57 protein-coding genes (2 of these 57 only partly in view) are annotated in these 57,191 nt (G+C 74.3%); 45 read left to right on the forward strand and 12 right to left on the reverse strand.

Going from position 1 to position 57,191, the window contains the following annotated elements; all coding sequences use genetic code 11:
- Together dnaE and R2737_05010 are read left to right on the forward strand one after the other, a co-directional pair.
- A protein-coding gene (gene dnaE / locus R2737_05005) for a DNA polymerase III subunit alpha (GenBank protein ID MEZ5115611.1) crosses the window boundary here: on the forward strand, positions 1-1,884 show its 3' portion. It extends 1,671 nt beyond the left edge of the window; 1,884 of the gene's 3,555 nt are visible here — the last part of the coding sequence; the start codon falls outside the window, past its left edge; it ends in the stop codon at positions 1,882-1,884.
- Positions 1,881-2,471 (forward strand): hypothetical protein, encoded by a 591-nt coding sequence (locus R2737_05010; GenBank protein ID MEZ5115612.1) that lies wholly within the window; start codon positions 1,881-1,883, stop codon positions 2,469-2,471. The genes dnaE and R2737_05010 overlap by 4 nt, the downstream gene beginning before the upstream one ends.
- Positions 2,472-2,475: 4 nt before the next feature.
- Here R2737_05010 and R2737_05015 read toward each other — a convergent pair whose 3' ends face one another.
- The 3 genes from R2737_05015 to R2737_05025 all read right to left on the reverse strand — a co-directional run bounded on the left by R2737_05015 (position 2,476) and on the right by R2737_05025 (position 5,514).
- Positions 2,476-4,119: a DUF222 domain-containing protein gene (locus R2737_05015; GenBank protein MEZ5115613.1), complete on the reverse strand. Its 1,644-nt coding sequence runs from the start codon at positions 4,117-4,119 to the stop codon at positions 2,476-2,478.
- 116 nt (positions 4,120-4,235) lie between these two features.
- A complete protein-coding gene (ybaK, locus tag R2737_05020; GenBank protein ID MEZ5115614.1) occupies positions 4,236-4,736 on the reverse strand; it encodes a Cys-tRNA(Pro) deacylase in 501 nt (166 codons plus the stop codon).
- A gap of 52 nt (positions 4,737-4,788) precedes the next feature.
- A complete protein-coding gene (locus tag R2737_05025) occupies positions 4,789-5,514 on the reverse strand; it encodes an LON peptidase substrate-binding domain-containing protein (protein ID MEZ5115615.1) in 726 nt (241 codons plus the stop codon).
- A gap of 65 nt (positions 5,515-5,579) precedes the next feature.
- Between R2737_05025 and hisD the strand changes: the two genes are divergently transcribed.
- The 8 genes from hisD to R2737_05065 all read left to right on the forward strand — a co-directional run bounded on the left by hisD (position 5,580) and on the right by R2737_05065 (position 11,064).
- On the forward strand, positions 5,580-6,905 hold the full coding sequence (hisD, locus tag R2737_05030; protein ID MEZ5115616.1) for a histidinol dehydrogenase: 1,326 nt from the start codon (positions 5,580-5,582) through the stop codon (positions 6,903-6,905).
- Positions 6,906-7,994, forward strand: coding sequence for a histidinol-phosphate transaminase (locus R2737_05035; GenBank protein MEZ5115617.1), 1,089 nt, complete (start codon positions 6,906-6,908; stop codon positions 7,992-7,994).
- Positions 7,991-8,578 carry an imidazoleglycerol-phosphate dehydratase HisB gene (hisB, locus tag R2737_05040; GenBank protein MEZ5115618.1) on the forward strand — a complete coding sequence of 196 codons (588 nt, stop codon included), beginning with the start codon at positions 7,991-7,993 and terminating at the stop codon, positions 8,576-8,578. The genes R2737_05035 and hisB overlap by 4 nt, the downstream gene beginning before the upstream one ends.
- A 13-nt stretch (positions 8,579-8,591) precedes the next feature.
- A complete protein-coding gene (locus tag R2737_05045) occupies positions 8,592-8,747 on the forward strand; it encodes a hypothetical protein (GenBank protein MEZ5115619.1) in 156 nt (51 codons plus the stop codon).
- Positions 8,744-9,382: an imidazole glycerol phosphate synthase subunit HisH gene (hisH, locus tag R2737_05050; GenBank protein ID MEZ5115620.1), complete on the forward strand. Its 639-nt coding sequence runs from the start codon at positions 8,744-8,746 to the stop codon at positions 9,380-9,382. The genes R2737_05045 and hisH overlap by 4 nt, the downstream gene beginning before the upstream one ends.
- A 37-nt stretch (positions 9,383-9,419) precedes the next feature.
- Positions 9,420-9,755, forward strand: a complete 336-nt coding sequence (locus tag R2737_05055; protein ID MEZ5115621.1) for a hypothetical protein — start codon at positions 9,420-9,422, stop codon at positions 9,753-9,755.
- A gap of 68 nt (positions 9,756-9,823) precedes the next feature.
- The gene (priA, locus tag R2737_05060; protein ID MEZ5115622.1) at positions 9,824-10,660 is read left to right on the forward strand and encodes a bifunctional 1-(5-phosphoribosyl)-5-((5-phosphoribosylamino)methylideneamino)imidazole-4-carboxamide isomerase/phosphoribosylanthranilate isomerase PriA; all 837 of its coding nucleotides are present in this window, start codon (positions 9,824-9,826) and stop codon (positions 10,658-10,660) included.
- Positions 10,657-11,064 carry a RidA family protein gene (locus tag R2737_05065; protein ID MEZ5115623.1) on the forward strand — a complete coding sequence of 136 codons (408 nt, stop codon included), beginning with the start codon at positions 10,657-10,659 and terminating at the stop codon, positions 11,062-11,064. The genes priA and R2737_05065 overlap by 4 nt, the downstream gene beginning before the upstream one ends.
- Here R2737_05065 and R2737_05070 read toward each other — a convergent pair.
- Both R2737_05070 and R2737_05075 read right to left on the reverse strand, forming a co-directional pair.
- On the reverse strand, positions 11,040-11,858 hold the full coding sequence (locus R2737_05070) for an MBL fold metallo-hydrolase (GenBank protein ID MEZ5115624.1): 819 nt from the start codon (positions 11,856-11,858) through the stop codon (positions 11,040-11,042). The two genes, R2737_05065 and R2737_05070, sit on opposite strands and share 25 nt — an antisense overlap.
- Positions 11,855-12,241 (reverse strand): PPOX class F420-dependent oxidoreductase, encoded by a 387-nt coding sequence (locus R2737_05075; protein MEZ5115625.1) that lies wholly within the window; start codon positions 12,239-12,241, stop codon positions 11,855-11,857. Before R2737_05075 ends, R2737_05070 begins: the two co-directional genes overlap by 4 nt.
- A gap of 33 nt (positions 12,242-12,274) precedes the next feature.
- On the opposite strand from R2737_05075, the gene hisF reads away from it, so the two are divergent.
- Positions 12,275-13,045: an imidazole glycerol phosphate synthase subunit HisF gene (gene hisF / locus R2737_05080; protein MEZ5115626.1), complete on the forward strand. Its 771-nt coding sequence runs from the start codon at positions 12,275-12,277 to the stop codon at positions 13,043-13,045.
- A 6-nt stretch (positions 13,046-13,051) separates the two neighbouring features.
- Here hisF and R2737_05085 read toward each other — a convergent pair whose 3' ends face one another.
- A complete protein-coding gene (locus R2737_05085) occupies positions 13,052-13,705 on the reverse strand; it encodes a TIGR03085 family metal-binding protein (GenBank protein MEZ5115627.1) in 654 nt (217 codons plus the stop codon).
- A 92-nt stretch (positions 13,706-13,797) separates the two neighbouring features.
- On the opposite strand from R2737_05085, the gene hisI reads away from it, so the two are divergent.
- The 18 genes from hisI (at position 13,798) to pyk (ending at position 33,485) form a co-directional block, all read left to right on the forward strand.
- Complete coding sequence (hisI, locus tag R2737_05090) at positions 13,798-14,181, forward strand: phosphoribosyl-AMP cyclohydrolase (GenBank protein MEZ5115628.1); 384 nt, start codon at positions 13,798-13,800, stop codon at positions 14,179-14,181.
- Complete coding sequence (locus R2737_05095; protein MEZ5115629.1) at positions 14,178-15,809, forward strand: anthranilate synthase component I; 1,632 nt, start codon at positions 14,178-14,180, stop codon at positions 15,807-15,809. Before hisI ends, R2737_05095 begins: the two co-directional genes overlap by 4 nt.
- Before the next feature lie 11 nt (positions 15,810-15,820).
- A complete protein-coding gene (locus R2737_05100; protein MEZ5115630.1) occupies positions 15,821-16,477 on the forward strand; it encodes a Trp biosynthesis-associated membrane protein in 657 nt (218 codons plus the stop codon).
- Positions 16,478-16,611: 134 nt separating this feature from the next.
- Positions 16,612-16,866 (forward strand): HGxxPAAW family protein, encoded by a 255-nt coding sequence (locus tag R2737_05105; protein ID MEZ5115631.1) that lies wholly within the window; start codon positions 16,612-16,614, stop codon positions 16,864-16,866.
- 91 nt (positions 16,867-16,957) lie between these two features.
- A complete protein-coding gene (locus R2737_05110) occupies positions 16,958-17,674 on the forward strand; it encodes a response regulator transcription factor (protein ID MEZ5115632.1) in 717 nt (238 codons plus the stop codon).
- On the forward strand, positions 17,671-19,068 hold the full coding sequence (locus R2737_05115; protein MEZ5115633.1) for a HAMP domain-containing sensor histidine kinase: 1,398 nt from the start codon (positions 17,671-17,673) through the stop codon (positions 19,066-19,068). The genes R2737_05110 and R2737_05115 overlap by 4 nt, the downstream gene beginning before the upstream one ends.
- Positions 19,069-19,078: 10 nt before the next feature.
- Entirely contained in the window at positions 19,079-19,393 is a 315-nt protein-coding gene (locus R2737_05120) for a CD225/dispanin family protein (protein MEZ5115634.1), read from the forward strand.
- The gene (locus R2737_05125; protein ID MEZ5115635.1) at positions 19,390-19,944 is read left to right on the forward strand and encodes a DUF2752 domain-containing protein; all 555 of its coding nucleotides are present in this window, start codon (positions 19,390-19,392) and stop codon (positions 19,942-19,944) included. Before R2737_05120 ends, R2737_05125 begins: the two co-directional genes overlap by 4 nt.
- Positions 19,945-20,017: 73 nt before the next feature.
- Positions 20,018-20,827 (forward strand): indole-3-glycerol phosphate synthase TrpC, encoded by an 810-nt coding sequence (gene trpC, locus R2737_05130; GenBank protein MEZ5115636.1) that lies wholly within the window; start codon positions 20,018-20,020, stop codon positions 20,825-20,827.
- Positions 20,827-22,029 carry a tryptophan synthase subunit beta gene (gene trpB / locus R2737_05135; GenBank protein MEZ5115637.1) on the forward strand — a complete coding sequence of 401 codons (1,203 nt, stop codon included), beginning with the start codon at positions 20,827-20,829 and terminating at the stop codon, positions 22,027-22,029. The genes trpC and trpB overlap by 1 nt, the downstream gene beginning before the upstream one ends.
- Positions 22,026-22,829: a tryptophan synthase subunit alpha gene (gene trpA / locus R2737_05140; GenBank protein ID MEZ5115638.1), complete on the forward strand. Its 804-nt coding sequence runs from the start codon at positions 22,026-22,028 to the stop codon at positions 22,827-22,829. Before trpB ends, trpA begins: the two co-directional genes overlap by 4 nt.
- A 52-nt stretch (positions 22,830-22,881) precedes the next feature.
- The gene (locus R2737_05145) at positions 22,882-23,442 is read left to right on the forward strand and encodes a DoxX family membrane protein (protein ID MEZ5115639.1); all 561 of its coding nucleotides are present in this window, start codon (positions 22,882-22,884) and stop codon (positions 23,440-23,442) included.
- Entirely contained in the window at positions 23,439-24,260 is an 822-nt protein-coding gene (locus R2737_05150) for a thioredoxin domain-containing protein (protein MEZ5115640.1), read from the forward strand. Before R2737_05145 ends, R2737_05150 begins: the two co-directional genes overlap by 4 nt.
- Positions 24,257-25,180, forward strand: a complete 924-nt coding sequence (lgt, locus tag R2737_05155; GenBank protein ID MEZ5115641.1) for a prolipoprotein diacylglyceryl transferase — start codon at positions 24,257-24,259, stop codon at positions 25,178-25,180. Before R2737_05150 ends, lgt begins: the two co-directional genes overlap by 4 nt.
- The gene (locus R2737_05160; protein ID MEZ5115642.1) at positions 25,180-25,896 is read left to right on the forward strand and encodes a VIT1/CCC1 transporter family protein; all 717 of its coding nucleotides are present in this window, start codon (positions 25,180-25,182) and stop codon (positions 25,894-25,896) included. Before lgt ends, R2737_05160 begins: the two co-directional genes overlap by 1 nt.
- 139 nt (positions 25,897-26,035) lie before the next feature.
- A complete protein-coding gene (gene gltB, locus R2737_05165) occupies positions 26,036-30,574 on the forward strand; it encodes a glutamate synthase large subunit (protein ID MEZ5115643.1) in 4,539 nt (1,512 codons plus the stop codon).
- Positions 30,567-32,021: a glutamate synthase subunit beta gene (locus R2737_05170; GenBank protein ID MEZ5115644.1), complete on the forward strand. Its 1,455-nt coding sequence runs from the start codon at positions 30,567-30,569 to the stop codon at positions 32,019-32,021. Before gltB ends, R2737_05170 begins: the two co-directional genes overlap by 8 nt.
- A 24-nt stretch (positions 32,022-32,045) precedes the next feature.
- On the forward strand, positions 32,046-33,485 hold the full coding sequence (gene pyk, locus R2737_05175) for a pyruvate kinase (protein MEZ5115645.1): 1,440 nt from the start codon (positions 32,046-32,048) through the stop codon (positions 33,483-33,485).
- A gap of 13 nt (positions 33,486-33,498) precedes the next feature.
- Here the strand turns inward: pyk and R2737_05180 are convergent, their stop codons facing one another.
- On the reverse strand, positions 33,499-33,987 hold the full coding sequence (locus R2737_05180) for a transcriptional regulator (protein MEZ5115646.1): 489 nt from the start codon (positions 33,985-33,987) through the stop codon (positions 33,499-33,501).
- A 195-nt stretch (positions 33,988-34,182) separates the two neighbouring features.
- On the opposite strand from R2737_05180, the gene pyrR reads away from it, so the two are divergent.
- The 15 genes from pyrR (at position 34,183) to R2737_05255 (ending at position 48,964) form a co-directional block, all read left to right on the forward strand.
- The gene (gene pyrR, locus R2737_05185) at positions 34,183-34,743 is read left to right on the forward strand and encodes a bifunctional pyr operon transcriptional regulator/uracil phosphoribosyltransferase PyrR (GenBank protein ID MEZ5115647.1); all 561 of its coding nucleotides are present in this window, start codon (positions 34,183-34,185) and stop codon (positions 34,741-34,743) included.
- Positions 34,740-35,684: an aspartate carbamoyltransferase catalytic subunit gene (locus R2737_05190; GenBank protein MEZ5115648.1), complete on the forward strand. Its 945-nt coding sequence runs from the start codon at positions 34,740-34,742 to the stop codon at positions 35,682-35,684. The genes pyrR and R2737_05190 overlap by 4 nt, the downstream gene beginning before the upstream one ends.
- Positions 35,681-36,979, forward strand: coding sequence for a dihydroorotase (locus R2737_05195; protein ID MEZ5115649.1), 1,299 nt, complete (start codon positions 35,681-35,683; stop codon positions 36,977-36,979). The genes R2737_05190 and R2737_05195 overlap by 4 nt, the downstream gene beginning before the upstream one ends.
- Positions 36,976-37,548 carry a transporter gene (locus R2737_05200; GenBank protein ID MEZ5115650.1) on the forward strand — a complete coding sequence of 191 codons (573 nt, stop codon included), beginning with the start codon at positions 36,976-36,978 and terminating at the stop codon, positions 37,546-37,548. The genes R2737_05195 and R2737_05200 overlap by 4 nt, the downstream gene beginning before the upstream one ends.
- Before the next feature lie 25 nt (positions 37,549-37,573).
- A complete protein-coding gene (gene carA, locus R2737_05205) occupies positions 37,574-38,698 on the forward strand; it encodes a glutamine-hydrolyzing carbamoyl-phosphate synthase small subunit (GenBank protein MEZ5115651.1) in 1,125 nt (374 codons plus the stop codon).
- Positions 38,698-42,015 (forward strand): carbamoyl-phosphate synthase large subunit, encoded by a 3,318-nt coding sequence (carB, locus tag R2737_05210; protein ID MEZ5115652.1) that lies wholly within the window; start codon positions 38,698-38,700, stop codon positions 42,013-42,015. The genes carA and carB overlap by 1 nt, the downstream gene beginning before the upstream one ends.
- Positions 42,015-42,872 carry a dihydroorotate dehydrogenase electron transfer subunit gene (locus tag R2737_05215; protein MEZ5115653.1) on the forward strand — a complete coding sequence of 286 codons (858 nt, stop codon included), beginning with the start codon at positions 42,015-42,017 and terminating at the stop codon, positions 42,870-42,872. The genes carB and R2737_05215 overlap by 1 nt, the downstream gene beginning before the upstream one ends.
- Positions 42,869-43,927 carry a dihydroorotate dehydrogenase gene (locus tag R2737_05220; GenBank protein MEZ5115654.1) on the forward strand — a complete coding sequence of 353 codons (1,059 nt, stop codon included), beginning with the start codon at positions 42,869-42,871 and terminating at the stop codon, positions 43,925-43,927. The genes R2737_05215 and R2737_05220 overlap by 4 nt, the downstream gene beginning before the upstream one ends.
- Positions 43,928-43,934: 7 nt before the next feature.
- A complete protein-coding gene (gene pyrF / locus R2737_05225) occupies positions 43,935-44,654 on the forward strand; it encodes an orotidine-5'-phosphate decarboxylase (protein ID MEZ5115655.1) in 720 nt (239 codons plus the stop codon).
- The gene (gene mihF, locus R2737_05230; protein MEZ5115656.1) at positions 44,651-44,965 is read left to right on the forward strand and encodes an integration host factor, actinobacterial type; all 315 of its coding nucleotides are present in this window, start codon (positions 44,651-44,653) and stop codon (positions 44,963-44,965) included. Before pyrF ends, mihF begins: the two co-directional genes overlap by 4 nt.
- Positions 44,962-45,531, forward strand: a complete 570-nt coding sequence (gmk, locus tag R2737_05235) for a guanylate kinase (GenBank protein ID MEZ5115657.1) — start codon at positions 44,962-44,964, stop codon at positions 45,529-45,531. Before mihF ends, gmk begins: the two co-directional genes overlap by 4 nt.
- Before the next feature lie 28 nt (positions 45,532-45,559).
- Positions 45,560-45,829 (forward strand): DNA-directed RNA polymerase subunit omega, encoded by a 270-nt coding sequence (rpoZ, locus tag R2737_05240; protein MEZ5115658.1) that lies wholly within the window; start codon positions 45,560-45,562, stop codon positions 45,827-45,829.
- Positions 45,826-47,091 (forward strand): bifunctional phosphopantothenoylcysteine decarboxylase/phosphopantothenate--cysteine ligase CoaBC, encoded by a 1,266-nt coding sequence (gene coaBC, locus R2737_05245; protein MEZ5115659.1) that lies wholly within the window; start codon positions 45,826-45,828, stop codon positions 47,089-47,091. The genes rpoZ and coaBC overlap by 4 nt, the downstream gene beginning before the upstream one ends.
- Before the next feature lie 94 nt (positions 47,092-47,185).
- Positions 47,186-48,382, forward strand: coding sequence for a methionine adenosyltransferase (metK, locus tag R2737_05250; protein ID MEZ5115660.1), 1,197 nt, complete (start codon positions 47,186-47,188; stop codon positions 48,380-48,382).
- A 42-nt stretch (positions 48,383-48,424) separates the two neighbouring features.
- Positions 48,425-48,964: a GNAT family N-acetyltransferase gene (locus tag R2737_05255; protein MEZ5115661.1), complete on the forward strand. Its 540-nt coding sequence runs from the start codon at positions 48,425-48,427 to the stop codon at positions 48,962-48,964.
- 170 nt (positions 48,965-49,134) lie between these two features.
- Here the strand turns inward: R2737_05255 and R2737_05260 are convergent, their stop codons facing one another.
- The 5 genes from R2737_05260 to R2737_05280 form a co-directional block, all read right to left on the reverse strand.
- Positions 49,135-51,324 carry a 3-hydroxyacyl-CoA dehydrogenase NAD-binding domain-containing protein gene (locus tag R2737_05260; protein MEZ5115662.1) on the reverse strand — a complete coding sequence of 730 codons (2,190 nt, stop codon included), beginning with the start codon at positions 51,322-51,324 and terminating at the stop codon, positions 49,135-49,137.
- A 56-nt stretch (positions 51,325-51,380) separates the two neighbouring features.
- Positions 51,381-52,595 carry an acetyl-CoA C-acetyltransferase gene (locus R2737_05265; protein ID MEZ5115663.1) on the reverse strand — a complete coding sequence of 405 codons (1,215 nt, stop codon included), beginning with the start codon at positions 52,593-52,595 and terminating at the stop codon, positions 51,381-51,383.
- Positions 52,592-53,233, reverse strand: coding sequence for a TetR/AcrR family transcriptional regulator (locus R2737_05270; GenBank protein ID MEZ5115664.1), 642 nt, complete (start codon positions 53,231-53,233; stop codon positions 52,592-52,594). The genes R2737_05265 and R2737_05270 overlap by 4 nt, the downstream gene beginning before the upstream one ends.
- Positions 53,230-54,375: an acyl-CoA dehydrogenase family protein gene (locus R2737_05275; GenBank protein MEZ5115665.1), complete on the reverse strand. Its 1,146-nt coding sequence runs from the start codon at positions 54,373-54,375 to the stop codon at positions 53,230-53,232. The genes R2737_05270 and R2737_05275 overlap by 4 nt, the downstream gene beginning before the upstream one ends.
- A gap of 187 nt (positions 54,376-54,562) precedes the next feature.
- A complete protein-coding gene (locus R2737_05280; protein MEZ5115666.1) occupies positions 54,563-55,276 on the reverse strand; it encodes a Pr6Pr family membrane protein in 714 nt (237 codons plus the stop codon).
- Between the two features lie 103 nt (positions 55,277-55,379).
- On the opposite strand from R2737_05280, the gene R2737_05285 reads away from it, so the two are divergent.
- Positions 55,380-57,191, forward strand: partial view of a primosome assembly protein PriA gene (locus R2737_05285; GenBank protein ID MEZ5115667.1) — the 5' portion only. The gene runs 318 nt beyond the window's last position; only the first 1,812 of its 2,130 coding nucleotides appear in the window; the start codon lies at positions 55,380-55,382; its stop codon lies off the right edge, out of view.

Here is a 57,191-nt window from a genome sequence, read left to right on the forward strand (position 1 = left end):
TGGCGACGGGAGCAGGACGGCGCGATCATCACGCAGTTCGACATGGGCGCCTGCGAGTCCCTCGGCCTGCTCAAGATGGACTTCCTCGGCCTGCGCAACCTCACGGTGCTCGACGACTGCCTGCGCTACATCGAGTCCAACCGCGGCGAGTCGCTGGTGCTGGAGGAACTCGCGCTCGACGACCGGCCCACCTATGAACTGCTGGCCCGCGGCGACACCCTCGGGGTGTTCCAGCTCGACGGCGGCCCGATGCGGGCGCTGCTCCGGGCGATGCAGCCGGACAACTTCGAGGACATCTCCGCGGTTCTCGCGCTGTACCGGCCCGGGCCGATGGGCGCGAACGCGCACAACGACTACGCCGACCGGAAGAACGGCCGCAAGCCGGTGGTCCCGATCCACCCGGAGCTGGCCGAGCCGCTGGCCGACATCCTGGGCGACACCTACGGGCTGATCGTCTACCAGGAGCAGGTCATGGCGATCGCCCAGAAGCTGGCCGGGTACTCCCTGGGCAAGGCCGACCTGCTGCGGCGGGCGATGGGCAAGAAGAAGAAGGAGATCCTGGAGAAGGAGTTCGTGCCGTTCCGCGACGGCATGCGCGACAACGGCTACTCCGACGAGGCCATCCAGACCCTGTGGGACATCCTGGTCCCGTTCTCCGACTACGCCTTCAATAAGGCGCACACAGCGGGCTACGGCCTGGTGTCGTACTGGACGGCCTATCTCAAGGCCAACTACCCCGCCGAGTACATGGCCGGGCTGCTCACGTCGGTCAAGGACGACAAGGACAAGTCCGCGGTCTACCTCAACGAGTGCCGCCGCATGGGCATCAAGGTCCTGCCGCCGGACGTGAACGACTCCGACAGCGACTTCACCCCGCGGGGCACCGACATCCGGTTCGGCCTGAGCGCGGTGCGCAACGTCGGCGCCAACGTCGTCGATTCGATCATCGCCACGCGCAAGGCCAAGGGCCGCTTCACCGACGTCCGCGACTTCATCGCCAAGGTCGAGGCCACCGTCTGCAACAAGCGGGTCGTCGAGTCGCTGATCAAGGCGGGGGCGTTCGACTCCCTGGGAACGACCCGCAAGGGCCTGCTGTCGGTGCACGAGACGCTCATCGACGCCGCCGTGGAGACCAAGCGGGCCGAGGCGATCGGGCAGTTCGACCTCTTCGGCGGCCTCGACGGCGGGCAGGATGAGGAGGGCGGCGCCGACGGGTACGGCCTGGACGTGGAGATCCCGCTGGGGGAGTGGGACAAGCGCACGCTGCTGTCCTACGAACGGGAGATGCTCGGGCTCTACGTCTCCGACCACCCCCTGCACGGCGTGGAGCACGTGCTGGCGAAGTCGGCGGACTGCTCCATCGCGTCCCTGCACTCCGACGAGCGGGTCGACGGCACGGTCCTCACCGTCGGCGGGCTGGTGACCGCGGTCCAGCGGAAGACCACCAAGCAGGGGTCGCTGTGGGCGATCGTCACGCTGGAGGACCTCGAGGGCGCCGTGGACGTCATGGTGTTCCCGCAGGCCTACCAGCAGGTGGGTCCGCAGCTCGTCGACGACGCGGTGCTGCTGGTGCGCGGTCGTTTCGACCGGGGTGACGAGGACGCGCCGAGGCTGGTGGCGATGGAGGTGACCGTCCCCGACCTCAGCGAGGCCCCGAGCGGTCCGGTCCGGCTGACGTTGCCGGCGGCCCGGTGCGTACCTCCCGTGGTGGACCGGCTCAAGGAGATCCTGGCCAGCCATCCTGGCGTCACCGAGGTGCACCTGCAGCTGCAGAACGGTCCCCGGACGACCGTGCTCCGACTCGACGACCGGCTTCGGGTCACGCCGTCGCCGGCGTTGTTCGGCGATCTGAAGGCCCTGCTCGGGCCGTCCTGCCTCGGGTGAGCCGGTCCCGGCTCGCGCTGACGTTGATCGGCGTCAGCCTGCCGATGGGCGTCGTCGCTGGGCTGCTGTGGTGGTGGTGGGCTCCGAGGGTCGTGCTCGAGGTGCGCGGCGAGGTCGCGGTGCCCGAGGGTTTCCAGCCGGAGGAGTTCCTTGGCTCCGACGTGACCCTGGCGCTGCTCCTCGGGGCCTGTGGCCTGATCGTCGGGATCATCGGGGTCTGGCGGGCCAGGGACCGCCCGCTGGTCGTCCTCATGGGAGGCGTCGTCGGCGGTCTGGTCGGCTCCCTCGTCGCCTGGGCGTTGGGCACCTGGCTCGGCCGCGTCGACGTGGCGGCGCTGACCGCGGCCGGCCCCGACGGGGCCACCTTCGAGGCGGCGCTGCGGATGAGGATGCCCGGCGTGCTGCTGCTCTGGCCGGTGATGGTCGCGTCCGTCGTGACCGTGGTCGCGCTCTGGGACGCCGTGATCGCGTGGCAGGAGGGCCGCGACGACCCTGAGGCGCTGTCCGGGCCCGACGACGAGAACGACCCGGGCGCGCCGGAGTCACCGGCCCCCGCCGCACCGGGACCGGACGCTCCGTCCCGCTAGTCGCTCAGCTCCCGGGTGGCGCCGGTTCCGGCGGAGGGGCGGACTCGAGGACCTCCCGAGGCGGAACGTCGTAGGGGACGCCCAACGGCGAGCGCCAGCGCAGCGATCCGTCCGCCCCGGCGCGCACGATCGTCCACCCGCCCTCGTCCTTGCGCCGGTTGTAGCGGGGCGCGAGCGCGTGCAGGTTGGCCGTGTCGGTCGGGCCGCCGGCCCCCCACGGTCGGGCGTGGTCCAGGTCGCAGCGGTGTGCCGGTTGCGAGCCGTTCGGATGGCGGCAGGTGCCGTCGCGTCGTCGCACGAACCGGGCCAGCCGACGCCCCGCGTACCGCCGGTCCCCGTCGTCCAGAAGGTGCCCGGTGACCGGGTCACGGACCCACCGCACCCAGTCCCGGTCGGCCGCCAGCTCCCGGGCCAGGTCGGGGTCGACGGGACCGTACCCGGGGATCTGGGCCGGGTTGTCGGCCAGTCCGAGCACGGTGGGCAGGTCGATCACGACCGCGACGAGCTCCTCCTGAGAGGTAGCCACGTCCCCGGGTCCTCCGGCCAGCAGGGTCCGCAGGGCGTGCACCCGTCGGGCCCCGATCCGCCAGCGGCTGCCGTCCGGATGCTTCGCGGGCAGGGCCTGGGCCACCGCGTCGATGCGGCGGTAGATCCCGGCAGCGACGTCGGCCCGGGCCACCACCGACACCGATCCCAGCCCGTCGGGCAGGCCCCTCCACCGCACGCCGGTCTCCTGGTCGATCGCGGCCTCCCGGCGTCGAGCGGCAGCACCGGGGTCGAGTGCGATGACGGTGGCCCGGGTCTTGGCGCGCAGCCGTCCGGGCGTCAGGTCACCCGCGATCGGGACGAGCCGAGCCTGGGCCTCCGCCAGCAGCACCGGGTCCCGCAGGTCGAACCGGGCCAGCTCGTCGGCCAGGACGAGGGCCTGGGTGGCCGTGATGCGTCCGGTCTCCAGGCCGCGGACCACGTCGGGGATGAGGTGCCGGGTGGCGTACGCCGTCTCCAGCCGCGCGGCGGCGGATCGGGGCGTGATCCGCAGCGCGGCTGCGAGCTCGTCCGCCGCCCAGCCCTCCCGGGGCCCGGTGCCGGTCACGTCGTGCACCGCGTCGGCCACGGCCAGGCAGGCCCGGTGCTGCAGGGCGGCCAGCCACGACGCCTGGCGGTCCAGCGCCCGCACCAGGTCGACCCGGGCGGAGTGGCTCAGCCGCTGCGGGTCGACCAACGCCAGCTCGCCCAGGACGGCGGCGCCGGGCAGGAGGTCGAGCGCCGCGGACGCCACCAGGCGCTCGGCGTCCTCGGACTGTCCCGCCCGCCCCCGCGGCGCCGTCTCGTCCCGCTCGTGCCCCTCGGCGACGGGCTCCGCGGCGCGGACCGAGGCGCTCCAGGCGTCCTGGGCGGCCCACGCCCGCGCCCACAGGTCCCTGCCCTCGCGCCGCCAGGACTCCGGATCGAGGGCGCAGCCGGACAGCCACAGCAGCGCCGTCGCGGTCGCCGGGCCGGCCGGGGTCGAGACGATCCGTCGCAGCACGATCAGCGGGTCGCGGCGCCCGGTGGCGTCGCCGCCCAGGAGGCCGGGGAGCGGGTCCAGGTCCTCGACCGGCCCTGACCCCAGCCCCGAGCTCGATCCGGGCGGAAACTGCTCCAGCATGCGCATCACCGTGCCTCACCCGGCCGCCGTCGAGCGGGCCCGGAGCGCTCCTGGGGACGGCCGGGACGAAGCAGCCCACCCTGGGGACAACCAGGGCAGCGACCGGCTCGCTCGGGTCAGGCCCGGGCGATGGGCGCGGTCCGCGCCGACGTCAGCGCGACCAGGTCCGCCGGCGCCAGCTCCACGTCCAGCCCGCGCCTGCCGGCCGACACCAGCACGGTCTCGAACTCCAGCGCGGTCACGTCCACCACCGTGGGCAGCGTTGTCCGCTGGCCCAGCGGGCTGATGCCCCCGACCACGTACCCGGTCGCCCGCTCCGCGTCCGGCACGTCGGCCATGACGGCCCGCTTCGCCCCCACCGCGGCGGCCAGCGCCTTGAGGTCCAGCTGGCCCGACACCGGGACCACGGCCACGGTCAGCCGGCCGTCGACGGACGCCACCAGCGTCTTGAACACCCGGGCCGGGTCCACGCCCAGGGCGTGCGCGGCCTCCAGCCCGTAGCTGGTCGCGGCGGGGTCGTGCTCATAGGCGCGCAGCGCATACCGGACCCCGGCCCGCGTCAGTGCCACGGTCGCGGGGGTGCCGGCGGATCCCTTGTGCTGCTTCGACTTCGCCATGGTGACCGAAGGCTATCCGGCGTCGGCAGCCACAGCCTCGCCGCGCGCCCGGTCAGTTGAGGACGACACCGGTCCGTGCCAGCTCCACCGCGGGCAGCGAGGGCAGTGCCCGCAGCACCCCGGTCTCCCGCCGCAACAGGGCCAGCTCGGCGCGCAGCCGGGCCGCCGCGTCGGGCCGCTCCAGCAGCCGCTGCCGGTCGGCCAGGTCCAGCACCATGGCGGCCCCCACCAGGTACGACAGCACCGTGGGGTCGTCGGGCAGGTCTGGCATCCGGGCGCCCTCCTCCGCCCCCGCTCCGGTCACCGCGGACCGGTACGCGGCGAACGCCCGGGCCACCGAGGCCGCGAGCACGTCGACCTCCGCGTCGGCGGTCGGGTCGCTCGCCCCGGACCGGAGCTCCGGCAGCCAGGACACGCGCCCCTGCAGGTACGGCAGCGAGTCGTCCACGCCGAGCAGCCGGAACCGCCGTGCCCCGGTGGTCACCAGCTCGTACCGCCCGTCGTCGTGCGGCGTCACCTGGCGGATGACCGCGGTGGTCCCGACCTCGTACAGCGCGCGCACCGCGTCGGACCCGACCTCGTGTCCCTCCCGGATCGCCACGACGCCGAACTCGCGCCGGTCCTCCGGCTGGTCCAGCAGGGTCGCGACCAGTTCGCGGTACCGAGGCTCGAACACGTGCAGCGGCAGCAGCAGCCCGGGGACAAGGACGGTGCCGAGCGGGAACAGCGGGATCAGTGCGTCCCCCTCGCTCGGGTCTCCCGACGGCGGCTGCGTCACGCCGGCCCACGCTAGGCCCATCGCCGCCGGTCGGCACCCGGGGGCGCCCCGCCTAGAATCACCGCGTGATCCGCCGCATCGACCTCCGGGGCTCCGACGTGGACCCCCGCACCGTGCTGCCGCGCGCCGAGATGGACGTCGAGGACGCCACGGCCGCGGTCCGCCCCATCGTGGCGGACGTGCACGCCCGCGGAGAGGCGGCGGTGCTGGACTGGTGCGAGCGTCTCGACGGGGTCCGCCCCGCGCACCTGCGGGTGCCGGCGGAGGCGATCCGGGCCGCGGTGGACGGCCTCGACCCCGCCGTGCGCTCGGCGCTGGAGGAGGCCATCCGGCGCATCCTCAAGGTGCACCAGGACCAGCGCCGGGTGGACGTCGAGACCGTCGTGGTCCCCGGCGGGACGGTCACCGAGCGCTGGATCCCGGTGGACCGGGTCGGCCTGTACGTGCCCGGCGGGCGGGCCGTCTACCCCAGCAGCGTCGTGATGAACGTCGTTCCCGCGCTGGTCGCGGGCGTCTCGTCGCTGGCGGTGGCCAGTCCGCCGCAGAAGGACCACGACGGCCTGCCGCACCCGACGATCCTGGCGGCCTGCGGCCTGCTCGGCGTGGACGAGGTCTACGCGGTGGGCGGGGCGCAGGCGGTGGCGCTGTTCGCGTACGGCGCGGACCTGTCCGGCGGCGACCGCTGCCGCCCGGTGGACCTGGTCACCGGGCCGGGCAACATCTGGGTGACCGCGGCCAAGCGCCTCCTTAAGGGGGTCATCGGGATCGACTCCGAGGCCGGCCCGACCGAGGTCGCCGTCCTGGCAGACGACTCCGCCGACCCGGCGCACGTGGCCGCGGACCTCATCAGCCAGGCCGAGCACGACGTGGTCGCCGCGTCGGTGCTGGTGACGACCTCCGAGCCGCTGGCCGACGCGGTGGAGGCCGAGCTCGTGGCGCAGGTCGCGGCCACCAAGCACGTCGAGCGCATCACCGAGGCGTTGCGGGGACCGCAGAGCGGCGTGGTGCTGGTGGACGACCTCGACGCCGGCCTCGCGGTCGTCGACGCCTACGCCGCCGAGCACCTGGAGATCCACACCCGCGATGCCCGCGAGGTCGCGATGCGCGTGCGCAACGCAGGCGCGATCTTCGTCGGCACCTACGCGCCGGTGTCCCTGGGCGACTACGCCGCCGGCTCCAACCACGTGCTGCCCACCGGCGGGTCCGCGGCCCACAGCAGCGGGCTGTCGGTGCAGACGTTCCTGCGCGGCGTGCACGTCGTCGAGTACGACGAGCACGCCCTCGCCGGCATCGCCGACGAAGTGGTCGCCCTGGCGCACGCGGAGGACCTGCCCGGGCACGCCGCGGCGATCCGGGTGCGGATCCCGGCCGACGAGCGGCCGGGCGAGTAGGTGTCCGCCGACGACCTGCCGGTCCGTGACGACCTGAAGGGGCAGACCGCCTACGGCGCCCCCCAGCTCGACGTCGCGGTGCGGCTGAACGTGAACGAGAACCCGTTCCCGCCCTCGGACGCGCTCGTGCGGGACGTCGCGGCGGCGGTGGCCGAGGCGACCGGGGGGCTCAATCGCTACCCGGACCGGGACTTCCCGGCGCTGCGCGCCGACCTCGCCGACTACCTGACCAAGGAGTCAGGCGTCCCGGTTGCCCCCGACCGGGTCTGGGCGGCCAACGGGTCGAACGAGGTCATGCACCAGCTGTTCCTGCTGTTCGGCGGCCCGGGGCGGTCCGCGCTCACCTTCGCGCCCACGTACTCGATGTACCCCGAGTACGCCCGGGACACGTTCACGGACTACCTGACCGAGCCCCGCCGGCCCGACTTCTCCCTCGACCCGGGGTCCGTGCGCGCAGCCATCGAACGCCACCGCCCGGACCTGGTGCTGCTGGCGTCTCCGAACAACCCGACCGGGACAGCGCTCCCACTCGACGTCGTGGACGCGGCCTGTGCGGCGGCGCCGGGCATGGTGGTCGTGGACGAGGCCTACGCCGAGTTCCGGCGCCCGGGCACGCCGAGTGCGCTGGAGCTGCTCGACACCCACTCGCGGCTGGTGGTCACGAGGACGATGAGCAAGGCGTTCGCGTTGGCCGGCGCGCGGCTGGGCTACCTGGCCGCCGCGGACCCGCGGGTCGTGGAGGGCCTGAAGCTGGTGCGGCTGCCCTACCACCTCTCGGCGGTCACCCAGGCAGTGGCGCGCGCGGCGCTCGCTCACGCCGACGAGCTGCTCGCCGAGGTTGACACGCTGCGATCCGAGCGCGACGACCTGGTGATCTGGTTGCGGCACAACGGGTTCGAAGTGTCGGACTCCGACGCCAACTTCGTGCTGTTCGGTGTCTTCGACGACAGGCACCGGGTATGGCAGGGGTTGCTGGACCGCGGGGTGCTGATCCGCGAGACCGGGCCGGACGGGTGGCTCCGCGTCAGCATCGGCACACCGGAGGAGAACGCCGCGTTCAGGGCGGCGCTGGAGGAGGTCACCGCATGAGCCGCTCGGCGCGGGTGGAGCGTGTCACCAAGGAGAGCGACGTCCTGGTGGAGGTCGAGCTCGACGGCACCGGCCGGACCGAGATCGACACCGGGGTGCCGTTCTTCGACCACATGCTCGCCCAGCTCGGCCGCCACGGCGGGTTCGACCTGGTGGTGCGCACCAAGGGCGACCTGCACATCGACGCGCACCACACGGTCGAGGACACGTCGTTGGCGCTCGGTCAGGCGCTGCGGGAGGCGTGGGGCGACAAGGCGGGGGTGCGTCGGTACGGCGACGCGCTGGTGCCGTTGGACGAGGCGCTGGTCCAGTCGGCCGTCGACCTGTCCGGCCGCCCCTACCTGGTGCACGACGAGCCGGACCTCGTCGAGCTCATCGGGTCGTACGACACGACGCTGACCCGGCACATCTGGGAGTCGCTCGTCGCGACCGCGCAGATCACCCTGCATGTCCGGGTGCTCTCCGGTCGCAACGCCCACCACGTGGTGGAGGCCCAGTTCAAGTCGGTGGCGCGGTCCCTGCGGGACGCGGTCGCGCTGGACGCCCGCGTGGTGGGCGTGCCGTCCACCAAGGGCACGCTGTGACGCGGGTCGCGCGGTGAACTGGGTCGCGATCCTCCTGCTCGGGCTGGCCGGGTTCTTCGGCGGCGGTGCCTGGACGTTCCGCGAGAACCGCGGGGTGCCGTTCTGGATCCTGGTCGCGCTCGCCGTGCTGTGCCTGGCCGGGGGCGCCCTGTACGCGTGGTCGCCGTGACCCGTCCGTCGGTCGTGGTGCTCGACTACGGGTCGGGCAACCTGCGCTCCGCCGAGCGGGCCCTCGCGCGCGCCGGCGCCGACGTCCGGGTCACGCACGACCGGGACGCGGCCCTGGACTGCGACGGGCTGGTGGTCCCGGGTGTGGGCGCCTTCGCGGCCTGCATGGCGGGGATCCGGGCGGTCCACGGCGGCGAGATCGTCGGCCGTCGTCTGGCCGGGGGGCGACCGGTGCTCGGGATCTGCGTCGGCATGCAGGTCCTGTTCGAGCGCGGGCTCGAGCACGGGGTGGAGACCGACGGGCTGGGCGAGTGGCCCGGTGTGGTCGACCGGCTCGAGGCGGATGTCCTGCCGCACATGGGCTGGAACACCGTCGACGTCCCCCCGGGCTCGCGCCTGTTCGCCGGCGTGGAGGGGGAACGGTTCTACTTCGTGCACTCGTACGCGGCCCGGCGCTGGGACCTGGTGCCCACCCACGAGCGGCTCGAGGCCCCGCTGGTCACCTGGGCCACCCACGGGGACCGGTTCGTCGCCGCGGTCGAGAACGGCCCGCTGTGCGCCACCCAGTTCCACCCGGAGAAGTCCGGTGACGCCGGCGCCCACCTGCTCGCGACCTGGGTCGGGGGCCTGCGGTGAGCGCCGGGGACCGGCGCCCGCACGCGCGGAGCCTGCGGTGAGCCGCGAGCGCGCCCGCCGCCGCGCAGAGCGGGAGCGCCTCGTCGCCGAGGCCGCGGTCCGGCGGGCGAAGGCCCGGGAGCGGGCCGAGCGGGCGGACCGCCGCCGCCAGCGGGCGAGGTCGATGCTGCCCACCCGTACCCGGTGGGGCCGGTCCAGCGGGGAGCTCGCCCGCCGCAACCGGCGGCGGATGTGGTGGTTCGTCGGCATCATCGCGGCGGTGCAGCTCGTCGTCTGGCCGCTGCTGCCCGGCTGGGGTCCGCGGCTGGTGCTGCTCGCGGTGTGCCTGCTGGCCGCCCCGGTGGCCTGGGTGATCCTCTTCGACCGGCGCTGATGCGACCGGCGCTGATTCGACCGGCGCTGACCGAGTTCCGGCCGAGAGCGGGCACTAGGGTCGCCCTCATGACCGATCCGGTGCTGGAGCTGCTCCCCGCCGTCGATGTCGCCGACGGCAAGGCGGTGCGGCTCGTCCAGGGCGAGGCGGGGTCCGAGACGTCGTACGGGGACCCGGTCCAGGCGGCGTTGACCTGGCAGGAGCAGGGTGCGTCGTGGATCCACCTGGTGGACCTCGATGCGGCGTTCGGACGCGGCTCCAACCGCGACCTGCTGGCCGAGGTCATCGGTCGCGTCGACGTCGCCGTGGAGCTGTCCGGCGGCATCCGCGACGACGAGAGCCTCGCCGTGGCGCTAGCCACCGGCTGCGCCCGGGTCAACCTGGGCACCGCGGCGCTCGAGGACCCGCAGTGGTGCGCCCGTGCCATCGCCGAGCACGGCGACCGGATCGCGGTCGGGCTGGACGTGCGCGGCCACCGGTTGGCGGCGCGCGGCTGGACCGAGGAGAGCGGGGAGCTGTTCGAGACCCTGGCCCGGCTGGACCGCGACGGCTGCGCACGCTACGTCGTGACCGACGTCTCCCGCGACGGCACCCTGCAGGGCCCGAACCTGCACCTGTTGCGCGAGGTCTGCGACGCCACGGACCGGCCGGTCGTGGCCTCCGGCGGCGTGGGCAGCCTGGAGGACCTGCACTCGCTGGCGGCCCTGACCGGCATCGGTGTCGAGGGGGCGATCATCGGAAAGGCGCTGTACGCCGCCGCCTTCACGCTGCCCGAGGCGCTGGCGGCCGTGGCCCCGCGGGTCGACTTCGTGCCGTTCCCCACCGACGTCGACCTGCTCGAGGGCGAGGCCGCGGGCGCCGATACCGCGGGGGAGTCCGGCGTCGAGGACGCCGGCCGGGGGTGACGGACCCGGCCGGGGTCACCCGGTACCCCTCCGGCGGCCCGTGGGAGGACGTCGTCGGCTATTCGCGTGCCGTCGTCGCCGGACCGCTGGTCCTGGTGGCCGGCTGCACGGCCACGGTCGACGGGGTCGTCGCGCACGCGGGGGACCCGTACGCGCAGGCGCTGGCCGCGTTCGGGGTTGCGCTGGACGCCGTCGGTCGCGCCGGAGGCACCGTCGCCGACGTCGTCCAGACCCGGATGTACGTCTTCGGGATCGAGCACCGGGACGCCGTGGGCCGCGCGCACCGCGAGCTGTTCGGCCACGTCCGTCCGGCGGCCACCATGGTGGGGGTGGCCGAGCTGGTGGACCCGGCGATGCTGGTCGAGGTCGAGGTGGTCGCCTACCTGCCCTCCGCGGCTTCCTGACCCGTGCGGGCGGCGCGGCGCACGTTGGCCGCGTGCAACTCGGCCATCCCTGGGAGCCCCAGCCGCGGGTCGTCGACCGGGCGGCCGGACACCACCGCGTCGAGGTAGCGGCGGTCGGCGTCGAGGCGGGCCAGCGGATCGTCGGTGGGGCTGCCGTGGCCCGGCACGAGCAGCCGCGCGCGCCGCACGACCGGGACCAACTGCTCCAGGCCGGTCCGGTACGTCTCCAGGTCGTCGTCCTCGTCGGCCGGCATCGGCAGCTCGAGGTCGCTGAGCATGTCGCCGGCCAGCAGCACGCCGCGGTCGGTGAGCTCGACGGCGAGGTGGCCGGGCGCGTGGGCGTCGTGCGGGTGCAGCAGCGCCTCGGGCCCGGCCCACGGCAGCAGCGCCGGACCAGGGCCCGCGGGCAGCGGCACGAGCCGGCCGGCCACGGCGACCAGCTCCGGCGGCAGGTCACCGACCAGCGGCGCGAGCACGGCGTCGCGCTGGTCAGTCACCGTGCGCACCGTCGTCGGCGACGCGTACCGCGGCACCTCGCCGAGGTCGGGGTGCCACAGCACGTGGTCGTAGTGCACGTGGGTCGCCAGCCCCACCGCGCAGCGGACGCCGAGCGACGCCAGGTCGGCCGGGATCGCGGCCAGCTCGTCGGGGTCCCAGGCGGGGTCGACGACGAGGGCGCCGCCGTGACCGTCCAGCACCACGGTGGACGTGGTGGCGAACCGGCGGGAGGTGGCCACCCACACCCCGGCGGTGATCTCCGCCAGCCGCTGCGGGGCCGTCGACCCGGCGTTCACGCCAGCGTGATCTCCAGGCCGACGCGCGCGTCCGCGGGCTGCCTCCGCAGCGTCCCCAGCAGGCGGACCGCCTTGGCCTGGATCCCGTACTTGGCGTTCACCAGCTCCAGGGTGTGCTGCGTCCCGGCGGCGTCGGTGCACCGCGCCGTCCCGGGGACCGCGTCGCCCCGGACGTTCCCGCGCGCGTCGCACGGCGCGACGGTGACCCGGGGGTCGGCGTTGATGCGCTGCACCTTCCACGAGTCCGCGTTGGTGATCACCCGCAGGAGGTCCCCGTCGGCCACCACCCACACGGGGGTGGCCACGGCCGAGCCGTCCGCGCGGAACGTCGTCAGGGAGATGTAGCGCTCGGCGCCGAGGCGCTGCGCGTCCGGGGTGCTCATACCGCCGACCATAGGCCTGCATAGGCTGCCCGGGTGAGCCTGGCCGTGCGCGTGATCCCGTGCCTGGACGTCGACGCCGGCCGGGTCGTGAAGGGGGTCAACTTCGTCGACCTGCGCGATGCCGGGGACCCGGTCGAGCTGGCGCGGGCGTACGACGCGGAGGGCGCAGACGAGCTGGTGTTCCTGGACATCACGGCGTCCAGCGGGGACCGGTCCACCACGTACGACGTCGTGCGGCGCGCCGCCGAGCAGGTCTTCATCCCGCTGACCGTGGGCGGAGGGGTGCGCTCGGTCGGCGACTTCGACCGGCTGCTGCGCGAGGGCGCGGACAAGGTCAGCCTCAACACCGCCGCGATCGACCGGCCCGAGCTGCTGTCGGAGGCCGCGGAGCGCTTCGGGTCGCAGTGCGTGGTGCTCAGCGTCGACGCGAGGCGGACCGGTCCGGATGCCCGGACCGACAGCGGGTTCGAGGTCACCACCCACGGCGGCCGGCGCGGCACCGGCATCGACGCGGTGGCCTGGGCCGTGCGCGGGGCCCAGCTCGGGGCGGGGGAGATCCTGCTCAACTCGATGGATGCCGACGGCACCCGGGACGGCTTCGACCTGGAACTGATCCGGGCGGTCCGCCGCGAGGTGCACGTGCCGCTGATCGCGAGCGGGGGCGCCGGAGCGCTGGAGCACTTCCCGCCCGCCGTGGCTGCCGGCGCGGACGCGGTGCTGGCCGCCAGCGTGTTCCACTTCGGGCAACTGCGCATCGGCGAGGTGAAGCAGACTCTGCGCGCGGTCGGCTACCCGGTGCGCTGACCCGCCCTACACCCCCAGCCGCGCGTCCTCGAAGGCCCGCACGGCGGCCTCGTCGCCCTCGACGTCGACGCGGGCCGCGGTCCGGCCGAACACCCGCAGCACCAGCTCGGGCGCCGGGCCCACGAGGGTCACCGTGGGGTCGCCGCCGCGCACCCGGGCCTCCACCCGGTCATCCGGAGTCCCGTCGGGCGCGTCGGTGCGGCGCAGCACCACCCCGACCGGCACCTGCCGCAGCAGGAGCCGGGAGGACCGGCGGGCCACCGCCCACAGCGCCGAGCGCAGCCGGGGGTCGAGGTCGCGCGGCTCCCACCCCAGCTGTCCCCGCCGGACGTCCTCGTGGTGGACGAAGAACTCGGCCAGGTTCACCCGCTCGTCCACGCCGGGCAGTCCGAACGGGGACCACCACGGCGGGCCGGTGCGGATCTGCTCGGCCAGGGCGGCGAGGTCCTGCTCGGCGACCCCGTCCTGCACGTGCCGGGTCCAGCCGGCCAGCGGGGGCAGCACGATGCCGGGGCTGGCGTCGAGGCGGCGCTCGCGGACCACCAGGTGCGCCGCGAGGTCCCGGGTGTCCCAGCCCTCGCACAGGGTGGGCTGGTCGGGGCCGACCGCCAGCAGCAGGTCGGCGAGGGCCTCGCGCTCGGACCGCACGTACGACGTCATGACTCGATCGTCACCCACCGCGGCCGGGGTCGCACCACGGGGGGCGCGGGCGGGCGCCGCCGGGGCCACCTCGCACCGGCAGAATGTCCGCCGTGCCCGAGCCCACCGAGCTGGACCCCGCCGTCGCCGCCCGACTGCGCCCCGACGACCGCGGCCTGGTGGCCGCTGTGGCCCAGCAGTGGGACACCGGCGAGGTGCTGATGGTGGCGTGGATGGATGCCGAGGCGCTGCGCCGGACGCTGGCCAGCGGCCGCGCGACCTACTGGAGCCGCAGCAGGCAGGAGTACTGGGTCAAGGGCGACACCTCGGGACACGTGCAGTGGGTGCGCGAGGTGCGGCTGGACTGCGACGGCGACGCGGTGCTGGTGAAGGTCGACCAGGTGGGCCCCGCCTGCCACACCGGGACCAGGACGTGTTTCGACGCCGACCGGCTCGACGTCGTCGTCGGCGCCGCGGGCGCCGGGGAGCCGTCATGAGCGGCGACCCGGTCGCGGGGTTCGAGGGCGCGCTGACCGCCCCGTTCACCGGCGCGGTGACCCCCGACCTGGAGACCTTCCGGCTGCTCGCGCGCGACCGGCGGGTCGTCCCCGTCGTTCGCCGGCTGCTGGCCGACGGGGAGACCCCGGTCGGCCTCTACCGCAAGCTGGCCCAGGGTCGGGCCGGCACCTACCTGCTGGAGTCCGCCGAGCAGGGCCGGTCCTGGTCGCGGTACTCGTTCGTGGGCGTGCGCTGCGCGGCCATGCTCACCGAGCGCGACGGGCGGGCCCGGTGGCTGGGTCGGGCCCCGGTGGGGGTGCCCTCGGGCGGCGACCCGCTGGCCGCGCTGCGGGACACGCTCGCCCTGCTGCACACCCCCCGCATCCCCGGGCTGCCGCCGCTGACCAGCGGCATGGTCGGCTTCGTCGGGTACGACGCGGTCCGGCACTGGGAGCGCATCCCGGACGCCAACCCCGACGAGCTCGGGGTGCCCGAGCTGGCGATGCTGCTCGCCACCGACCTCGCGGTCCTCGACCACGCCGACGGCAGCGTGCTGCTGGTCGCGAACGCCATCAACTACGACGCCAGCGACGAGCGGGTGGACCAGGCCTGGGGGGATGCGGTCCGCCGGCTGGACGTGATGGAGGCCGACCTGGCCCGCCCCGCGCCCCCCACCGCGGCGGCGTACGACCCGGACGCCCGGGCCGACGTCGTCTCGCGCACGCCGGCCGACGACTACCGCCGTGACGTCGACACGGTGAAGGAGTACATCCGCGCCGGTGACGCCTTCCAGGTGGTGCTGTCGCAGCGTTTCGAGATGCCCTGCCCGGCCGACGCCCTGGACGTGTACCGGATCCTGCGCGCCTCCAACCCCAGCCCCTACATGTACCTGCTGCGCATCCCCGCCGACGACGGGTCGCCCGAGGGACCCGACGCCGAGCTCCCGGGCGTGGTCGCGTTCGACGTCGTGGGCAGCTCGCCGGAGGCGCTGGTGACGGTGACCGACGGCCGCTGCCTGATGCACCCGATCGCCGGCTCCCGCCCGCGCGGGTCGACCCCGGAGGAGGACGCCCGGCTCGCCGACGACCTGCTCGCCGACGAGAAGGAGCGGGCCGAGCACCTGATGCTGGTGGACCTCGGGCGCAACGACCTCGGCCGCGTGTGCGCCCCGGGGACCGTCGAGGTCGTGGAGTTCATGGCCGTCGAGCGGTTCTCGCACATCATGCACATCGTGTCGACCGTCGTCGGGACGCTGGCGGACGGCCGCACCGCGTACGACGCGCTCGCGGCGACGTTCCCCGCCGGCACCCTGTCCGGCGCGCCCAAGCCGCGGGCGATGGAGATCATCGACGAGCTGGAACCCGCCCGGCGCGGGCTGTACGGCGGCGTCGTGGGCTACCTGGACTTCGCCGGCGACGCCGACACCGCGATCGCGATCCGGACCGCGGTGCTGCGCGACGGCACGGCGTACGTCCAGGCCGGTGCCGGCCTGGTCGCGGACTCGGTGCCGGCGACCGAGGACGCGGAGTGCCGGACCAAGGCGGCGGCGGTCCTGCGCGCGGTGGCCGTCGCCGCGACCCTGTCGGCCGCCGGGGCGGGGGAGCCGGCCCGCGCGGCCGCCCCGTGACCGGCCGCCCCGTGACCGGCCGGACCGGCTACCTGGTCGCGCTCGTGCTGCTCGCGGCGGGCGGCCTGGTCGCCGCCGTCGGCTACGGACGCCCCTGGGCGGTCGTGGTCCCGGCCCAGGGCGGCCTGCCGCTGCCGGCGGTCGAGGTGAGCGGGGTCGCGCTGGTGCCGGCCGGGCTCGCGCTGGCCCTCGTGCTGGCCGCGGGGGCGCTGGCCGTCGTGGCGACCGGCGGGTGGCTGCGGCGGGTGCTGGGCGGGCTGCTGGCCGCGGTGGCGACCGCGGTGGCCGTTCCCGCGGTGGCGTACCGGCTGGGCGACCCCGTGGCGGACGCGACCCGATCGGCACTGGACCGCGTGGGGGACACCGCGGCCACCGTCGACGTCACCGCCTGGTGGCTGACGGCCCTGTTGGGCGGCCTCGCCGGCCTGGTGGGGGGTGTCGCGGTGGCGGCGCGCGGGCACCGGTGGCCGGGCATGTCGGCCCGCTACACCCGCACCGCCCCGGGCGCCGGTGCCGCGGGTCCCGGCGGCACGGTCGCGCCGGGCGGCGACGGGCCCCGCGACGCGGCGGCGTCGGACGGCTCCGGTGCGGATGCCCCCGGTGCGGGCCGGGTGGGGGGCGCCGTGGCCTGGGACGCGCTGGACCGCGGCGAGGACCCCACCGACTGACCGGGCCCGGATCCTCCCCGGGCCCCGACCTGCTTGAATGGCCCCCGCGCGCCGCCCGGCGGCGCGGACCTGCCCGACCGCCGACCGATCCGCCCGACCCGTCCCGAGCCGACCCGAACCTCCGGAGGGCCGCCATGAGCGCCGAGCACGACAACCACGGTCAGACCCCGGCCGCCTGGACCGCGGTGATCATCATCATGCTCGGGTTCCTGGTCGGCACGCTCGGCGTCATCCTCGACACCCGCATCGTGCTGTGGGTCGGGGTCGGGCTGATCGTCGTCGGCGCCGTCGTCGGCAAGGTCATGCAGATGATGGGCCTCGGTGCCCAGCCCAAGGGCGACCACCACCGCAGCGAGGCCACCGCGGCCGCCGGTGGCACCGACGCCTGACCGGCGTCCCTGCACCCACGCCTGACCCGATCCGAACACCCTCCGTACGTGGCGCGACGCCTGCGCGCACGCGGCGTGGCACGCTGAGCCCGTGTCCGGCGCCGACGCCCGCGGGCTCGTCCTCGTCGTGGAGGACGAGCGCCCGATCGCGGACCTGATCCGGCTGTACCTCGCCCGCGAGGGCTTCGGCGTCCACGTGGAGCACGACGGGGAGGGCGGCCTGCGCGCGGCCCGCACGCTGCACCCGGTCGCGATCGTGCTCGACGTCGGGCTGCCCGGCATCGACGGCACCGAGCTGTGCCGCCGGCTGCGCAGCGAGGGGGACTGGACCCCGGTGCTGTTCTGCACCGCCCGCGACGACGAGGTGGACCGGGTCCTCGGCCTCGAGCTCGGGGGCGACGACTACATCACCAAGCCCTTCAGCCCGCGCGAGCTGGTCGCCCGGGTCAAGGCCGCGGTACGCAGGGCCGCCGGGCCCGGCAGCCGCAGCGAGGAGCTGACGCTCGGCCGGGTGGTGGTCGACCGAACCCGGCATCGCGTGACGGTCGACGGCGACGAGATCGTCCTCACCGCCACCGAGTTCGACCTGCTGGCCCACCTGATGGCCGCGCCCGGCCGGGTGTTCAGCCGCGAGCAGCTGCTGTCCGAGGTCTGGGGCTACGCCCCCGTCGTGGGCACGCGCACCGTCGACGTGCACGTCGCCCAGGTCCGGGCCAAGCTCGGCGACGCCAGCCCGATCCGGACCGTCCGGGGCGTGGGCTACGCCGCGGAGGAACCCGCCGCCCCCGGTCCGGGCGACGCCCCGTGACGGCGCCGGCGCCCGTCGCCGGCACGCCGGCCCGTCGGCGACGGGTCTCCCTCACCACCCGGACCGTGCTGGTGGCCGTGGTGGTGGCGGTCCTGGCCGCTGCCGTGGCCTTCGCGGTGTCCTTCCCCCTGGTGCGGGCGTCCGGCGAGGCGCAGGCGCGGGCGTCGCTGGCCCGACTGGCGGACCTCACCGCCACCTCCCTCCAGCAGTTGCCCAGCGGGGTGACCGTGCTGCCGCCGCGGCTGGCCGCCGTGCTCGAAGTCGAGGGGGTCGAGGCCTACCTGGTGCGCCCCGGCTTCCCCGCACCCGACGGGGTCACCGACGCGGACGTCCTCGGGCTGGCCGCGGGCCAGCCGGTGTCGACCGTCGCGGACACCCCGGACGGGACGGTGCTGGTGGAGGGCCGTCCGCTGGGGAACAGCACCGGCCTGGTCCTGCTGCAGCAGGCCTCGGTGGCGACCGAGCCGTCCGGGACCGTGCTGCGGCGACTCGCCGTCGCGCTGCTGATCGGGCTGGTGTTCGCGGTCGTCGTCGCGGTACTGGCCTCCCGCCGGGTCACCCGGCCGCTGCGGCGGGCCGCGGAGGCGGCCAACCAGCTGAGCACCGGCCGCCGCGACGTGCGGGTGGAGCCGGAGGGGCCGGAGGAGGTCGCCGCCATCGCGGAGTCCCTCAACGGCCTGTCCGCGGCACTGGCCGTCTCCGAGGGCCGGCAGCGGGAGTTCCTGCTCTCGGTCTCCCACGAGCTGCGCACCCCGCTGACCGCGGTGTCCGGCTACGCCGAGGCGCTCGCCGACGGCGTCGTCCCCGAGACCGAGGTGCCCCGGACCGGGGAGGTGATCCGGGCGGAGGCGGCCCGGCTCGACCGGCTGGTCGCCGACCTGCTCGACCTGGCCCGCCTGGGTGCTGCGGACTTCCGGGTCGACCTGGTCGACCTGGACCTGGCTTTGCTGGCCGGCGAGGCCGCCGCGGTGTGGGCCGACCGGTGTGAGCGCGAGGGCGTCCTGCTGCGGGTCGAGCAGCCGGGGACGCCGGTCCCGGCGCGGACGGACCCGGTCCGGGTCCGCCAGGTCCTCGACAACCTGGCGGAGAACGCGCTGCGGGTCACCCCCGCGGGCCGTCCGATCGTCCTCGCGGTGCGCACCGAGGGCCCCTGGGCGGTCGTGGAGGTGCGCGACGGCGGTCCGGGGCTGACCGGCGACGACGTCGGCGTCGCGTTCGAGCCGGGCGCCCTGTACGAGCGCTACCGCGGCGTGCGTCCGGTGGGCACCGGCCTCGGGCTGGCGCTGGTCGGCCGGCTCGCGGTCGGCCTGGGGGGCGGGGCCGAGGCCGGCGCCGCCCCCGAGGGTGGCGCGCGCTTCACCGTCCGGGTTCCGGGGGCGCCGGTGGCGCCGTAGGCTGCCGGCCATGAGCAACGGTCCCGGTCCCGGCTACTCCTTCGGGGCCCCCGGTGCGCCCACGCCCTCGGACCGGCCGTCCTCGTGGCTGGTCCCGGCCATCGTCACCACCCTGTGCTGCTTCCCGATCACCGGCGTCATCGGCACGGTCTTCGCCTCCCAGGTGGAGCCGCTGTGGACCTCCGGCCGGGCCGACGAGGCGGTCCGGGCCGCGCACCGCGCCCGGTTCTGGGTGCTGCTCGGCTTCATCCTGTGGGCGGTGCTCATGGTCGTCGGCGTGGCGACCGGCCTGTTCATGTCCTGGTGGGAGAGCCTGAGGCCGTGACGACGTCGCCGGACACCACCGCGACCACGCCGGACCAGCAGGTCCCGGCGGGGTCCGCGGCGGCCGGCCCCGACACGGACCCGACGGCCAGCGTCCCGGCGCCCGTCATCCCGACGGGCCCCCGCATCGACCACCGGCCCCGGTGGCGTCGGATGGCCGAGCCGCTCGCCGTCCTCGGCGTCGCTGCCGGAGCCACCGCCTACCTGTACGCGGTCGACCCCAACGAGCCCGGGCACTACCCGCTGTGCCCGACCAAGGCGTTCGCGGGCATCGACTGCCCCGGGTGCGGCAGCCTGCGCTCGATCCACGCGCTGGCCCACGGCGACGTCGGCCGTGCGGTCGACCACAACCTGCTGCTGGTCGCCGTCACCCCGTTCCTCGTCCTCATGTGGGTGCTGTGGGTGCGGCGGGCCTGGACCGGCGTCTCGCCGGAGGTCTCCCGCCGGGCCGCCCGGTGGCGCCAGGTCGCGACCATCGCGTTCCTCGTCCTCACCCTCGGGTTCTGGGTGGCGCGGCTGTTCGTGCCGTACCTCGCCTCCGAGGCCGGCTGACCCGCGCGCACGCCCGGCCCGACCGCGCCCCCGCGCGACGGGTCGGTCCGGTCGCACGGTTACGCTCGCCCCCGTGACCGTGCTCGACGACATCCTCGACGGCGTGCGCGCCGACCTGGACGAGCGTCGTGCGCGGGTGAGCCTCGACGAGCTCAAGGAGCGGGCCGCCCGCGCGCCACAGTCCCGCGACGCGGTCGCCGCGCTGCGGGGCGAGGGCGTCGCGGTCATCGCGGAGGTCAAGCGCTCCAGCCCCAGCAAGGGCGCGCTGGCCGCGATCGCCGACCCCGCCGCGCTGGCCCGCGACTATGAGGCCGGCGGCGCGCACTGCGTCAGCGTGCTGACCGAGCAGCGCCGCTTCGGCGGCAGCCTCGACGACCTGGTGGCCGTCCGCGCCGCGGTGGACATCCCGGTGCTGCGCAAGGACTTCATCGTCAGTAGCTACCAGCTGTGGGAGGCCCGCGCCTGCGGCGCCGACCTGGCGCTGCTCATCGTCGCTGCGCTGGACCAGGAGGCGCTGGTGAGCCTGGTCGAGCGGGCCCGCTCGATCGGGCTGACGCCGCTGGTCGAGGTGCACGACGCCGACGAGGTCGCCCGCGCGCTCGACGCGGGAGCCGACGTCATCGGCGTCAACGCGCGCAACCTGCGCACCCTCGAGGTCGACCGGGCCACGTTCTCCCGGCTGGCGCCGCTGGTCCCCGACACCTGCGTGCGCATCGCCGAGTCCGGCGTGCGGGGCCCGCACGACCTCATCGCGTACGCGGAGGCCGGCGCCGACGCGGTCCTCGTGGGCGAGTCGCTGGTCACGGGCGGCGACCCGCGCACCGCGGTGCACGACCTGGTCACCGCCGGTGCCCACCCGGCCCTCCGGCACGGCCGGGACTGATGATCACGCACTACGGCCCCTACGGCGGCCGGTTCGTCCCCGAGGCGCTGATGGCGGCCCTGGACGAGCTGGACCGCGAGTTCCGCGCCGCCACCGCCGACCCGGCCTACCGGGCCGAGCTGGACCGCCTGCAGCGCACCTACACGGGTCGGCCGAGTCCCCTCACCGACGCGACCCGGTTCTCCGCGCACAGCGGCGGGGCCCGGGTGCTGCTCAAGCGGGAGGACCTCAACCACACCGGCTCCCACAAGATCAACAATGTGCTGGGGCAGGCGCTGCTCACCCAGCGGATGGGCAAGACCCGGGTCATCGCCGAGACCGGTGCCGGCCAGCACGGCGTGGCCACCGCGACCGCGGCGGCGCTGCTCGGGCTGGAGTGCACCGTGTACATGGGTGAGGAGGACACCCACCGGCAGGCCCTCAACGTGGTCCGCATGCAGCTGCTGGGCGCCGAGGTGGTCCCGGTGACCGCCGGCAGCAGGACCCTCAAGGACGCCATCAACGAGGCGATGCGCGACTGGGTGACCAACGTCGGGCACACCCACTACCTGCTCGGGACCGTCACCGGACCCTCGCCGTTCCCGGAGATGGTGCGCGAGTTCCAGAGCGTCATCGGCACCGAGGCGCGCGCCCAGGTGCTGGAGCTCGTCGGCCGGCTCCCGGACGCGGTGGCCGCCTGTGTCGGCGGCGGCTCCAACGCCATGGGCATCTTCAGCGGGTTCCTCGAGGATCCCGACGTGCGGCTGCGCGGCTATGAGGCCGGCGGCGAGGGCGTCGCGACCGGCCGGCACGCCGCCCGCTTCGCCGGCGGCGCCCCGGGCGTGCTGCACGGCGCCCGCACCTACGTGATGCAGGACGAGTACGGCCAGACCATGCCGTCGCACTCCATCAGCGCCGGCCTGGACTACCCCGGGGTCGGCCCCGAGCACGCCTGGCTGCACGACACCGGGCGGGCATCGTACGAGCCGGTCGACGACGACGAGGCGATGGAGGCCTTCCGGCTGCTGTGCCGGACCGAGGGGATCATCCCGGCGATCGAGAGCGCCCACGGTCTGGCCGGGGCGATGCGGCTGGGCCGCGAGCTCGGGCCCGACGCGGTCATCCTGGTCAACCTGTCCGGCCGGGGGGACAAGGACGTGGCGACCGCGGCCCGCTGGTTCGGGCTGGCGCAGGTCGACGAGGCCGCGGAGGGTCGCGGATGACCCGGCTCGCGGACGCGTTCGCCGCCGCCCGGGCCGAGCGGCGCGCGGCCCTGGTCGGCTACCTGCCGGCCGGGTTCCCCACCGTCGACGGGGCCGTGGCGCTCATCACCGCGATGGTGCGCCACGGCGTCGACGTGGTCGAGGTCGGCCTGCCCTACTCCGACCCGCTGATGGACGGACCGGTCATCCAGCAGGCCGCCGCCACCGCGCTGGCCGGCGGCTGCACCACCGACGACGTGCTGCGCACCGTCGCCGCCGTCGCCCCCACCGGGGCCGCGACCGTGGTGATGTCCTACTGGAACCCGATCGAGCGCTACGGCGTGGCCCGCTTCGCGGACGGGCTCGCGGCGTCCGGCGGGGTGGGCGTCATCACCCCGGACCTGACCCCGGAGGAGTCCGACGACTGGGTGGGCGCGACCGACGCCGCGGGCGTCGACCGCATCTACCTCGCGGCCCCGTCCTCCACCGACGAGCGCCTGGGCGTGGTGTCACGGGCGTGCACCGGCTTCGTCTACGCCGCGTCGACCATGGGCGTGACCGGTGCCCGCACGTCGGTGTCGTCGTCGGCGGAGGTGCTGGTCGACCGCCTGCGCGCGGTCACGGACCTGCCGCTCGCCGTCGGGCTGGGGGTGTCCACCCGCGAGCAGGCCGCGGAGGTGGCCTCCTACGCCGACGGCGTCATCGTCGGCTCGGCGTTCGTCCGCCGGGTGCTGGACGCCCCCGACCTGGCCGCCGCCGTGGACGCCGTGGGTGCCCTCGCGGCCGACCTGGCCGAGGGGGTGCGCGCGGGTGGTCGCTGAACCGCCCGCGGACGACGGGAACCACCGGGGGGCGCCCGGTCGTCCACCCGGCGTGACGACGACCACGGGCCGCCGCCTGCTCGGCAACCCGTGGGTGGGCACGGTGTTCCGGGCCGTCCTCGCGGCGATCCTGCTGTACGCCGGCACCGTCAAGCTGTTCGAGCCCGGTGGCGCGCGGGACGCGATCGTGGCCTACCGGATCTTCCCCGGCGACTGGCCCACCCTCCTCGGCTGGGCGCTGCCGGTCGCCGAGGTGCTGCTCGGGCTGCTCCTGCTGGTGGGGCTGTTCGTGCGGTGGGCGGCCGCCGCGACGTTCGTCCTCATGGTGGCCTTCGTGGCCGGGATCGCCAGCGTGTGGGCCCGCGGCTACAACATCGACTGCGGGTGCTTCGGGTCCGGCGGCGACATCACCGACGAGGGCAAGGCCTGGCGCTACACCTCGGAGATCCTGCGCGACCTGCTGTTCGCCGGGATGGCGGCCTGGCTGGTGGCCTGGCCGCGCACCCGGCTGGCCCTGGAGGCCGCACCCCGCGGGACCACGTACGGTGATCCCTCCGACCACGGCACGGACGACGAGCACGACGACCACGAGTCAGGAGCCAGAGCACGATGAACGCACCCCGCGAGTCGAAGAAGACGGCGCGCGAGAAGGCCGCCGCGGCGCGCGCGCAGGCCCTGGCCGAGGAGAAGCGCCGCGAGCGGATGGTCCGCATCGTCGGCAGCATCGCCGTGCTGCTGGTGGTGGGCGGCATCATCGGCGTCGCCGTGGTCGCCACCCGGGGCAGCAGCGACTCCGGCGGCGGGGACGCCTCGTCCTCGGCGACGCCGGACCCGTCGGCGCCGCTGCCCAAGGGCGTCCTGGACGGAGCCTCCGAAGTCGCGCCGTACGGCGTCCCCTACGGCACGGCGCCCGCCACGGCCCCCGTGCTGGAGCTGTGGGAGGACTTCCAGTGCCCGGCCTGCGGCCAGCTGGAGCGCGAGGCGGGCGCGAGCATCGAGAAGCTCGCCGAGGACGGCAAGGTGCAACTGGTCTGGCGCCCGACGACGTTCCTGGACAACAACCTCAACAACGATGCCTCCAAGCGCGCCGCCGCGGCCTGGGGCTGCGCGATCGACGGTGGCGTCACCCGGGAGTACCACAACACGGTGTTCGCCAACCAGCCGACGACCGAGGGCGACGGCTGGACCGACGAGCAGCTGCTGCAGTTCGGCAAGGACTCCGGGCTCGAGGGCGAGGCCTACACCGCGTTCGAGAAGTGCTACACCGACCGCACCTACGTCGGCTGGGCGGTCAACAGCACCGACGTCTTCTACTCGTCGAACATCCCCGGCACGCCGAACGCGATCCTCAACGGGACCGAGCTGCCGACGGCGACGCTGCTGGACCCGGCCGAGCTGGAGAAGGCCATCACCGAGGCCGCGCAGCAGTGATCCCCAGCCCCTCCCAGGGGGTCTGGCAGCTGGGACCGGTCCCGGTCCGGGCGTACGCGCTGCTGATCGTCCTCGGGATCGTCGTCGCCGTCTGGGTGGGTGGACGGCGCTGGGTCGCGCGCGGTGGGGCGCCCGGCACCATCGCCGACATCGCGATCTGGGCGGTGCCGTTCGGGATCATCGGCGGCCGGCTCTACCACGTCATCTCCGACCACCAGCTGTACTTCGGCGAGGGCGGTCGCGGTCTGCTGGCGACGCTGCGGATCTGGGACGGCGGCCTGGGCATCTGGGGGGCCATCGCCTTCGGCGGGGTCGGCGCCTGGATCGGCGCCCGCCGCATCGGCGTCCCGCTTCCGCCGGTGGCCGACGCGATCGCCCCGGGCATCGTGCTGGCGCAGGCCATCGGCCGGTGGGGCAACTGGTTCAACCAGGAGCTGTTCGGAGCCCCCACCGACCTGCCCTGGGGCCTGCAGATCGAGCTGGCCAACCGGCCGGCCGGCTACGAGGCGTTCGAGACGTTCCACCCGACGTTCCTGTACGAGTCGCTGTGGAACGTCGGCGTGTTCCTCGTGCTGATCTGGGCCGACCGGCGCTTCCGGCTCGGCCACGGCCGCGTCTTCGCCCTGTACGTGGCGCTGTACTGCCTGGGCCGGGTGTGGATCGAGGCGCTGCGGATCGACACCGCCAACACGGTGCTCGGGCTGCGGCTGAACGTGTGGACGTCGATCCTGGTCGGCCTCGGCGCGGTCGCCTACTTCGTGGTCAGCGCCCGGCTACGACCCGGCCGCGAGGTCGTGCACGACCCGCGCCTCGAGGCTGCCGCCGACGAGGACTCCGCCGACGAGGACTCTGCCGACGAGGACTCTGCCGAGGCGGGCTCTGCGGAGGCGGACTCCGCGCCGGAGGCGGGGGACCGCTGATGGGTGGCGCCGAGGTCCACCACTCCCACCGCGACGTCACCGGCGGCTGGCTGCGTCCGGCCGTGTTCGGCGTCAGCGACGGACTGGTCTCCAACCTCGGCCTCATCGTCGGAGTCGCCGGCGGCGCGTCGGCGGCCGGGGCCACCGGGACCACCGCCGTCGTGATCGCCGGACTGGCGGGTCTGGCAGCCGGGGCCTTCTCGATGGCCGCGGGGGAGTACGTGTCGGTGGCCAGCCAGGCCGAGCTGGCCCGGGCCGAGATCGACCTGGAGCGACGCGAGCTGGCCCGCCGGCCGGAGGCCGAGATGGCCGAACTGGCCGACCTGTGGGTGTCCCGGGGGCTGGACCGGGAGTTCGCCGAGGAGTTCGCCCGGCAGCTGACCCGTGACCCGGAGAAGGCGCTGGAGGTGCACGCCCGGGAGGAGCTGGGGCTCACGCTGGACGACCTGCCCAACCCCTGGGTGGCGGCCGGCTCCTCGTTCGTCGCGTTCGCCCTCGGGGCGCTGCTGCCGGTGCTGCCCTACCTGGTCGGGGTCACGTCGGTGCTCCCGTCGCTGGTGCTCTCGCTGCTGGGGCTGTTCGGGGCCGGGGCGCTGGTCGCGCGGGTGACCGCGCGGCCCTGGTGGTACTCCGGGCTGCGGCTGCTCGTGGTCGGGGCGCTGGCCGCCGGCGTGACCTGGGTCGTGGGCACCCTGGTGGGCACCGGGCTGTCCTGAGCGCGCGCCCGGTCGGCTACGCTGACTCCCGCAGCCGGGCCAACGTCGTCCCCTGCGTCCCCCCTCCGCGCGCCTCGCGCTCGGACCCCGGCGCGCCCCCGCGCCGGCACTGACGGTGACGACGACGGGAGAGCCCCTCATGCGGACCCACCTGCCGAACCCCGACCTCCCGGGCGCCCAGGGCCTCTACGACCCCGCGTACGAGCACGACGCCTGCGGCGTCGCCTTCGTCGCCACCCTCACCGGCGTCCCCAGCCACGAGATCGTCGCCCACTCCCTCACGGCGCTGCTCAACCTCGACCACCGCGGTGCCTCGGGGGCCGAGCCGGACTCCGGCGACGGGGCGGGGATCCTGATCCAGGTCCCGGACGCGTTCTTCCGCGCGGTCGCGCCGTTCCCGTTGCCGTCGCCGGGGGAGTACGCCGTCGGGACCGCCTTCCTGCCCGACGACGACGAGGGCGAGCGGAAGGTCCGCGAGCAGATCGAGCGGATCGCGGCGGAGGAGGACCTGCGCGTCCTCGGGTGGCGCGACGTGCCCACCGACCCGTCCCTGGTGGGGCGCACCGCGCGCTCGACGATGCCGCGGTTCCGTCAGCTGTTCGTGCAGGCCGCCCAGGGCCGCGTCCTCGGCCTGGGCCTGGAGCGACTGGCCTACCGGCTGCGCCGCCGCGCCGAGCACGAGGCCGAGGTCTACTTCGCCTCGCTGTCCAGCCGCACGCTGGTCTACAAGGGGATGCTGACCACCACGCAGCTCGCCCCGTTCTACCCGGACCTCACCGACGAGCGGGTCACGTCGGCCCTGGGTCTGGTCCACTCTCGGTTCTCCACCAACACGTTCCCGTCCTGGCCGCTGGCGCACCCGTACCGGCTGATCGCCCACAACGGCGAGATCAACACGGTGAAGGGCAACCGCAACTGGATGCGGGCGCGCGAGGCGATGCTCACCTCCGACGTCATCCCCGGCGACCTCACCTCGTTGTTCCCGATCTGCACCCCCGGGGCCAGCGACTCCGCCTCCTTCGACGAGGTGCTGGAGCTGCTGCACCTCGGCGGCCGCAGCCTGCCGCACGCGGTGCTCATGATGATCCCCGAGGCGTGGGAGAACCACACCGAGATGGACCCGCAGCGGCGGGCCTTCTACGAGTTCCACGCCACGTTCATGGAGCCCTGGGACGGCCCGGCCAACGTGTCGTTCACCGACGGCAGCGTCATCGGCGCCGTGCTGGACCGCAACGGCCTGCGGCCAGGGCGGTTCTGGGTCACCGACGACGGGCTGGTCGTGCTGGCCTCGGAGGCCGGCGTGCTCCCGCTCGACCCCGCGACGGTCGTGCGCAAGGGCCGGCTGCAGCCGGGTCGCATGTTCCTCGTGGACACGGTCGAGGGCCGGATCATCGAGGACGACGAGATCAAGGCCGAGCTCGCGGCCGCCGCGCCGTACGAGGAGTGGCTGCACGCCGGGCTGATCCACCTCGACGAGCTGCCCGAGCGCGAGCACGTCGTGCACACCGCGTCCAGCGTGGCCCGCCGGCAGCAGACCTTCGGCTACACCGAGGAGGAGCTGCGGGTCATCCTGTCGCCGATGGCCAAGGCCGGCATCGAGCCGATCGGGTCGATGGGGACCGACACCCCGATCGCCGCGCTGAGCGAGCGGCCGCGGATGCTCTTCGACTACTTCACCCAGCTGTTCGCCCAGGTGACCAACCCGCCGCTGGACGCCATCCGGGAGGAGATCGTCACCTCGCTGTCCAGCGTGATCGGCCCCGAGGGCAACATGCTCGACGCCAGCCCGGCGCACTGCCGCCAGGTGGTGCTGCCGTTCCCCGTCATCGACAACGATGAGCTGGCGAAGATCCTGCACATCAACGCCGACGGCGACCTGCCCGGGTTCGCCGCGGCCCGCGTGTCGGGGCTCTACCGCGTCGCCGGCGGGGGAGACGCCCTCGAGGCCCGGCTGCAGGAGATCTTCCACGAGGTCGACGCGCTGATCCGCCAGGGCAAGCGATTCATCGTGCTGTCCGACCGCGACAGCACGGCCGACCGGGCGCCGATCCCGTCGCTGCTGCTGTGCTCCGCGGTGCACCACCATCTGGTCCGCGAGAAGACCCGGACCATGGTCGGTCTGCTGGTGGAGTCCGGCGACGTGCGCGAGGTCCACCACGTGGCCCTGCTCATCGGGTACGGCGCGGCCGCGGTGAACCCGTACCTGGCGATGGAGTCCGTCGAGGACCTGGTGCGCCGCAAGGTCATCACCGGCATCCCGCCCGAGAAGGCCGTCCGCAACCTGGTGAAGGCGCTGGGCAAGGGCGTGCTGAAGGTGATGTCCAAGATGGGCGTCTCCACCGTCGCCTCCTATCGCGGTGCCCAGATCTTCGAGGCGATCGGGCTGTCCGAGGAGGTCGTCGACCGCTACTTCACCGGCACCACCTCCAAGCTCGGCGGCGTCGGGCTGGACGTCATCGCCGAGGAGGTGGCCCGTCGGCACGCGGTGGCCTATCCGCCCAGCGGCATCTCGCCCGCGCACCGCAGCCTCGAGGTCGGCGGGGAGTACCAGTGGCGCCGCGAGGGTGAGCCGCACCTGTTCGACCCGGAGACGGTGTTCCGGCTGCAGCACTCCACCCGGGAGAAGCGCTACGACGTGTTCCGGCAGTACACCTCCCGCGTCGACGAGCAGTCGAACCGGCTGATGACGCTGCGCGGGCTGTTCCGCTTCGCCGGCGACCGCGAGCCGGTGCCGATCGAGGAGGTCGAGCCGGTCTCGGCGATCGTGCGGCGCTTCTCCACCGGCGCGATGTCGTACGGCTCCATCTCCCAGGAGGCACACGAGACGCTCGCGATCGCCATGAACCGCCTGGGCGGCAAGTCCAACACCGGTGAGGGCGGCGAGGACCCGGAGCGGTTCGTGCCGCTGCCCAACGGCGACTCGAGGCGATCGGCGATCAAGCAGGTCGCGTCCGGGCGTTTCGGCGTCACCAGCGACTACCTGGTCAACAGCGACGACATCCAGATCAAGATGGCGCAGGGGGCCAAGCCCGGCGAGGGCGGCCAGCTGCCCGGCCACAAGGTCTACCCGTGGGTCGCCAAGACCCGCCACAGCACCCCCGGCGTCGGCCTCATCTCCCCGCCGCCGCACCACGACATCTACTCGATCGAGGACCTCGCGCAGCTCATCCACGACCTGAAGAACGCCAACCCGCGGGCCCGCGTGCACGTGAAGCTGGTGTCCGAGGTCGGCGTGGGCACGGTCGCCGCCGGCGTCGCCAAGGCGCACGCCGACGTGATCCTCATCTCCGGCCACGACGGCGGCACCGGGGCGTCCCCGCTCACGTCGCTGAAGCACGCCGGCGGCCCGTGGGAGCTCGGCCTGGCGGAGACGCAGCAGACCCTGCTGCTCAACGGCCTGCGCGACCGGGTGGTGATCCAGACCGACGGCCAGCTGAAGACCGGTCGCGACGTCGTGATCGCGGCCCTGCTCGGGGCCGAGGAGTTCGGCTTCGCCACCGCGCCGCTGGTGGTCATGGGCTGCGTGATGATGCGGGTCTGCCACCTGGACACCTGCCCGGTGGGCGTGGCCACCCAGAACCCGGTGCTGCGGGAGCGCTTCACCGGCAAGCCGGAGTTCGTCGAGACCTTCTTCGAGTTCATCGCCGAGGAGGTGCGCGAGCACCTGGCCGCACTGGGATTCCGCAGCCTGGACGAGGCCATCGGTCACAGCGAGGCGCTCGACGTGGCCGACGCGGTCGAGCACTGGAAGGCGGCCGGCCTGGACCTGGCGCCGATCCTGCACCGGCCCGAGCGCATCCAGGGGGACCTGCGGTGCACCACCTCTCAGGACCACGGCCTGGACCGGGCGCTGGACAACGAGCTGATCGCGCTGTGCGCGGACGCGCTGGAGCGCGGCGAGCCGGTGCGCGCGCAGCTGGCCGTCCGCAACGTCAACCGCACCGTCGGGACGATGCTCGGGTCGGAGGTCACCCGCCGGCACGGGGGCGACGGCCTGCCCGACGGCACGATCGACCTCACCCTGGTCGGGTCCGCAGGACAGTCGTTCGGCGCGTTCCTGCCGCGCGGCGTCACGCTGCGGCTGGAGGGTGACGCCAACGACTACCTCGGCAAGGGCCTGTCCGGCGGCCGGCTCGTCGTTCTCCCGGACCGCGCCGCGGCGTTCCCGGCGGAGGAGCACATCATCGCCGGCAACGTCATCGCCTACGGCGCCACGGCCGGCGAGATCTTCCTGCGCGGGCTGGTGGGGGAGCGCTTCTGCGTGCGCAACTCCGGGGCCACCGCGGTCGTGGAGGGCGTCGGCGACCACGGCTGCGAGTACATGACCGGCGGCCGGGTGCTCGTGCTGGGCCCGACCGGACGTAACTTCGCCGCCGGCATGTCCGGCGGCATCGCCTACCTGCTCGACCCGGTCCTGTCGCGGATCAACCACGACATGGTCGACATCGACCCCCTCGACGAGGAGGACCGGGAACTGGTCCATCAGCTGGTCAGACGTCACGCGGAGGAGACGGGCTCGGTGCTGGCCGAGGCGCTGCTGGCCGACTGGCCCGCGGCCGTGGCCCGGTTCGGCAAGGTCATGCCGCGCGACTACAAGCGGGTGCTGGAGGCCAAGGCGCGCGCCGAGTCCACCGGTGCCGACGTGCTCGAGGCGATCATGGAGGCGTCCCGTGGCTGACCCCCGAGGCTTTCTCACCACCGGCCGGGAGACCCCGACCCGCCGTCCGGTCGACGTCCGGATCCGGGACTGGCGCGAGGTCTACGAGGCGTTCCCCGACGAGCGATTGGCAGCGCAGGCCGGCCGCTGCATGGACTGTGGTATCCCGTTCTGCCACAACGGCTGTCCGCTGGGCAACCTCATCCCGGAGTGGAACGACCTGGTCTGGCGCGGGGAGTGGCGGGCGGCGGCCGAGCGGCTGCACGCGACCAACAACTTCCCCGAGTTCACCGGCCGGCTGTGCCCGGCACCGTGCGAGACCGCCTGCGTGCTGGGCATCAACCAGGATCCCGTCACCATCAAGCAGGTCGAGGTGTCGATCATCGACCGGGCGTGGGACGAGGGCTGGGTGACCCCCCAGCCCCCGTCGCGCCTGTCCGGCCGGACCGTCGCCGTCGTCGGCTCCGGCCCGGCGGGTCTCGCGGCCGCGCAGCAGCTGGCCCGGGCCGGGCACACCGTCGCGGTGTTCGAGCGGGCCGACCGCATCGGCGGGCTGCTGCGCTACGGCATCCCCGAGTTCAAGATGGAGAAGCGCCACCTCGACCTGCGGCTGGAGCAGATGGAGGCCGAGGGCGTGAAGTTCCGCGCCGGGGTCGACGTCGGCACCGACCTGACCGGTGCCGACCTGGTCCGCCGCTACGACGCGGTCGTGCTCGCCATGGGTGCCACGCAGTGGCGGGACCTGCCGGTCCCCGGCCGTGAGCTGGCCGGCATCCACCAGGCCATGGAGTTCCTGCCGCTGGCCAACCGGGTGCAGGAGGGCGACCTCGAGGCGCCGCCCATCAGCGCCGCCGGCAAGCACGTGGTCATCCTCGGCGGGGGCGACACCGGGGCGGACTGCCTGGGCACCTCCCACCGGCAGGGCGCGGCCTCCGTCACGCAGCTGGAGATCATGCCCATGCCGCCGGACCACCGGCCCGCGGCGCAGCCGTGGCCGACGTACCCGATGGTCTACCGGGTCAGCAGCGCGCACGAGGAGGGCGGGGAGCGGGTCTACGCCGTCTCGACCAAGCGTTTCGTCGACGACGGCAACGGCCGTGTCACCGCCCTCGTCCTCACCGAGGTCGAGTTCGTGGACGGCCGGTTCGAGGAGGTCGAGGGCACCGAGCGGGAGATCCCCGCGGACCTCGTGCTGCTGGCGATGGGCTTCACCGGCCCCGAGCGCGGACCGCTGGTCGAGCAGCTCGGGCTGGAGCTGGACGCCCGCGGCAACGTGGCCCGCGACGTCGACTACCGCACCAACGTGGACGGGGTGTTCGTGGCCGGTGACGCCGGCAGGGGCCAGTCGCTGATCGTGTGGGCCATCGCCGAGGGGCGCTCGGCCGCCGCCGCGGTCGACCGGTTCCTCTCCGGCAGCACCAACCTGCCGGCGCCGATCGCCCCGACCGCGAGGCCCCTGACGGCCTGACCCCGCGCGGATAGGGTCCTGCCCATGCGACGCGCGAAGATCGTCTGCACGCTCGGTCCGGCGACCGCGAGCCCGGAGGCGATCCGGGCCCTGGTGGATGCCGGCATGGACGTGGCCCGGCTCAACCTGTCCCACGGCACGCACGAGCAGCACACCCAGACGTACGCGCACATCCGGCGAGCGGCGGACGAGTCCGGCCGCGGCGTGGGCATCCTGGTCGACCTGCAGGGACCCAAGATCCGGCTGGGCCGGTTCCTGCACGGACCGGTGCTGCTGCAGCCGGGCCAGGAGTTCGTGATCACCACCGAGGACGTCGCGGGCGACGGCGAGTGCTGCTCGACGACCTACGAGGGGTTGCCCGGCGACGTGGCACCCGGCGACCTGGTACTCGTCGACGACGGGCGGGTGGAGCTGCAGGTGCTGCGGGTGGACGGCCCGCGTGTGGTCACCCGGGTGCTGGAGGGCGGCCGGGTCTCCGACCACAAGGGGCTCAACCTCCCCGGTGTCGCGGTGAGCGTCCCCGCCCTGTCGGACAAGGATGTGGACGACCTGCGCTGGGCGCTGCGCACCGGCGCGGACCTGGTCGCGCTGTCCTTCGTCCGCAGTGCCGCGGACCTGCAGGACGTGCTGCGGATCATGGAGGAGGAGGGCGTACGCGTCCCCGTCCTGGCGAAGGTGGAGAAGCCGCAGGCGGTCGACCACCTCGACGAGATCGTCGCCGCGTTCGACGGGGTGATGGTGGCCCGCGGCGACCTCGGGGTCGAGCTGCCGCTGGAGGCCGTGCCGCTGGTGCAGAAGCGCGCGATCCAGCTGTGCCGGCTGGCCGGCAAGCCGGTCATCGTCGCGACCCAGATGCTGGACTCGATGATCACCGCCAACCGGCCGACCCGGGCCGAGGCCAGCGACGTGGCCAACGCGGTCCTCGACGGGGCCGACGCGCTCATGCTGTCCGGGGAGACCAGCGTGGGCGACCACCCGACACTGGTGGTCGAGACCATGGCCCGCATCATCGAGCGGGTCGAGGGGGAGGCACTGGACCGGCTGCCCGCCCTCCCGCTGGACCACCGCGGCTCGACGGCCCGGGCCATGACCCGGGCCGCGGTCGACGTGGGGGCTGCGGTGGGCGCGACCCAGCTGATCGCCTTCACCGAGACCGGGTCGTCCGCGCGGCTGATCGCCCGCTGGCGCTCCGTCACCCCGCTGCTGGCGTTCACCCCGAACCCGCGGGTGCGCAGCCAGCTGGCGCTGGTGTGGGGGACCGAGACCTTCCTGGTCCCGCACGTGCGGCACACCGACGACATGGTGGTGCAGGTCGACGCGGCGCTGCTGCAGATCGGCCGTGCGTCGATCGGGGAGAAGGTCGTGATCGTGGCCGGCGTGCCCCCGGGCATCCCCGGCACCACCAACGGGATGCGGGTGCACCTCATGGGGGCGGCGGCAGCCGGGACGTCCTCCGGGGTGTAGCGCGGGCCCTTCCTCAGTCGACCGCGCGCCGGGCCTCGGGGTTGAGGACCCCCCAGGCGATCAGCTGCTCGGCCAACGCGCTGGGCGCCTCGTCATAGATCACCGCGAGTGTCCGCAGGTCGTCCTGCCGGATGGACAGCACCCGGCCGTTGTAGTCGCCGCGCTGGGCCTGGATGGCCGCGGCGTAGCGCGCCAGCGGCCCGGCCTTCTCCGCCGGGACCTGGCCCAGCCGCTCCAGGTCGAGCACCAGCCGGGCCGGCGGCTCCGCCGTCGCCGCCGGTGCCGCGTCGGGCAGCAGCTCCGAGACCGGGACCCCGTAGAAGTCGGCCAGCTCCGCCAGCTTCTGCACCGTGACCGCCCGGTCGCCGCGCTCGTAGGAGCCGATGACGACGGCCTTCCAGCGGCCCTGCGACTTCTCCTCCACGCCGTGCAGCGACAGGGACTTCTGCTGGCGGATGGCCCGCAGCCGCGCGCCGAGCGCCTTGGCGTACTCGCTGCCCATGGTGGTCCTCCCCCCGGAGGGGACGCGGGGTGCGCCCTCGACCCGGACGCTACGGAGAGTCACCGCCCCGACGCAACTCGACCCGCCACGGCCGGCCGGGGGCGCCGTCAGCGGCCCGACATGGGGGCTGCTAGCGTCCCCCGCATCGACATCCTTTAACGACCCGTCCGGAGAGGCGGGGAAGGAGGTCCCGTGATGGCTGCCGCCTCGGAGCAGGCTCGGACGGTGCTCGACGCCGCCGACGTGTCCCGTGCTCTGACCCGCATCGCCCACGAGATCGTGGAACGCAACAAGGGTGCTGCCGACCTGGTGGTGCTCGGCATCCCCACCCGCGGCGTCCCGCTCGCCCGTCGCCTGGCTGCCCGCATCGGCGAGATCGAGGGCATCGACGTCCCCGTCGGCTCCCTCGACGTCACGATGTACCGCGACGATCTGCGGCTGCGTCCGGCGCGGGCGCTGGAGCGCACCGAGATCCCCGCCGCCGGCATCGACGGCCGCGTCGTCGTCCTCGTCGACGACGTGCTGTTCTCCGGTCGCACGATCCGCGCCGCCCTCGACGCTCTCGGCGACCTCGGCCGGCCGCGGGCGGTCCAGCTCGCGGTGCTGGTCGACCGGGGCCACCGCGAGCTGCCGATCCGTGCCGACCACGTCGGCAAGAACCTGCCCACCTCGCTGCGGGAGACCGTCCGGGTCCGCCTGCAGGAGTCCGACGGGGTGGACGAGGTCGTCCTGGGACCCGCGGAGGTGACCGAGTGAAGCGCCACCTGCTGTCGGCCGCCGACCTGTCGTACGACGACGCGCTGCTGGTGCTGGACACCGCGGCCGAGCTCGCGCAGGTCGCCGACCGCCCGATCAAGAAGCTGCCGACGCTGCGCGGCCGTACGGTGGTCAACCTGTTCTTCGAGGACTCCACCCGGACGCGGATCTCGTTCGAGGCGGCGGCGAAGCGGCTGTCCGCCGACGTCATCAACTTCTCCGCCAAGGGCTCCAGCGTGTCCAAGGGGGAGAGCCTGAAGGACACCGCGCTGACGCTGGAGGCGATGGGCGCCGACGCGGTCGTGATCCGCCACGGCGCGTCCGGCGCCCCGCACCGGCTGGCCCACTCGGGCTGGATCCGCGGCGCGGTCGTCAACGCCGGCGACGGCACCCACGAGCACCCCACCCAGGCCCTGCTCGACGCGTTCACCATGCGCCGGCACCTGTCCGGTGGCACCGGTGACCTGGCCGGTCGCCGGGTGACCATCGTCGGCGACGTGCTGCACAGCCGGGTGGCCCGCTCGAACGTGCTGCTGCTGCACACCCTGGGCGCGCAGGTCACGCTGGTGTCGCCGCCCACGCTGCTGCCGGTGGGCGTGGACACCTGGCCGTGCGAGGTCTCGTACGACCTCGACGACGCACTGCCGGGCTCGGACGTGGTGATGATGCTGCGGGTGCAGCGGGAGCGGATGAACGCCGCGTTCTTCCCCAGCGCGCACGAGTACAGCCGGCGCTACGGGCTGGACGGGCGGCGCGAGGCGTTGCTGCCCGACCACGCGCTGGTCATGCACCCGGGCCCGATGAACCGCGGCATGGAGATCGCCTCCTCGGTGGCCGACTCCGACCGGTCGGTCATCGTCGAGCAGGTCACCAACGGGGTGAGCGTGCGGATGGCCGTGCTCTACCTGCAGCTCGGCGGCAGCGAGGAGGGGGCGGCATGAGCGCCACGACCTACGTCCTGAGCGGGGTCCGGCCGTACGGCGAGGACCCGGTCGACCTGGTGCTGGCCGACGGCCGGATCGCCGAGGTGGCCGCGGCCGGCTCGGTGTCCCGCGACGGCGCCGAGGCGCTGGACTGCAGCGGCCTGGTGGCCCTGCCCGGCCTCGTGGACCTGCACACCCACCTGAGGGAGCCGGGTCGCGAGGACGCCGAGACCGTGGAGACCGGCACCCGGGCGGCGGCCCTGGGCGGGTTCACCGCGGTCCACGCGATGGCCAACACCGACCCCGTGGCCGACACCGCCGGGGTGGTGGAGCAGGTGTGGCGGCTGGGCCAGGAGGCGGGGCGTTGCGACGTGCACCCGGTCGGCGCCGTCACCGTCGGCCTCGGCGGGCAGCGGCTGGCCGAGCTCGGCGCGATGGCCGACTCGGCCGCGCGGGTGCGCATCTTCAGCGACGACGGCAAGTGCGTCAGCGACGCGGTGCTCATGCGTCGCGCGCTGGAGTACGTCAAAGCGTTCGACGGTGTCGTGGCGCAGCATGCGCAGGAGCCGCGGCTGACCGAGGACGCGCAGATGAACGAGGGTGTCCTCAGCGGCGTGCTCGGACTGCGCGGCTGGCCGGCGGTGGCCGAGGAGGCGGTCGTGGCGCGCGACGTGCTGCTCGCCGAGCACGTCGGCTCCCGACTGCACGTGTGCCACGTGTCCACCGCGGGCACCGTCGAGCTGCTGCGGTCCGCCAAGGCCCGCGGGGTCGACGTCACCGCGGAGGTGACCCCGCACCACCTGCTGCTCACCGACGACCTGGTGGCCACGTATGACCCGATCTACAAGGTCAACCCGCCGCTGCGCACGGCCGCCGACGTGGAGGCGCTGCGCGCCGGGCTCGCCGACGGCACCATCGACGCGGTCGCCACCGACCACGCGCCGCACGCGGAGGAGGACAAGGACTGCGAGTGGGCCGCGGCCGCCTTCGGGATGCTGGGCCTGGAGACCGCGCTGTCCGTGGTGATCGAGTCGATGGTCGACGCCGGGCGGCTGGACTGGCGCGGCGTCGCCGACCGGATGTCGCAGCGGCCGGCGCGGATCGCCCGGCTGGACGGACAGGGCCGGCCGATCGCCGCCGGCGAGCCGGCCAACCTCGTGCTGGTCGACCCCGCGGCCCGGCGGACGGTCGAGCCGGCGCAGCTGGCGTCGCTGAGCCGCAACACCCCGTACGCCGGGCGCGAGCTGCCCGGCCGCGTGGTGGCCACCTTCCTGCGCGGTCGGCCGACCGTGCTGGGCGGGAGCCTCGTGTGACGCAGGGCTGGGTCCGCGCGGCGGAGGACTTCACCGAGCAGGCCGACGTCACCAACTGGCCGGCCCGGGTCGTCCTGACCCTGGTCGTGCTCGCGCTCATCGGCCTGGCGGTGTGGGGCATGGCCCGCGGCTGGCGGGCCCGCGCGGCCCGCCAGTCCGACGTGCCTCCTCCGGCCGCGACGCCCGAGGGGTTCCGCGCCGACACGCTGCCCCCGGTGCCGGGCGTCTACCTGGCGTCGACCCGCGCCGGCGACTGGCTGGACCGGGTCGTCGTGCACGGGCTCGGTGTCCGCAGCAGGGCCCGGCTGTCCGTCGGCACGGCCGGCCTGGTGCTGGAGCGCGACGGCGCGGCGGACGTGTACGTGCCCGCCGCGGACCTGCGCGGCGTGCGGCTGGACCGCGGCATCGCCGGAGCGGTCTACGAGCGCGGCGGGCTGGTGGTCCTCACCTGGGACCTCGGCCCCACCACGCTGGACACCGGGTTCCGCGCCGACCGCACTGACGACCACGTCGCCGTGGTCGCGGCGGTCCGGGCCCTGGTCGACACCCCCCATCCGGACCCGGCCTGAGCCGGCGACAGGGAAGGCGGAGCAGATGGCGGCACCCACCCCGGCCGTGCTCGTGCTCGAGGACGGCCGGTCGTTCCGCGGCGAGGCGTACGGCGCCGTCGGCGAGACGTTCGGCGAGGCGGTGTTCTCCACCGGGATGACCGGCTACCAGGAGACTCTGACGGACCCGTCCTACCACCGGCAGGTGGTCGTCATGACCGCCCCGCACGTGGGCAACACCGGGGTCAACGACGAGGACCCGGAGTCCCGGCGCATCTGGGTGTCCGGCTACGTCGTGCGCGACCCCTCCCGGGTCAGCTCGAACTGGCGGGCCCGCCGCAGCCTGGCCGACGAGCTGTCCGACTACGGCGTCGTCGGCATCCAGGGCATCGACACCCGCGCGCTGACCCGGCACCTGCGCGAGCGCGGGGCGATGCGGGTGGGCGTGTTCAGCGGGGAGGCGGCCGCCGCCGACCCCGACGCCCTGGTGCGGCGGGTGCTCGACAGCCCGCCGATGGAGGGCGCGGACCTCACCGACGAGGTCACCACCCGGGAGGCGTACGTGGTGCCCGCGATCGGGGAGCGCCGTTTCACCGTGGCCGCGGTCGACCTCGGCATCAAGCGGATGACGCCGCACCGGATGGCCGAGCGCGGCATCGAGGTGCACGTGCTCCCCGCGGGCACCACCGCGGACGAGCTCGCCGCCGTGGGCGCCGACGGGGTGTTCTTCTCCAACGGCCCCGGCGACCCGGCGACCGCGGACCGCGCCGTCACCCTGGTCCGGTCGGTGCTGGCCGCGGGAACCCCGCTGTTCGGCATCTGCTTCGGCAACCAGGTCCTCGGCCGCGCGCTCGGCTTCGGCACCTACAAGCTCAAGTACGGCCACCGGGGCATCAACCAGCCGGTGCAGGACCGCGCCACCGGCAAGGTGGAGGTCACTGCGCACAACCACGGCTTCGCCGTGGACGCGCCGCTGGACCGGGCGGTCGACACCCCGTACGGCCGGGTGGAGGTCAGCCACGTGTGCCTCAACGACCAGGTGGTCGAGGGGCTGCGCTGCCTGGACGCACCGGCGTTCAGCGTGCAGTACCACCCGGAGGCCGCGGCCGGCCCGCACGACGCCGCGTACCTGTTCGACCGGTTCGTCGACCTGATGGGGGGCGAGCGCTGATGCCGCGCCGCGAGGACCTGCGGTCGGTCCTGGTCATCGGGTCCGGCCCGATCGTGATCGGCCAGGCCTGCGAGTTCGACTACTCCGGCACCCAGGCCTGCCGGGTGCTGCGGGCCGAGGGGCTTCGCGTGGTGCTGGTCAACAGCAACCCGGCGACGATCATGACCGACCCCGAGTTCGCCGACGCCACCTACGTCGAGCCGATCACCCCGGAGATCGTCGAGAAGATCATCGCCAGGGAGCGGCCGGACGCGCTGCTGCCCACACTGGGCGGACAGACCGCGCTCAACACCGCCATGGCGCTGCACCGCGACGGCGTGCTCGAGCGCTACGGCGTGGAGCTCATCGGCGCCGACGTCGACGCGATCGAGCGCGGCGAGAACCGCGAGCTGTTCAAGGAGATCGTCGCCTCCATCGGAGCCGAGAGCGCCCGATCGGCCATCTGCCACACCATGGACGAGGTGCTCGCCGCCGTCGAGGACCTCGGCTACCCGGTGGTGGTGCGGCCCTCGTTCACCATGGGCGGCGCCGGCTCCGGGTTCGCCTACGACGAGGAGGACCTGCACCGGATCGCCGGCGCCGGGCTGCAGGCCAGCCCCACCACCGAGGTCCTGCTGGAGGAGTCGATCCTCGGCTGGAAGGAGTACGAGCTGGAGTTGATGCGCGACCGCAACGACAACGTGGTCGTCGTCTGCTCCATCGAGAACCTCGACCCGATGGGCGTGCACACCGGCGACTCGATCACCGTCGCACCCGCGCTCACGCTCACCGACCGCGAGTACCAGCGGCTGCGCGACATCGGCATCGACATCATCCGAGCCGTCGGGGTCGACACCGGCGGCTGCAACATCCAGTTCGCGGTCAACCCCGACGACGGCCGCATCATCGTCATCGAGATGAACCCCCGGGTGTCGCGGTCCTCCGCGCTGGCCTCGAAGGCCACCGGGTTCCCGATCGCGAAGATCGCCGCCCGGCTCGCCGTCGGCTACACCCTCGACGAGATCCCCAACGACATCACCCAGGAGACGCCGGCGTCGTTCGAGCCGACGCTGGACTACGTCGTGGTGAAGGTGCCGCGGTTCGCGTTCGAGAAGTTCCCGCAGGCCGACCCGGTCCTGACCACGACGATGAAGTCGGTCGGCGAGGCTATGGCCATCGGGCGCAACTTCACCGAGGCCCTGCAGAAGGCGCTGCGGTCGCTGGAGAAGAAGGACGCGACGTTCAGCTGGGCGGGGGACCGGGACGCGATCGACGTCGACGCGCTGGTCGAGCGGGTCCGCACCCCCTACGACGGACGGCTGCGCGACGTGCAGCGCGCGCTGTGGGCCGGGGCGTCGGTGGAGCGGCTGCACGAGGCGACCCGCATCGACCCGTGGTTCCTCGACCAGTTGCGCCTCATCGACGAGGTCGCCGAGCAGGTGGCCGCCGCCCGCGAGCTGTCCCCGGACCTGCTGCGGCTGGCCAAGCGGCACGGGTTCTCCGACAAGCAGCTCGGCGAGATCCGCGGCCTGCCGGAGAACGTCGTGCGCGGGGTCCGGCACGCCTTGGGCATTCGGCCGGTCTACAAGACCGTGGACACCTGCGCGGCCGAGTTCGCCGCGCGCACGCCCTACCACTACTCGTCGTACGACGAGGAGACGGAGGTGGAGGCCGGGGAGCGGGACAAGGTCCTCATCCTCGGCTCCGGGCCCAACCGGATCGGGCAGGGCATCGAGTTCGACTACTCCTGCGTGCACGCGTCCCTGACCCTGCGCGAGGCCGGGTTCGAGACCGTGATGGTCAACTGCAACCCGGAGACCGTGTCGACGGACTACGACACCTCCGACCGGCTCTACTTCGAGCCGCTGACGCTGGAGGACGTGCTCGAGGTCTACCACGCCGAGGCCGCCACCGGTCCGGTCGTCGGCGTCGTGGTGCAGCTCGGCGGGCAGACCCCGCTCGGCCTCGCCCAGGCGCTCAAGGACTCCGGCGTCCCGGTGGTGGGCACCAGCCCCGAGTCGATCCACCTGGCCGAGGAGCGCGGGGCGTTCGGCCGCGTGCTCGCGGCGGCCGGCCTGCCCGCACCCAAGCACGGCACGGCGTCGTCGTTCGCGGAGGCCGTCGGGATCGCCCATGAGATCGGCTACCCGGTGCTCGTGCGTCCCTCGTACGTCCTCGGCGGGCGAGGCATGGAGATCGTCTACGACGACGAGATGCTGGAGTCCTACCTCGAGCGCGCGACCGAGGTGAACCCCGAGCACCCGGTGCTGGTGGACCGCTTCCTCGACGACGCCATCGAGATCGACGTCGACGCGCTGTTCGACGGCGAGGAGCTGTTCCTCGGCGGCGTCATGGAGCACATCGAGGAGGCGGGCATCCACTCCGGTGACTCCGCCTGCGCTCTCCCGCCGATCACGTTGGGGCACGCGGAGATCGAGCGCATCCGTCGCTCGACCGAGGCGATCGCCCGCGGCGTCGGCGTGAAGGGACTGCTCAACGTGCAGTACGCCCTCGCCGGCGACGTGCTCTACGTGCTGGAGGCCAACCCGCGCGCGTCCCGCACCGTGCCGTTCGTGTCCAAGGCCACCGCCGTGCCCCTGGCGAAGGCGGCCGCCCGGGTGATGCTGGGCGCCACCATCGAGGAGCTGCGCCGCGAGGGCATGCTGCCGGCGCGCGGGGACGGTGGGACCCTGCCGATCGGCGCCCCGATCGCGGTGAAGGAGGCGGTGCTGCCGTTCGGTCGGTTCCACGGCGTCGACACCGTGCTCGGGCCGGAGATGCGGTCCACCGGCGAGGTGATGGGCATCGACCTGGAGTTCGGCACCGCCTACGCCAAGTCGCAGGCCGCGGCCTACAGCGGCGGGCTGCCGACGACCGGTCGGGCGTTCGTGTCGGTGGCCAACCGGGACAAGCGGTCCATGGTGTTCCCGGTCAAGCGGCTGGCCGACCTCGGCTTCGAGATCCTCGCCACCGCGGGGACCGCCGAGATCCTGCGCCGCAACGGCCTGAGGGCGGGACTGCTGCGCAAGCAGCGCCAGGGCCCCGGCGCCGACGGCACCCCCACGACCGTGCAGGCGATCCTCGCCGGTGACGTCGACCTCATCGTCAACACCCCGTTCGGCGTGGGCCCCCGCCTCGACGGCTATGAGATCCGCACCGCCGCGGTGGTCAAGGGCGTGCCGTGCATCACGACGGTCCAGGGCCTGGCGGCGGCGGTGCAGGGGATTGAGGCGTTGACCGCGGGCGACGTGGGCGTACGGTCCCTGCAGGAATACGCTGCCGACCTCGCCGCCCTGCGTGCGGCCGAGCCGGGAGACACGGGAGAGGTGGTCGGCTGATGCCGGTGCAGGTTCAGGGGGAGGTGCTGGGGCTTCGTCGGGCGGGGATGTACCACGTCATGACGATCACAGCCCCCGGGATCCCCGAGGCCACCCGACCCGGGCACTTCGTCGCCCTCGCCATCGGCGGGGAGGACACCGGGATGCTCCTGCGCCGCGCGTTCTCCATCCACCGGGTGCAGTCCCGGGGCGTCTACGGCGGCACCGTCGACATCGTCTTCTCGGTGCACGGCAAGGGAACCCGCTGGATGGCCGAGCGGCACCGGCACGACCCGATCGACGTGGTCGGGCCGCTCGGGCGCCCGTTCGCCCTGCCCCGCGAGCCGGTCACCTGCGTGCTCGTCGGCGGCGGCTACGGCTCGGCCCCGCTGTTCATGCTCGCCGAGCAGCTGCGCGCCCGCGGCTGCCGCGTCGACGTCGTCCTCGGCGCCTCGACCGAGGAGAAGATGTTCGGCGTCCTCGACGCCAAGCGGATGGCCGCGACGCTGACGCTCACGACCGAGGACGGCACCGTGGGGGAGCGCGGCCGGGTCACCGACGTGCTCCCGGGCGTCATGGACCGCGTGCGGGCGGACGTGGTCTACGCCTGCGGGCCGATGCCGATGCTGGCCTCGGTCGCCCGGATCGCCTCCGAGCGCGGCGCCTACAGCCAGTGCGCGGTCGAGGAGTCCATGGCCTGCGGCATCGGCGTGTGCATGACCTGCGTGCTCCCGGTCGTCGGCGACGACGGTGTCACCCGGATGCTGCGGTCCTGCGTCGACGGCCCGGTGTTCCGCGGCGACCGGGTCCGCTGGGACGACGTCGGTACCGTTCCCGTCGGGACCTGGGGCGGCCCGGAGCCGGAGGACGAGCGATGACCCGCGCCGTGATCTCCCGGACCCCTCGGCGCGAGCCGGAGGCGGTCCCCGACGTCGACATGTCCACCGACCTGGCCGGCGCGGTCCTGCCCAGCCCGGTGCTCACCGCCAGCGGCTGCGCCGCCGCGGGGCGGGAGCTGGACCAGTTCTTCGACATCACCTCGATCGGCGCCGTCGTCACCAAGAGCATCATGCTCAAGCCGCGCTCCGGCCGGCCCACGCCGCGGATGGCCGAGACGCCCAGCGGGATGCTCAACTCCATCGGCCTGCAGGGCCCGGGCATCGACGCGTTCATCGAGCGGGACCTGGCCTGGCTGCGCGACCGGGGTGCCCGGGCGGTGGTGTCCATCGCCGGTCACTCGGTGGACGAATACACCAAGCTCGCGCAGAAGCTGCGGCACGTCCCGGACATCGTCGCGATCGAGGTCAACATCTCCTGCCCGAACGTCGAGGACCGCGGCCAGGTGTTCGCCTGCGAGGCGGCCTCCTCCTCGGCCGTCATCTCCACCGTGCGGCGCAACACCGCCCCGGGCGTACCCGTCCTGGCCAAGCTGACGGCCGACGTCACCGACATCACCGAGATCGCCCGGGCCTGCGTGGACGCGGGCGCCGACGGGCTGTCCATGATCAACACCCTGCTCGGCATGGTCATCGACCACGACACCATGCGCCCGGTCGTCGCCGGGGTGACCGGCGGCCTGTCCGGGCCGGCGATCCGGCCGGTGGCCGTGCGCTGCGTGTGGGACGTCCGCGAGGCACTGCCGGACGTGCCGATCCTGGGGATGGGCGGGATCCGCACCGGGCTGGACGCGCTGGAGTTCCTGCTCGCGGGCGCCAGTGCGGTGTCGGTGGGCACCGCGGTGTTCCACGACCCGTCGGCCCCCGCACGGGTCCACCGCGAGCTGGCCGTGGCGCTGGCCCGGCGCGGCTTCGACTCGGTGGCCGAGGCGGTGTCGTACGCGCACCGTCCGGCCGACGTGGCCCCCGTGGGCGCGCCGGACGAGGACCGCCCGGACCCGCTCGGTGACGACCTGCTCGAGGAGGACGGGTGGTGACCGGCGGATGACCGGTGACGGGCGCGCCCCGGTCGCGGTCGCCCTCGACGCCCCCGACCTGGCCACCGCGACCCGCTGGGCCGGCGCGGTGGCACCGCACGTGTCCACCCTCAAGGTCGGGTTGGAGGCCTACCTGCGCGACGGCCGTGCCGCCGTGGCCGCCGCCCGCGACGCGGCCCGCGACGCCGGGGCACCGTGCGCGCTGTTCCTGGACCTGAAGCTGCACGACATCCCCGCGACCGTGGCCGGCGCCGCCCGTGCGGTCGCCGACCTCGAGCCGGACCTGCTCACCGTGCACGCGGCCGGGGGGCCGGCCATGGTCGAGGCGGCCGCCGCGGCGCTGCCGGGGACCCGGGTCACTGCCGTGACCGTGCTGACCTCGCTCGCCGCGGAGGACCTCGCGGCCATCGGGCTGGCCGGGCCGCCCGTCGACGCGGCCGTCCGGCTCGCGGTCCTGGCCGTGGGTGCCGGCGCCCGGGCGATCGTCTGCTCCCCCCAGGAGGTCGCCGCCATCCGTGCCGCGGTGGGTCCGGACGTCCTGCTGGTCACCCCCGGCGTGCGGCCGGCGGGCGGCGCGCTGGGCGACCAGCGCCGGGTCGCGACCCCCGAGCAGGCGCTGGCCGACGGCGCCGACCTCCTCGTGATCGGTCGCCCCATCACCGCTGACCCCGACCCCGCCGCGGCCGCCGGACGGATCGCGGCCGACCTCCGGGAGCGTGCCGGATGAGCCTGCCGCCGCTGACCCCCGAGCAGCGGAAGGCCGCGTTGGAGAAGGCCGCCGAGGCCCGCGTGGTCCGGGCCCGGGTGAAGAACCGGCTCAAGCACTCCGGCGCCTCCCTGGCCGACGTGATCCGCGACGGGCAGTCCGACGACGTCGTCGGGCGGATGCGGGTGACCGCGCTGCTGGAGTCCATGCCCGGCGTGGGCAAGGTCCGGGCCCGGCAGATCATGGAGCGTCTGGGCATCGCGGAGAGCCGGCGGGTCAGGGGCCTGGGCCCCCACCAGGTCGCCGCGCTCGAGCGCGAGTTCGCGCCGTGAGCCCCGCCGACGCCGGCGGCGCCCGGCTGGTCGTGCTGTCGGGGCCGAGCGGGGTGGGCAAGTCGACCGTCGTGGACTGGGTGCGCCGGCGGGAGCCGCGGCTGTGGGTGTCGGTGTCGGCCACGACCCGCCCGCCCCGGGCCGGTGACGTCGAGGGGGAGACGTACTTCTTCGTCAGCCGCGACCGCTTCGCCGCCATGGCCGAGGCCGGCGAGCTGCTGGAGTGGGCCGAGTTCGCGGGCCACCTGTACGGCACCCCGCGCGGCCCGGTGGAGCAGCGGCTGGCCGCGGGCACCCCGGTGCTGCTGGAGATCGAGCTGCAGGGGGCCCGCCAGGTGCGCGCCGCGGTGCCCGACGCGCTGCTGGTCTTCCTGGCGCCCCCGTCGTGGGACGAACTGGTCCGCCGGCTGGTCGGCCGGGGCACCGAGGAGCCGGACGTCGTGGAGCGCCGGCTGGCCGCCGCGCGGGTCGAGCTGGCGGCCGAGCCGGAGTTCGACCGGACCGTGGTGAACTCGTCGGTCGAGGAGGCCGGCGAAGCCTTGCTAGCATTACTGGGTTCTCCCTGACCCCTTCCGGAAGGCCCTGGGTATCCCCGTGTCCGGCTCCACCCGCCCCGAGGGCATCACGCATCCCGCGATCGACGACCTGCTGACCAAGACCGACTCGAAGTACTCGCTGGTCATCTACGCCGCCAAGCGCGCGCGCCAGATCAACGCGTACTACTCCCAGCTCGGGGAGGGCCTGCTGGAGTACGTCGGACCGCTGGTCGAGACCCACGTGCAGGAGAAGCCTCTCTCGATCGCGCTGCGCGAGATCGACGCAGAGCTGCTGACCTCCGAGCCCGTCGAGGAGACGACCCCCTGAGCGAGGGGCCGCCGCCCCCGCCGCCGCGCGTCCTCCTCGGGGTCGCCGGCGGCATCGCCGCGTACAAGGCCTGCACGCTGCTGCGCCTGCTCGCCGAGTCCGGCCTGGACGTCACCGTCGTCCCCACCCGCGCCGCGCTGAACTTCGTCGGCGAGGCCACCTGGGCCGCCCTGTCCGGCCGCCCGGTGGCGACCGAGGTCTGGGAGTCCGTGCACGAGGTCCCGCACGTGCGCCTCGGCCGCGAGGCCGACCTCGTGGTGGTCGCCCCCGCCACCGCCGACCTGCTGGCCCGCGCCGCCCACGGGATGGCCGACGACCTGCTCACGTCCGTGCTGCTGACCGCCCGGTGCCCGGTCGTCCTGGCGCCGGCCATGCACACCGAGATGTGGGAGCACCCGGCCACCCGGGCCAACGTGGCCCTGCTGCGCGAGCGCGGCGTGGTCGTGCTCGACCCCGCGGTGGGCCGGCTCACCGGCGCCGACTCCGGGCCGGGCCGGCTGCCCGAGCCCGAGGCGATCGCTGCGGTGGCCCGGCACGCCCTGGCCCGCGGCCGCCGCGGACTGCCCGCGGACCTGGTCGGCCGCACCGTCGTGGTGTCCGCCGGCGGGACCCGGGAGCCGCTGGACCCGGTGCGGTTCCTCGGCAACCGGTCCAGCGGCCGCCAGGGCTGGGCGCTCGCCTCGACCGCGGCCGCCCGCGGGGCCCGCGTCGTCGTGGTCGCCGCCAACGTCGACCAGCCCGACCCCGCGGGTGCCGAGGTGACCCGGGTCGAGACCGCCGCCGAGCTCGCCGAGGCGGTGCACAAGGCCGCGCAGGATGCCGACGCGGTGGTGATGGCCGCGGCCGTGGCCGACTTCCGGCCCGCCGCCTACGCCGCCGACAAGATCAAGAAGTCGGAGTCCGGCGAGCCCGACCCGCTGGTCCTGCAGCGCACCGAGGACGTGCTCGCCGGGCTGGTCGCGGACCGGTCCGCAACCGGGCGCACCACTCCCGTCATCGTCGGGTTCGCGGCCGAGACCGGTGACTCGGGCGGCTCGGTGCTCGACCACGGCCGGGCGAAGCTGGCCCGCAAGGGCTGCGACCTGCTCGTCGTCAACGAGGTCGGGGGCGGCAAGGCCTTCGGCACGCCGGACAACGCGGCGGTGATCCTGGCGTCGGACGGGTCGGCGACCGAGGTGCCGCTCGGACCGAAGGAGTCCCTGGCCGACGCGGTGTGGGACGCGGTGGTCGCCCGCTGGGCCGACGACGCCGCCACCGGCTGACGCCGCCGCCACCGGCTGACGCCCCGGGCCGCCCGCCCGCGGCCGCGGGCTAGACTCGCGCGACGCCCGTCCGCACCACCGCCAGGGGAGAAGCGTGTCCCATCGCCTGTTCACGTCCGAGTCGGTCACCGAGGGCCACCCGGACAAGATGGCCGACCAGATCAGCGACGCCATCCTCGACGACCTGCTCGCCCAGGACCCGTCCAGCCGGGTCGCCGTGGAGACCATGCTGACCACCGGTCAGGTGCACGTGGCGGGCGAGGTCACCACCTCCGGCTTCGCCGACGTGATGCAGCTGGTCCGCGACGTCGTCCTGACCATCGGCTACGACTCGTCGGTCAAGGGCTTCGACGGGGAGTCCTGCGGCATCTCGGTGTCCATCGGCAAGCAGTCGCCCGACATCGCGCAGGGCGTCGACGACGCGATCGAGGAGCGGGTCGGGCACAGCGCCGACCCGATCGACCGCCAGGGCGCCGGCGACCAGGGCCTGATGTTCGGCTACGCCTGCGACGACACCCCCACCCTGATGCCGCTGCCCATCTCGCTGGCCCACCGGCTGGCCGAGCGGTTGTCCGCGGTGCGCAAGGACGGCACCGTCCCGTACCTGCGGCCGGACGGCAAGACCCAGGTGACCATCGAGTTCGACGAGGACAACCGCCCGGTGCGGCTCGACACCGTCGTGGTGTCGACGCAGCACGCCAAGGACATCAGCCTGGACAACATGCTCACCCCGGACGTCCGCAAGCACGTCGTGGACCCGATCGTGGAGGAGCTCGAGCTCGACACCTCCGACTACCGGCTGTTCGTCAACCCCACCGGCCGGTTCGAGATCGGCGGCCCGATGGGCGACGCCGGGCTCACCGGGCGCAAGATCATCGTGGACACCTACGGCGGTTTCGCCCGGCACGGCGGCGGCGCCTTCTCCGGCAAGGACCCGTCGAAGGTGGACCGGTCCGCGGCCTACGCGATGCGCTGGGTGGCCAAGAACGTCGTCGCCGCCGGCCTGGCGACCCGCTGCGAGGTGCAGGTGGCGTACGCCATCGGCAAGGCGCACCCGGTGGGGCTGTTCGTGGAGACCTTCGGCACCGGCGTCGTGCCGGACGCCCACGTGGAGCAGGCGGTGCGGGAGGTCTTCGACCTGCGGCCCGCGGCGATCATCCGCGACCTGGACCTCAAGCGCCCGATCTACCGGCAGACCGCCGCGTACGGCCACTTCGGCCGCGAGCTGCCGGAGTTCACCTGGGAGCGCGCGGACCGGGTCGAGGCGCTGCGCTCCGCCGCCGGGCTCTGACCAGGGGGTCCGCACCTGGAGCTGCGAACGCCGCGGCTGCTGCTGCGGTCCTGGCGTGACGACGACCGCGAGCCGTTCGCGCGGCTGAACGCCGACCCCCGGGTCTGGCGGTGGCTCGGCGGCCCGGTGGACCGGGTGTCCAGCGACGCGCTGGTGGACCGTTTCACCGAGCAAGAGCGGCGCCACGGGTTCACCGGCTGGGCGGTCGAGGTGGTCGACGACGACGGCCGAGCCGCGCCGATCGTCGGGTTCACCGGGCTGGTGGTGCCGCGGTTCGCGCCGCCGTTCGCGCACCGTGCCGACCCGCTGGTCGAGGTGGGCTGGCGGCTGGACCCCGCCTGGTGGGGGCGCGGGATCGCCACCGAGGCCGCGGCCGCGGCGCTCGCGTACGCCGTCGACGGCGCCGGACTGCCCGAGGTGGTGTCGTTCACGACCGCCGGCAACCGCGCGTCACGGGCGGTGATGGAGCGGGTCGGGCTGGTGCACGACCCCGCGGGGGACTTCGACCACCCGGCGCTGCCCCCGGACCACCCGCTGCGCCCGCACGTCCTCTACCGCACCCCCGGAGTCACCACCCCCTAGCCGCACCCCCGCCCCCTGACCGCACCCCTCACACCGCGACGGAATGAGTCCCCACGTTGCTTGGAGCTCGAAATTCGGGCCCCAAGCAACGCCTGGACTCATTCCGTCGGGGAAAGCAGGGGGGGTCGGGACCGGGGCGGTGCCCGGGCTGGGGTGGGTCGGGGGAGCGGTCAGGCGTGGGCAGCGGCCAGGCGGCCGCCGGCGGCGGCGAGCTCGCGCAGCGAGTCCGGCGGGGTGAAGCGGGCGCCGTACGCCGCGGCCAGCTCGTCGGCCCGGGCCACGTAGCCGGCGACCCCGCGGGACCCGTCGGCGCCCTCGTACCCGTCGACGTACTGCAGCGCGCCACCGGTCCACGGGGGGAACCCGATGCCGAGGATGGAGCCGACGTTGCCGTCGGCCACGGTGCGCAGGACGCCCTCGTCCAGGCAGCGCACCGCCTCCAGCGACATCGCGAACAGCAGCCGCTCCTGGATGTCGCGGACCGGGATCTGCCCGGCCGCCGGCGGGAACAGCTCGGCCAGACCGGTCCAGATCACCCTCCCGCCGCCCTCGGGGTAGTCGTAGAACCCGGCCCCGGTGGAGCGCCCCACCCGGCCGGTCTCGACCATCGCCGCGAGCACGGCGTCCCCGGGCGCCGGACCGGGGTCCCGGCCCTCCGCCGCGAGCTCGGCCCGGGTGGTGTCGGAGATCCGCTTGTTCAGCGTCAGCGTGAGCTCGTCCACCAGCTGCAGCACGCCCACCGGGAACCCGGCCTGGGTGGCGGCGCGCTCCAGGGTCATCGGGTCGACGCCCTCGCCCAGCATCGCCAGGCCCTCGTGCACCATCATCCCGATGTCGCGGCTGGTGAAGAAGCCGCGGCTGTCGTTGACGACGATCGGCACCTTGCCGATCTGCTGCACGACGTCGAAGGCCCGCGCCAGCGCGGCGTCGGACGTCTTCTCGCCCACGATGATCTCGACCAGCTGCATCTTGTCCACGGGTGAGAAGAAGTGCAGTCCGATGAAGTCCTCGGGCCGGGTCACCCCGCCCGCCAGCCCGGTGATCGGCAGCGTCGAGGTGTTGGACGCCAGCAGCGCGTCGCCGGCCAGCAGCGGCTCGGCCTCCGCGTAGACCGACGTCTTCAGCGATGGGTCCTCGAACACCGCCTCCACCATCAGGTCGCACCCGGCGATCGCGGCGTAGTCGTCGGTGGGCGTGATGCGCGCGAGGGTCTCGTCGCGCTGCGCCTCGGTGATCCGCCCGCGGGACACCGCCTTGTCGAGCAGCTTCTGCGAGTACGACTTCCCGCGCTCGGCCGCCTCCAGGCTGACGTCCTTGAGGACCACGTCGACGCCCTTGCGGGCGAACGCGTAGGCGATCCCCGCGCCCATCATCCCGGCGCCGATCACCGCGACCCGGGTGGCCCGCCACCGCTCCGGCCCCTGCGGCCGGCTGCCGCCGGACTTGATCCGCTGCATGTCGAAGAACAGCCCGGTGATCATGTTCTTGGCGATCTGGCCCGTGACCAGCTCGGTGAAGTAGCGCGACTCGATCCGGTGCGCGGTGTCCACGTCGACCTGGGCGCCCTCGACCGCCGCGGCCATGATCGCCCGCGGGGCCGGGTACGGGGCGCCCTTGAGCTGCTTGACCAGGGTGGCGGGGAACGCGGGCAGCATCATCGCCAGCGCCGGGGTGGACGGCGTGCCGCCGGGGATCTTGTAGCCCTTGCGGTCGAACGGCTGCACCGGCTCGGGCCCGGTGGCGATCCACGCCTTCGCGGCGTCGAGCAGCTGGTCGGGGGACCCGACCAGCTCGTCCACGATGCCGAGCTCCAGCGCCTTGCGGGGCGCGATGTTGCGACCCTGCAGCAACACCTCGGTCAGGGCCTTCTGCAGGCCGAGCATCCGGACCAGCCGGACGATGCCGCCGCCGCCGGGCAGCAGCCCGAGCTGCACCTCCGGCTGGCCGAGGGCGATCTTCGGGTCGTCGACGACGATGCGGCGGTGGCAGGACAGCGCCAGCTCCAGCCCACCGCCCAGGGCGGTGCCGTTGATGGCGGCGACCACGGGGACGCCCAGGGTCTCCAGCCGGCGCAGCAGCGCCTTGAGCTCGGTGATGTGCGCGAAGAACGCGGCCGCGTCGTCCACGGCCAGCAGCTCGTTGAGGTCGCCGCCGGCGAAGAACGTCGACTTGGCGGAGGTGATGACGACTCCGCGCAGGGAGTCCTTCTGCTCGTCCAGCCGCTGCAGCACCTCGGCGAGGGCGAGACCGAAGGCCTCGTTCATGGTGTTCACGGACTTGCCCGGCTCGTCGAGCGTGAGGACGACGATGCCGTCCTCCTCGGTCCACCGGATGTAGGCGGGGGCGGGGGTCTCGGTCATGGGGTCGTGGCTCCCGGGGTCGGGGGTGGTCGGAGGGGTCGGGGGGAGCGCGCCGGTCACAGCCGCTCGACGACGGTGGCGATGCCCATCCCGCCGCCGACGCACAGCGTCGCCAGGCCGTAGCGCAGGTCGCGGCGCTCGAGCTCGTCGACCAGGGTGCCGAGGATCATGGCGCCGGTCGCGCCGAGGGGGTGGCCCATGGCGATGGCGCCGCCGTTGACGTTGACCTTCTCCTCGGGCAGCCAGAGGTCGCGCACGAACCGCAGCACGACGGCGGCGAACGCCTCGTTGATCTCGACCAGGTCGATGTCGTCCGCGGTGAGGCCCGCCTTGGCCAGCGCCTTGCGGCTGGCCGGCGCGGGGCCGGTGAGCATGATGGTCGGCTCGGAGCCGCTCACGGCGGCGGACACGATCCGGGCCCGCGGGGTCAGGCCGAGGTCCTTGCCGACCTGCTCGGAGCCGATGGCCACCAGCGCCGCGCCGTCGACGATGCCGGAGGAGTTGCCGGCGGTGTGCACGTGGTCGATCGCGGGCACCGACGGGTACTTCTGCAGCGCGACGAAGTCGAAGCCGCCCATGTCGCCGATGGTGGCGAACGACGACGGCAGCGCGGCCAGCCCCTCCGGGGTGGTGTCGGGGCGGATGTGCTCGTCCCGGTCGAGCACCATCAGCCCGTTGCGGTCGAGCACCGGGATGACGGAGCGGTCGAACGCGCCGTCCGCCCAGGCCTTCGCCGCGAGCGTCTGCGACCGCAGTGCGTACGCGTCGACGTCGTCGCGGGTGAAGCCCTCGATGGTCGCGATCAGGTCCGCTCCGATGCCCTGCGGCACGAAGGAGGTCTGCAGGTTGGTCTCCGGGTCCATCGCCCAGGCCCCGCCGTCGCTGCCCATCGGAACGCGGCTCATCGACTCCACTCCGCCGGCGAGGATCAGGTCCTCCCAGCCGGAGCGGACCCGGGCGGCGGCCTGGTTGACGGCCTCCAGGCCGGAGGCGCAGAACCGGTTGAGCTGCACCCCCGACACCACGTCGGGCAGGCCGGCGGCCAGCGCCGCGGCCTTGGCGATGTCGCCGCCCTGGTCGCCGATCGGGGAGACCACGCCGAGGACGAGGTCGTCGATCCGCTCGGGGTCGAGGGAGGGGTTGCGCCGCTGGATCTCGTGCAGCAGGCCCTCGACGAGGGTGACCGGCTTCACCTCGTACAGCGAGCCGGACTTCTTCCCGCGCCCGCGGGGGGTGCGGATCGCGTCGTAGAGGTACGCGTCGGTGGTCACGGGACGTCCTTCCGGGAACGGGTTCGGGGGCGTGGGGAGGTCGAGCCGGAGGTGCATCCGGCCAGGCCGAGGCAGAAGCCGACGTACTGGTCGGCCAGCCCGGCCGGGTCCAACGGGCCGTCGGGGCGGTACCAGGTGGCCACCCCCAGGCACAGGGTGAGCACGGCGCGCGTGACGTCGTCGGTGGGCTGCGCGCCGGCGAACGCGCCGGCCGCCTGCCCGTCGGCGATCGCGTCGGCGAACAGCGCCTGCTGCTCGTCGCGCAGGGCGACGTAGCGCCGCCAGTTGTCCGGCTCGAGGTAGCGCGCCTCGGCCTGCAGCACCGCGAGCTCGCGGTGCTCGGCCATGAAGCCCACCAGGGTCCGGACCAGGCCGGACAGCCGGGCGACCGGGTCGTCGCCGGCCGCCTCGACCGCGGCCTTGCTGCGGTCCAGCAGGTCCGCCACCGAGCCCTCCATCAGGGCGCGCAGCAGGTCCTGCTTGCTGGCGTGGTGGTGGTACATCCCCGGCACGCTCAGTCCCGCGCGCGCGGCGATGTCGCGTACGGAGGCCCCGTGGTAGCCGTGCTCGGCGAACGCGGCGGCGGCCGCCGACAGCACCGGCGTCAGTGCCGGCTCCGCGGTTGCGGGAGCGGTCACAGGCCCATCGCCTGCGCGATGATCACCTTCATGATCTCGCTGGTGCCGCCGTAGATCCGCGTCACGCGGGCGTCGGCGTACATCTTCGCGATGGGGTACTCCTGCATGTAGCCGTAGCCTCCGAACAGCTGCAGGCAGCGGTCCATGACCCGGCCCTGCAGCTCGGTGGTGAACAGCTTGAGCTTCGCGGCGTCGGCCGCGGTCAGCCGCTTCGCGTCGAGCTCGACGATGCCCTTGTCCACCATCGCCTGCGCGGCCTCGACCTCCGCGGCCATCGACGCGAGCTCGAACTTGGTGTTCTGGAACGACGCGATCGGCTTGCCGAAGGCGTGCCGCTCGTGGACGTACGCCACTGTCCGCTCGATCGCGGCCTGCGACGCGGCGACGGCGCCGACGGCGATGGACAGGCGCTCCTGCGGCAGGTTCATCGTGAGGTACTCGAACCCCTTGCCCTCCTCGCCGAGCAGGTTCGTCACCGGCACCCGTACGTCGTCGAAGAACAGCTCCGCGGTGTCGGTGGCCCACATGCCGAGCTTGTGCAGCTTGCGGCTGTGGTCGTAGCCGGGCGTGCCGTCCTCGACCACGAGCAGGCTCAGCCCGCCGCGCCGGTCGTCGGCCTTGCCGGTGCGGACCACGACGACGGCCAGGTCGGCGTTGACCCCGCCGGTGATGAACGTCTTGGCGCCGTTGACCACGTAGTGGTCGCCGTCGCGCACGGCGGTCGTGGAGATGCCGGCCAGGTCCGAGCCGGTGCCGGGCTCGGTCATGCCGATGCAGGTGACCAGGTCGCCGGAGGCGATGCCGGGGAACCAGCGGTCGCGCTGCTCGGGCGTGGCCAGCTCCAGCAGGTACGGCACCACGATGTCCAGGTGCAGCCCGATGCCGCCGAGGTGGACCGGGAGCCGGGCCAGCTCCTCGTCCAGGATCGCGTTGAAGCGGAAGGTCTCCTCGCCGCCGCCGCCGTACTCCTCGGGGATCTGGATGCCGGTGGCCCCGAGTGCGCCGAGCTGGCGGTAGAGGTCCTTGGGGGCGATCCCGGCCTCCTCCCACTCGGCCAGGTGCGGCTCGATCTCCTTCTCGCAGAACGTGCGCACGACGGCGCGGTACTCGTCCTGCTCGGGGGTGAAGAGGTCACGCAGCATCGACGGCTCCTGGGTCCGGGAGGGGGAGGTGACCCCCACTCTGCCCGAGCGAGCGCTCGGTCCGCAAGACCGGGGCCGCTCGCGGTGCGCCCGGCCCTCGCCGAATCCGGGCCTCCCGCCGGACCCCGGCATCCCGCCAACCTTCTCGCGGGCAGGCGCGCGGCCGGGCGGCCGCGGAGAGGGCGACTCAGGCGGACGGGGTGGTGACGTCCTCGGTCCGGCGTCCGCGGTCGAGCAGTCGGTCGACCCAGACCGCCAGCAGCCCGAGCGCCAGCCCGAGGACGGCGACCCCCGCCACGAAGACCAGGACCGACGCCAGCCCCTTCGTCTGCACGTCAAGGAACGGGTACGGGTACGCCCCGATCGCCGCCCCGCGCACCAGGGCGTATGCCGCCCACCCCAGCGGGATCACCAGGGCCGTCACCGCCAGCCGCGGCTGGACCAGGCCGCGCGGGCCGGCCACGACCCACACCACGACGGTGACGATCGGGGTGATCACGTGCAGCATGAGGTTGGACAGCAGGTCCCAGCCGGTCTTGTTCCAGTCGGCCAGCAGCAGGTTGTAGAGCACGCCGGTGATGACGATCATCAGCACGCTGTCGAGCCGGAGCGTGCGCCAGACCGTCCCGGTGAGGCCGCCGCGGGTGAACAGGTCCGGCCGCACCAGCAGGGCCGTCACGGCCACGACCACGACGACGTTGCTGAGGATCGTGAAGTACGTCGTCCAGTCGAAGAACCGCTCCAGCGGGGTGTCGACCCCGCCGGGTACGTTCCCCAGCAGGGTGGGCTCGGACGGGTCGCCCTTGTCGACGTAGTAGCCGCTGAGGTTGAGGGTCAGCGACAGCAGCACGCCGAACCAGGCGCTGACGGCATTCACGGCGATCCATGAGCGATGCTTCATGCGCGGGACCCTAGGGGTTCGGATCGTGCCCGGGGCCTCGGCCCACTCGGAACGGACGAACGCGGCACGCAGGGCCGTCGGTCCGGCGTGATAGGACCACCGCGTGCCCACCGCCCGTCCGACCGGGTCCGCCCGGCCGCGTCCTGCGGGGCGGCCGGGCCGTTCCCGCGCGGCGGGCCCGGGGCCGCTGGCCGAGGTCGACCCGGTCGCCCGGGTGGCCGTGGACGTGCCGCTGCCGCACCTGGACCGCCCGTTCGACTACGCCGTGCCGGCGGCGCTGGCGGCCGACGCCGTGCCCGGAGGCCGGGTCCGCGTGCGCTTCGCCGGGAGGCGCGTCGACGGCTACGTCCTGCAGCGGCTGCCGGTCTCGGACCATCCGGGCCGGCTGGAGCCGCTCGCCGCGGCGGTGTCGCCCGAGGTCGTGCTCACCCCCGACGTGCTGGCGCTGGCCCGCGAGGTCGCCGACCGCTACGCCGGCACGCTGGCCGACGTCCTGCGGCTGGCCGTCCCGCCCCGGCACGCCCGGGCGGAGTCACGGCCGTCACCGCCCGCCCCGGGCGGCGCCCCGGGCGGCACGTCTCCCGGGGCCGCCGCGTCGGACGCAGGCCGGCCCCCGCCCGCCGACCCGGGGCCGTGGCGGGACTACCTGGGCGGCGCCGCCCTGGTCCAGCGGGTGGCCCGACCGTCCGCGGACCCGGCGGCGGGGGGACGGGGCGAGCCCGGTCCCCGCGCGGTGTGGTCCGCGCTGCCCGGCGGCGACCCGTACGCCCCGCTGGCGCACCTGGTGCGCGCCGCGGCGGACGCCGGCCGCGGGGTGCTGGTGGTGGTCCCCGACGCCCGCGACCTGGCCCGGTGCGACGCCGCGCTGACCGCCGGCCTCGGCCCGGACCGGCACGTGACCCTGTCCGCCGACCTCGGGCCGGAGCGGCGCTACCGGCACTTCCTGGCCCTGTCCCGCGGCGCCGTCCGGGTCGCGCTGGGGACCCGGGCGGCCGCCTTCGCCCCGGTCGCCGACCTCGGCCTCGCGGTGCTGTGGGACGACGGCGACGACCTGCTGGCCGAGCCGCGCGCGCCGTACCCGCACGCCCGCGAGGTGCTCGCGCTGCGCTCCCACCTGACCGGGTGCGCGCTGGTGCTCGGCGGGTACGCCCGCACGGCGGAGGCCCAGCGGCTGGTGGACACCGGCTGGGCCCGCGCGGTCGACCCCGACCGCGCCGTGCTGCGCAGCCGTGCCCCGCGCGTGCGCACGACCGGAGACGACGCCGCGGTCGCCCGCGACCCTGCGGCCCGCAGCGCCCGGCTGCCCCACCTGGCCTGGACCACGGCCCGCGAGGCACTGGCCGACGGCCCGGTGCTCGTGCAGGTACCGCGGGCCGGCTACGTCCCGGCGCTGGCCTGTCGGCGGTGCCGGGCCCTGGCCCGCTGCGCCGCCTGCGCCGGGCCGCTCGCGATGGCCACCGGCGACAGCGTCCCCGCGTGCGGCTGGTGCGGCCGCCCGGCCGGTGACTGGGCCTGCCCCGACTGCGGCGACCGTCGGCTGCGCGCGGTCACCGTGGGCTCCGCACGCACCGCCGACGAACTGGGCCGGGCCTTCCCCGGCGTCCCCGTGCGCACCAGCGGCGGCCCGCACGTGCTGTCCGACGTGGGCGCCGAGCCGGCGCTGGTGGTGGCCACACCGGGGGCCGAGCCGGTCGCGTCCGCGGGCTATGCCGCCGTCTTGCTGCTCGACGCGGCCGCGCTGCTGCAGCGCCCCGGCCTGCGCGCGGGGGAGGAGGCCGTGCGCCGCTGGATGGGCGCCGCGGCCCTGGCGGCTCCCGGCGCGCCGGTGGTGGTCACCGCCGACCCGGCGCTGCGCCCGGTGCAGGCGCTGGTCCGCTGGGACGCGGGCTGGTACGCCGCGCGCGAGCTCGAGGAC

The sequence above is a fragment of the Candidatus Nanopelagicales bacterium genome, from assembly GCA_041393815.1.
Lineage (GTDB): Bacteria > Actinomycetota > Actinomycetes > S36-B12 > JAWKJK01 > JAWKJK01.

Bases quoted from the DNA above. Each gene is read 5' to 3' on its own strand.
- pyrF (MEZ5115655.1), top strand. From the start codon at position 43,935: ATGACCGGTGACGGGCGCGCCCCGGTCGCGGTCGCCCTCGACGCCCCC.
- priA (MEZ5115622.1), top strand. From the start codon at position 9,824: ATGACCGATCCGGTGCTGGAGCTGCTCCCCGCCGTCGATGTCGCCGAC.
- R2737_05280 (MEZ5115666.1), bottom strand. From the start codon at position 55,276: ATGAAGCATCGCTCATGGATCGCCGTGAATGCCGTCAGCGCCTGGTTC.
- R2737_05085 (MEZ5115627.1), bottom strand. From the start codon at position 13,705: ATGACGTCGTACGTGCGGTCCGAGCGCGAGGCCCTCGCCGACCTGCTG.
- R2737_05275 (MEZ5115665.1), bottom strand. From the start codon at position 54,375: ATGCTGCGTGACCTCTTCACCCCCGAGCAGGACGAGTACCGCGCCGTC.
- R2737_05260 (MEZ5115662.1), bottom strand. From the start codon at position 51,324: ATGACCGAGACCCCCGCCCCCGCCTACATCCGGTGGACCGAGGAGGAC.
- carA (MEZ5115651.1), top strand. From the start codon at position 37,574: ATGGCGGCACCCACCCCGGCCGTGCTCGTGCTCGAGGACGGCCGGTCG.
- trpA (MEZ5115638.1), top strand. From the start codon at position 22,026: ATGACCCGGCTCGCGGACGCGTTCGCCGCCGCCCGGGCCGAGCGGCGC.
- R2737_05180 (MEZ5115646.1), bottom strand. From the start codon at position 33,987: ATGGGCAGCGAGTACGCCAAGGCGCTCGGCGCGCGGCTGCGGGCCATC.
- R2737_05105 (MEZ5115631.1), top strand. From the start codon at position 16,612: ATGAGCGCCGAGCACGACAACCACGGTCAGACCCCGGCCGCCTGGACC.
- R2737_05120 (MEZ5115634.1), top strand. From the start codon at position 19,079: ATGAGCAACGGTCCCGGTCCCGGCTACTCCTTCGGGGCCCCCGGTGCG.
- gltB (MEZ5115643.1), top strand. From the start codon at position 26,036: ATGCGGACCCACCTGCCGAACCCCGACCTCCCGGGCGCCCAGGGCCTC.
- R2737_05195 (MEZ5115649.1), top strand. From the start codon at position 35,681: ATGAGCGCCACGACCTACGTCCTGAGCGGGGTCCGGCCGTACGGCGAG.
- ybaK (MEZ5115614.1), bottom strand. From the start codon at position 4,736: ATGGCGAAGTCGAAGCAGCACAAGGGATCCGCCGGCACCCCCGCGACC.
- R2737_05015 (MEZ5115613.1), bottom strand. From the start codon at position 4,119: ATGCTGGAGCAGTTTCCGCCCGGATCGAGCTCGGGGCTGGGGTCAGGG.
- R2737_05220 (MEZ5115654.1), top strand. From the start codon at position 42,869: ATGACCCGCGCCGTGATCTCCCGGACCCCTCGGCGCGAGCCGGAGGCG.
- hisB (MEZ5115618.1), top strand. From the start codon at position 7,991: ATGAGCCGCTCGGCGCGGGTGGAGCGTGTCACCAAGGAGAGCGACGTC.
- trpB (MEZ5115637.1), top strand. From the start codon at position 20,827: ATGATCACGCACTACGGCCCCTACGGCGGCCGGTTCGTCCCCGAGGCG.
- R2737_05150 (MEZ5115640.1), top strand. From the start codon at position 23,439: ATGAACGCACCCCGCGAGTCGAAGAAGACGGCGCGCGAGAAGGCCGCC.
- carB (MEZ5115652.1), top strand. From the start codon at position 38,698: ATGCCGCGCCGCGAGGACCTGCGGTCGGTCCTGGTCATCGGGTCCGGC.
- R2737_05095 (MEZ5115629.1), top strand. From the start codon at position 14,178: ATGAGCGGCGACCCGGTCGCGGGGTTCGAGGGCGCGCTGACCGCCCCG.
- R2737_05075 (MEZ5115625.1), bottom strand. From the start codon at position 12,241: ATGAGCACCCCGGACGCGCAGCGCCTCGGCGCCGAGCGCTACATCTCC.
- pyk (MEZ5115645.1), top strand. From the start codon at position 32,046: ATGCGACGCGCGAAGATCGTCTGCACGCTCGGTCCGGCGACCGCGAGC.
- R2737_05215 (MEZ5115653.1), top strand. From the start codon at position 42,015: ATGCCGGTGCAGGTTCAGGGGGAGGTGCTGGGGCTTCGTCGGGCGGGG.
- pyrR (MEZ5115647.1), top strand. From the start codon at position 34,183: ATGGCTGCCGCCTCGGAGCAGGCTCGGACGGTGCTCGACGCCGCCGAC.
- R2737_05160 (MEZ5115642.1), top strand. From the start codon at position 25,180: ATGGGTGGCGCCGAGGTCCACCACTCCCACCGCGACGTCACCGGCGGC.
- mihF (MEZ5115656.1), top strand. From the start codon at position 44,651: ATGAGCCTGCCGCCGCTGACCCCCGAGCAGCGGAAGGCCGCGTTGGAG.